The 40,719-nt window shown below is 73.2% G+C and carries 28 protein-coding genes, 1 other RNA gene and 1 pseudogene; 26 read left to right on the forward strand and 4 right to left on the reverse strand.

Annotation, left to right across the window (positions count from 1 at the left end; all coding sequences use genetic code 11):
- The coding region (locus ACWEMJ_RS24655) for an aldo/keto reductase (RefSeq protein ID WP_452139291.1) at positions 1-762 on the forward strand (762 nt) is incomplete at its 5' end.
- Positions 763-829: 67 nt separating this feature from the next.
- Here the strand turns inward: ACWEMJ_RS24655 and ACWEMJ_RS24660 are convergent.
- Entirely contained in the window at positions 830-1,873 is a 1,044-nt protein-coding gene (locus ACWEMJ_RS24660; protein WP_452139292.1) for a hypothetical protein, read from the reverse strand.
- 148 nt (positions 1,874-2,021) lie between these two features.
- Here ACWEMJ_RS24660 and ACWEMJ_RS24665 point away from each other — a divergent pair, with 148 nt between their 5' ends.
- From ACWEMJ_RS24665 to ACWEMJ_RS24680, 4 genes are all read left to right on the forward strand, one after another.
- Positions 2,022-2,678 (forward strand): HAD family hydrolase, encoded by a 657-nt coding sequence (locus tag ACWEMJ_RS24665; protein WP_452139293.1) that lies wholly within the window; start codon positions 2,022-2,024, stop codon positions 2,676-2,678.
- Positions 2,679-2,769: 91 nt separating this feature from the next.
- The gene (gene pruA, locus ACWEMJ_RS24670; protein ID WP_452139314.1) at positions 2,770-4,404 is read left to right on the forward strand and encodes an L-glutamate gamma-semialdehyde dehydrogenase; all 1,635 of its coding nucleotides are present in this window, start codon (positions 2,770-2,772) and stop codon (positions 4,402-4,404) included.
- A gap of 294 nt (positions 4,405-4,698) precedes the next feature.
- Positions 4,699-9,639 (forward strand): NAD-glutamate dehydrogenase, encoded by a 4,941-nt coding sequence (locus tag ACWEMJ_RS24675; RefSeq protein WP_452139294.1) that lies wholly within the window; start codon positions 4,699-4,701, stop codon positions 9,637-9,639.
- Between the two features lie 70 nt (positions 9,640-9,709).
- Positions 9,710-10,243 carry a hypothetical protein gene (locus tag ACWEMJ_RS24680; protein ID WP_452139295.1) on the forward strand — a complete coding sequence of 178 codons (534 nt, stop codon included), beginning with the start codon at positions 9,710-9,712 and terminating at the stop codon, positions 10,241-10,243.
- A gap of 48 nt (positions 10,244-10,291) precedes the next feature.
- Here the strand turns inward: ACWEMJ_RS24680 and ACWEMJ_RS24685 are convergent, their stop codons facing one another.
- A complete protein-coding gene (locus ACWEMJ_RS24685; RefSeq protein ID WP_452139315.1) occupies positions 10,292-12,985 on the reverse strand; it encodes an FtsK/SpoIIIE domain-containing protein in 2,694 nt (897 codons plus the stop codon).
- A 343-nt stretch (positions 12,986-13,328) separates the two neighbouring features.
- On the opposite strand from ACWEMJ_RS24685, the gene ACWEMJ_RS24690 reads away from it, so the two are divergent.
- From ACWEMJ_RS24690 to prfB, 3 genes are all read left to right on the forward strand, one after another.
- On the forward strand, positions 13,329-15,128 hold the full coding sequence (locus tag ACWEMJ_RS24690; RefSeq protein ID WP_452139296.1) for a protein kinase domain-containing protein: 1,800 nt from the start codon (positions 13,329-13,331) through the stop codon (positions 15,126-15,128).
- A gap of 130 nt (positions 15,129-15,258) precedes the next feature.
- Entirely contained in the window at positions 15,259-16,509 is a 1,251-nt protein-coding gene (locus ACWEMJ_RS24695) for a serine/threonine-protein kinase (protein WP_452139297.1), read from the forward strand.
- Positions 16,510-16,543: 34 nt separating this feature from the next.
- Positions 16,544-17,647, forward strand: a complete 1,104-nt coding sequence (prfB, locus tag ACWEMJ_RS24700; RefSeq protein ID WP_452139298.1) for a peptide chain release factor 2 — start codon at positions 16,544-16,546, stop codon at positions 17,645-17,647.
- Between the two features lie 68 nt (positions 17,648-17,715).
- On the opposite strand, the gene ACWEMJ_RS24705 is transcribed toward prfB, so the two are convergent.
- Positions 17,716-17,904, reverse strand: coding sequence for a hypothetical protein (locus ACWEMJ_RS24705; protein WP_452139299.1), 189 nt, complete (start codon positions 17,902-17,904; stop codon positions 17,716-17,718).
- Between the two features lie 261 nt (positions 17,905-18,165).
- On the opposite strand from ACWEMJ_RS24705, the gene ftsE reads away from it, so the two are divergent.
- From ftsE to ACWEMJ_RS24750, 9 genes are all read left to right on the forward strand, one after another.
- Positions 18,166-18,855, forward strand: a complete 690-nt coding sequence (gene ftsE, locus ACWEMJ_RS24710; RefSeq protein ID WP_380483535.1) for a cell division ATP-binding protein FtsE — start codon at positions 18,166-18,168, stop codon at positions 18,853-18,855.
- An 11-nt stretch (positions 18,856-18,866) separates the two neighbouring features.
- Entirely contained in the window at positions 18,867-19,772 is a 906-nt protein-coding gene (gene ftsX, locus ACWEMJ_RS24715; protein WP_452139300.1) for a permease-like cell division protein FtsX, read from the forward strand.
- Positions 19,773-19,815: 43 nt separating this feature from the next.
- Positions 19,816-20,934, forward strand: a complete 1,119-nt coding sequence (locus ACWEMJ_RS24720; protein ID WP_452139301.1) for a S41 family peptidase — start codon at positions 19,816-19,818, stop codon at positions 20,932-20,934.
- 44 nt (positions 20,935-20,978) lie between these two features.
- Complete coding sequence (smpB, locus tag ACWEMJ_RS24725; protein ID WP_387647568.1) at positions 20,979-21,455, forward strand: SsrA-binding protein SmpB; 477 nt, start codon at positions 20,979-20,981, stop codon at positions 21,453-21,455.
- 78 nt (positions 21,456-21,533) lie between these two features.
- The gene (locus ACWEMJ_RS24730) at positions 21,534-22,799 is read left to right on the forward strand and encodes an alpha/beta hydrolase (RefSeq protein WP_452139302.1); all 1,266 of its coding nucleotides are present in this window, start codon (positions 21,534-21,536) and stop codon (positions 22,797-22,799) included.
- A 101-nt stretch (positions 22,800-22,900) separates the two neighbouring features.
- Positions 22,901-23,279: a transfer-messenger RNA gene (ssrA, locus tag ACWEMJ_RS24735) on the forward strand.
- 147 nt (positions 23,280-23,426) lie between these two features.
- A complete protein-coding gene (locus ACWEMJ_RS24740) occupies positions 23,427-25,727 on the forward strand; it encodes a HelD family protein (protein ID WP_452139303.1) in 2,301 nt (766 codons plus the stop codon).
- A gap of 324 nt (positions 25,728-26,051) precedes the next feature.
- Complete coding sequence (locus tag ACWEMJ_RS24745; RefSeq protein WP_452139304.1) at positions 26,052-27,527, forward strand: malic enzyme-like NAD(P)-binding protein; 1,476 nt, start codon at positions 26,052-26,054, stop codon at positions 27,525-27,527.
- 438 nt (positions 27,528-27,965) lie between these two features.
- Complete coding sequence (locus tag ACWEMJ_RS24750; protein WP_452139305.1) at positions 27,966-28,247, forward strand: HU family DNA-binding protein; 282 nt, start codon at positions 27,966-27,968, stop codon at positions 28,245-28,247.
- Between the two features lie 70 nt (positions 28,248-28,317).
- Here the strand turns inward: ACWEMJ_RS24750 and murA are convergent, their stop codons facing one another.
- The gene (gene murA, locus ACWEMJ_RS24755) at positions 28,318-29,673 is read right to left on the reverse strand and encodes a UDP-N-acetylglucosamine 1-carboxyvinyltransferase (protein WP_452139306.1); all 1,356 of its coding nucleotides are present in this window, start codon (positions 29,671-29,673) and stop codon (positions 28,318-28,320) included.
- 218 nt (positions 29,674-29,891) lie between these two features.
- Between murA and ACWEMJ_RS24760 the strand changes: the two genes are divergently transcribed.
- The 9 genes and pseudogenes from ACWEMJ_RS24760 to ACWEMJ_RS24800 all read left to right on the forward strand — a co-directional run bounded on the left by ACWEMJ_RS24760 (position 29,892) and on the right by ACWEMJ_RS24800 (position 40,647).
- A complete protein-coding gene (locus tag ACWEMJ_RS24760) occupies positions 29,892-30,470 on the forward strand; it encodes a YqgE/AlgH family protein (protein WP_452139307.1) in 579 nt (192 codons plus the stop codon).
- A 60-nt stretch (positions 30,471-30,530) separates the two neighbouring features.
- A complete protein-coding gene (locus ACWEMJ_RS24765) occupies positions 30,531-30,806 on the forward strand; it encodes a DUF3039 domain-containing protein (protein WP_030459614.1) in 276 nt (91 codons plus the stop codon).
- Positions 30,807-30,875: 69 nt separating this feature from the next.
- Positions 30,876-32,507 carry a beta-N-acetylhexosaminidase gene (locus ACWEMJ_RS24770; protein ID WP_452139308.1) on the forward strand — a complete coding sequence of 544 codons (1,632 nt, stop codon included), beginning with the start codon at positions 30,876-30,878 and terminating at the stop codon, positions 32,505-32,507.
- A 221-nt stretch (positions 32,508-32,728) separates the two neighbouring features.
- Positions 32,729-33,625, forward strand: a complete 897-nt coding sequence (locus tag ACWEMJ_RS24775; protein ID WP_452139309.1) for an FAD binding domain-containing protein — start codon at positions 32,729-32,731, stop codon at positions 33,623-33,625.
- Positions 33,589-34,218, forward strand: a pseudogene (locus tag ACWEMJ_RS24780) ((2Fe-2S)-binding protein); the annotation flags it as partial. The gene ACWEMJ_RS24775 and the pseudogene ACWEMJ_RS24780, both read left to right, overlap by 37 nt.
- Before the next feature lie 518 nt (positions 34,219-34,736).
- The gene (locus ACWEMJ_RS24785; protein WP_452139310.1) at positions 34,737-37,055 is read left to right on the forward strand and encodes a xanthine dehydrogenase family protein molybdopterin-binding subunit; all 2,319 of its coding nucleotides are present in this window, start codon (positions 34,737-34,739) and stop codon (positions 37,053-37,055) included.
- Between the two features lie 223 nt (positions 37,056-37,278).
- Positions 37,279-38,628: a S8 family serine peptidase gene (locus tag ACWEMJ_RS24790; RefSeq protein ID WP_452139311.1), complete on the forward strand. Its 1,350-nt coding sequence runs from the start codon at positions 37,279-37,281 to the stop codon at positions 38,626-38,628.
- A gap of 131 nt (positions 38,629-38,759) precedes the next feature.
- Positions 38,760-39,089, forward strand: coding sequence for a hypothetical protein (locus ACWEMJ_RS24795; RefSeq protein WP_452139312.1), 330 nt, complete (start codon positions 38,760-38,762; stop codon positions 39,087-39,089).
- A gap of 1 nt (position 39,090) precedes the next feature.
- Complete coding sequence (locus tag ACWEMJ_RS24800; protein WP_452139313.1) at positions 39,091-40,647, forward strand: PPE domain-containing protein; 1,557 nt, start codon at positions 39,091-39,093, stop codon at positions 40,645-40,647.
- Positions 40,648-40,719 lie beyond the last annotated feature (72 nt).

Below are 40,719 nucleotides of genomic sequence, written 5' to 3' on the forward strand. Positions count from 1 at the left end.
CAGGTCCCGGACGAGGAGACCACCGCCGCCGTCGCCACCGCCCTGGAGTCCGGCTACCGCAGCATCGACACCGCCGCGATCTACGGCAACGAGCGCGGCGTCGGCAAGGCGCTGGCCGCGTCCGGGCTGCCGCGCGAGGAGCTGTTCGTCACCACCAAGCTGTGGAACAGCGACCAGGGCTACGACGCCACCCTGCGGGCCTTCGACGCCAGCCTCGACAAGCTCGGCCTGGACACCGTCGACCTGTACCTGATCCACTGGCCCACCCCGGCCCGCGACCTGTACCTCGACTCCTGGCGGGCGATCGAGCGCCTCGCCGCCGACGGCCGGATCCGCGCCGCGGGCGTCTCCAACTTCCAGCCCGCCCACCTCACCCGGCTGATCGACAACAGCGGCCTGGTGCCCGCCGTCAACCAGGTCGAGCTGCACCCCGGCCTCCAGCAGGCCGAGCTGCGCGCCTTCCACGCGAAGCACGGCATCGCCACCGAGGCCTGGAGCCCGCTCGCCCAGGGCGCCGTCCTGAACGACCCGGCGATCACCGCGATCGCGGAGCGCACCGGCAAGTCCCCCGCCCAGGTGGTGCTGCGCTGGCACCTGCAGCTCGGCAACCTGGTCATCCCCAAGTCCGTCACCCCGGCCCGGATCCGCCAGAACCTCGACGTCTTCGACTTCACGCTCACCGACGACGAGATGGCCGCCGTCGCCGCCACCGACCGCGGCCTGCGCACCGGCCCGAACCCCGACGAGTTCAACGCCGCCTGATCGGCCCCAGCACCGCGAAGCGGCCCGCCGGAAACCCGGCGGGCCGCTCGCGTGCGTGCGGGGGCGGTCAGGGGAAGGCGAGCGTGGTGCTGGAGGTGTGGAGGGCGGGGTTGTCGGCGAGCGCGGCGGGCCGGGTGGTGGTGGTCACGCCGGTCGCGCGGTCGGTCGCCCACAGCGCCGGGGCGCCGGTGCCGTCGAGGTCGGCGGCGCGCAGGGTGAGGGTCCGGCCGGTGTTCCAGCCGGAGGCGGCGACGGTGTAGGCGCCGGTGGTGGTGAGGGTGGTGCCGTCGGCGGAGAGCTTCAGGCCGGTCCACAGGTGGAGCGCGCCGGTGGCGGGGTTCCACAGGTAGGCGGCGGTGCCGTCGGCGCGCTGGGCGGTGGCGACCGTCCAGCTGCTCCAGTCCTGGGTGCCGTCGGGGGAGTTCAGGCCGGTGAGGAGGTGGCAGCTGGCCAGGCAGAGGCCCCAGCCGAAGTCGGCGTCGGTGGAGTAGCCGTTGGGGGTGGCGGAGTGCAGCAGGGCCATCCGGTTGCCGAGGACGGCCAGCAGGTCGGGGTGGCCGGTCGCCAGGTTGCTGGTGTTGCCCGCGTTGACGAGCTGGGTGGCGGCGGCGCCGTCGGTGTCGGTGAGCCCGCTGATGCGCAGCGGGGCGGACGAGGCGCCGAGCGGGCCGGTGGTGCCGTCGCCGCACATGATGGTGCCGCCGCCCGCGTTGGTGCCGGTCGGGAAGTAGGCGAGGACGTCCTGGGTGCCGGTGCCGCAGAAGCTGCCGGTGACGGCCTGCGCGCCGTTCCAGTCGGCCGGGCCGCTCGTGGTGCCGTAGCCCAGGCCGTTGACGCCGATGTCGACCGGGGTGGGCGACACCTTCCCGTTGGACCGCCCGGTGGCGAGCCACAGGCCGGGCGGGACGACGCCGGCGCCGCCCGGGAGGATCAGGTCCGGCGTGCCGTCGAGGTCGAGGTCGCCGTCCCCGGCGGGCAGACCGAGGCTGCCGACGTGCGCCGCGGGCACCGCCTGGGCCGGGGCGGCCGACAGCGCGGCGGCGGCCAGTGCGACGACCAGCAGGGCGGCTTTGCCCCCACCGCGTCCGATCAAAGTCCTACGTATTCCCATTTTTCCCTTTTCCGAATGGGGCCGGACGGCCGAGGAGTTCGGCGTCCGGATGGTGAATACCATGGAGCGCGGTCGCGGAATGCGGGTTTTACCAAGCCTTTCGGCGACCGCGTGCCCGCCACCGGCGGGTCGGCCCTACCCTTGGCGGGTGCGTACACACATAGTCTGGGACTGGAACGGGACCCTGCTGTCGGACATGCCGGCGGTGGTGGGGGCCAGCAACGCGGCGTTCGAGACGATCGGCATCGCGCCGATGACATTGGACGAGTACCGGGCGCAGTACGAGATCCCGATCCCGAAGTTCTACGAGCGGCTGATGGGGCGGATGCCGAGCCGCGCGGAGTGGCTGGCGCTGGACGACGCGTTCCACGTCAAGTACCTGGAGCTGTTCCCGGGCTGCGGGCTGACGCCGGGCGTCGAGGAGCTGCTGTCGGGCTGGACGGCGGGCGGGCGCAGCCAGTCGCTGCTGTCGATGTACGAGCACGACAAGCTGGTGCCGGCGGTGGACGCGTTCGGGCTGACCCGCCACTTCGTGCGGGTGGACGGGCGGCGCGGGGAGGCCGGCGGGCGCAAGGCCGCCGAGCTGGCGGTGCACCTGGAGGCGCTGGGCGGCGGCATCGACCGCGGCCGGACGGTGCTGATCGGGGACGCGGCGGACGACGCGGAGGCGGCGCTGTCGCAGGGCATCAAGTCGGTGCTGTGGACGGGCGGCTCGCACACCAGGGAGAAGCTGGTGCACGTCGGGGTGCCGGTGGTGGACTCGCTGGCGGAGGCCGTCGCGGTGGCGGAGGAACTGGCCGGCTAGGCGTGTCACGGCGTGTCAACCGGCGGGGACACGTTCACCCTGGGAGGGGAACAGCACGCACCACCGTACGGAGCAGTTGAGCAGCATGCCGATCGACGCGGTCACCACCGTCCCCCCGCCCGTCAACGAGCCGCCGCGGGAGTACGCGCCGGGCAGCCCCGAGCGGGCCCGGCTGCTGCGCGCGGCGGACCGGTTGGCGGGGGAGCACACCGCGCTGCCGATGACCGTCGGCGGCGAGCGGCGGCTCGGCGGCGGGGAGCGGATCGAGGTGCCGCAGCCGCACCACCACGCGGCGAAGCTCGGGGTGATGGGCGGCGCCACGGCCGCCGACGTGCGGGACGCGGTGGACGCGGCGCTGGCGGCGGGGGCCGGGTGGCGGGAGCTGTCGTTCGACGACCGGGCGGCGGTGCTGCTGCGCGCCGCCGACCTGCTGGCCGGGCCGTGGCGGGAGACGCTGGTCGCCGCCACCATGCTGGGGCAGTCGAAGACCGCGCTGCAGGCCGAGCTCGACGTGTGCGAGCTGGTCGACCTCTGGCGGTTCAACGTGCACTTCGGCCGGCAGATCCTGGCCGAGCAGCCGATCTCCGTCCCCGGGGTGTGGAACCGCGCCGACCACCGCCCGCTGGAGGGCTTCGTCTGCGCGATCAGCCCGTTCGGCTCGACCGCGATCGCCGGCAACCTGCCGACCGCGCCCGCCCTGATGGGCAACACGGTGGTGTGGAAGCCCGCGCCGGCGCAGACGTTGGCCGCGCACTTCCTGATGCGCCTGCTGGAGGCGGCCGGCCTGCCGCCCGGCGTGGTCAACCTGGTCACCGGCGACGGGCAGGCGCTGACCGAGGTCGCGCTGCCGGACCCGGCGCTGGCCGGGCTGCACTTCACCGGCTCCACCGCCACCTTCCAGCACCTGTGGCGGGAGATCGGCCGCGGCATCGGCCGCTACCGCAGCCACCCGCGGATCGTCGGCGAGACCGGCGGCAAGGACTTCCTGATCGCCCACCCGTCCGCCGACCCGGCGGTGCTGCGCACCGCCCTGCTGCGCGGCGCGTTCGAGTACCAGGGCCAGCAGAGCTCCGCGCTGTCCCGGGCGTACCTGCCGCGCAGCCTGTGGCGGCGGATCGAGGCGGACTTCCTCGGCGAGGTGGACGCGCTGACCGTCGGCGACGTCACCGACCTGAGCAACTTCATGGGCGCGCTGATCGACGCCCGCGCCTTCGCCCGCAACCGGGAGGCGATCGAACGCGCCAAGGCCGACCCGCAGGTGCGGCTGCTGGCCGGCGGCCAGTACGACGACGCGATCGGCTGGTTCGTCCGGCCGACCGTGCTGCTCGGCGGCGACCGGCGCGGCGAGATCTTCTCCACCGAGTACGGCGGGCCGGTCCTGGCCGTCCAGGTGTACGAGGACAGCCGCTGGGAGGAGGCGCTGGAGCGGGTCGACGAGGCCGCGCCGTACGGGCTGTCCGGCGCGGTGATCGCGCAGGACCGGCGGGCGATCGCCCGGGCCGTGGAGCGGCTGCGGTTCACCGCCGGAAATCTGTACGTCAACGACAAGCCGACCGGAGCGGTCGTCGGGCAGCAGCCGTTCGGCGGCGGGCGCGCCTCCGGCACCAACGACAAGGCGGGCGCGGCGCAGAACCTGCTGCGCTGGACGTCCACCCGGTCGATCAAGGAGACGTTCACGCCGCCGACCGACTACGTCCACCCGCACATGGAGTGGTCACCCGAGTGACGTACAAGCCGCTCGAACGGCTTTGGACAACGTGTCCAGGAAGGAACGATCTTCCTGCGGGATTGTGCCTTCGTGTCCCCTGACACCCCGGTTGCGCCACGTTAGGCTGGCTGGCGTCGCCGGTTTCGGTCAGCAGGCCAAACGACTTGTCGTACCCGGGCGGAGCGCGACTCATGCGTGCCATGAGCGCTTTTCCACCCGGTGTGTGCGGGAGGATTGCGGACGGGAGCCCGGCGGTGCATCCACCAGCCATCACCGAGTCACGCAACGGCGCGCGACAGGAGCCAAACAGCCATGCAGACCAAGCTGGACGCAGCCAAGGCCGAACTGCTCAAGAAGGCAGCAGCAGCCGCTGAGAACAGCCAGGTGGGGGGAGCGGCGCCCGGGGAGGGGCTGAGCAACGGCGCTCTGGCCGCCTACCTGCACCACTACTACCTCCACACGGCCCCCGAGGACCTGATCGGCCGGGACCCGGTGGACGTCTACGGTGCCGCTGCCTCCCACTACCGGCTGGGCCTCAAGCGGCCCCAAGGCACCGCCGAGGTCCGGGTCTCCACCCCGACCGTGGAGGAGAACGGCTGGTCCTGCGGCCACACCGTGGTCGAGGTGGTCACCGACGACATGCCGTTCCTGGTCGACTCGGTCACCAACGAGCTGACCCGCCTGAACCGCGCCATCCACCTGGTCGTGCACCCGCAGCTGGCGGTGCGCCGCGACCTCACCGGCAAGCTGCTGGAGATCCTCGACCTCGACGCGTGCAACCGCGCGCGGGCCGCCGGCGCCGAGTGGCCCGCCGACGCCGTGGTCGAGTCCTGGATGCACATCGAGATCGACCGCGAGACCTCCCGCGAGGACCTGCGCGACATCGAGGCCGGCCTGCGCCGCGTGCTGGGCGACGTCCGCGAGGTCGTCGAGGACTGGTCGAAGATGCGCGACTCCGCGCTCCGACTGGCCGACGAGCTCGCCGAGCAGCCCCCCGCCCACCTGCCCGAGCAGGAGGTCGGCGAGGCCTGGGAGCTGATGCGCTGGCTCGCCGACGACCACTTCACCTTCCTCGGCTACCGCGAGTACGACCTGGTCGAGCACGACGGCGAAGAGGTGCTCCGCGCCGTCGCCGGCACCGGCCTGGGCATCCTGCGCGCCGACCCGCTCAGCCACGACTCCGACCACCACCCGGTCTCCGAGGCCTTCGGCCGGCTCTCCGCCCCGGTGCGCGCCAAGGCGCACGAGAAGAAGCTGCTGATCCTCACCAAGGCCAACAGCCGGGCCACCGTGCACCGCCCCGCGTACCTCGACTACGTCGGCGTGAAGAAGTTCAACGCGGCCGGCGAGCCGATCGGCGAGCGCCGCTTCCTCGGCCTGTTCTCCTCCGCCGCCTACACCGAGTCCGTCACCCGGATCCCGGTGGTGCGCCGCAAGGTCCAGGAGGTCATGGAGGGCGCCGGCTTCTCCGGCGACAGCCACGACGGCCGCGACCTGCTCCAGATCATGGAGACCTTCCCGCGCGACGAGATGTTCCAGACCGCCGCCGCCGAGCTGCAGTCCGTCGCCACCAGCGTGCTGTACCTGCAGGAGCGCCGCCGGCTGCGGCTGTTCCTGCGCCAGGACGAGTACGGCCGCTACTTCTCCGCGTACGTGTACCTGCCGCGCGACCGCTACACCACGCGCATCCGGCTCGCCCTGATGAGCATCCTCAAGGAGGAGCTCGACGGCGACACCATCGACTACACGGTGTACGCCACCGAGTCGGTGCTGACCCGCCTGCACTTCGTGGTCCGGGTCGCCCCCGGCACCGAGCTGCCGCAGCTGTCCGACGCCGACATCGAGCGGATCGAGAACCGGCTCGCCGAGGCCGCCCGGTTCTGGATGGACGGCTTCAACGACCAGCTGCAGACCGAGTTCGGCGAGGAGAAGGCCGCCGAGCTGGCGCACAAGTACGCCACCGCCTTCCCCGACGGCTACCGCGCCGACTTCCCGCCGCGCACCGCCGTCGCCGACCTCAAGCAGATCGAGTCGCTGGCCGGCGAGGGCGACTTCCGCCTGAACCTGTACCAGCCGGTCGGCGCGGGCGACGACGAGCGCCGCTTCAAGATCTACCGGGTGGGCGGCCCGATCTCGCTCACCGAGGTCCTGCCGGTCCTGCAGCGCCTGGGCGTCGAGGTCCTCGACGAGCACCCGTACGCGCTGCGCCGCACCGACGGCACCACCGCGTGGGTGGTCGACTTCGGCCTCAAGCTGCGCGAGGGCACCGACCTCACCGAGGAGGACCGCGAGCGCTTCCAGGACACCTTCGCGGCGACCTGGCGCGGCCAGGCCGAGAACGACGGCTTCAACGAGCTGGTCCTGACCGCCAAGCTGACCTGGCGCGAGGCCGTGGTGCTGCGCGCGTACGCCAAGTACCTGCGCCAGGCGGGCTCCACGTTCTCCCAGGACTACATGGAGGACGCGCTCCGCAACAACACCCACACCACCCGGCTGCTGGTCAACCTGTTCGAGGCCCGGCTGTCGCCCAGCCACCGCTCCGGCGGCGACGAGCTGACCGAGGCCATCCTGGAAGAGCTGTCCGGCGCCCTCGACGAGGTCGTGTCGCTGGACGAGGACCGCATCCTGCGCTCCTTCCTGCACCTGATCAAGGCCACCCTGCGGACCAACTTCTTCCAGCACGACGCCGAGGGCGCCTGGCACTCGTACGTGTCGATGAAGTTCGACCCGAAGGCCATCCCGGACCTGCCCGCGCCGCGCCCCGCCTTCGAGATCTGGGTGTACTCGCCCCGCGTCGAGGGCGTCCACCTGCGCTTCGGCAAGGTCGCCCGCGGCGGTCTGCGCTGGTCCGACCGGCGCGAGGACTTCCGCACCGAGATCCTCGGCCTGGTCAAGGCCCAGATGGTCAAGAACACCGTCATCGTGCCGGTCGGCGCCAAGGGCGGCTTCGTCGCCAAGCAGCTGCCGGACCCGGCGGTCGACCGCGACGCGTGGCTGGCCGAGGGCATCGCCTCGTACAAGACCTTCATCTCGGCGCTGCTCGACATCACCGACAACCTGGTCGCCGGCGAGGTCGTGCACCCCGTCGACGTGGTCCGCCACGACGAGGACGACACCTACCTGGTGGTCGCCGCCGACAAGGGCACCGCGACGTTCTCCGACATCGCCAACGGCGTCGCCGAGTCGTACGGCTTCTGGCTGGGCGACGCGTTCGCCTCCGGCGGCTCGGCCGGCTACGACCACAAGGGCATGGGCATCACCGCCCGCGGCGCCTGGGAGTCCGTCAAGCGCAACTTCCGCGAGCTCGGCGTCGACACCCAGTCCGAGGACTTCACCGTCATCGGCATCGGCGACATGTCCGGCGACGTGTTCGGCAACGGCATGCTGCTCTCCGAGCACATCCGGCTGGTCGCCGCGTTCGACCACCGGCACATCTTCCTCGACCCGAACCCGGACGCGGCCGTCTCGCACGCCGAGCGCCGCCGCCTGTTCGACCTGCCGCGCAGCTCCTGGGACGACTACGACAAGTCGCTGATCTCGGCCGGCGGCGGCGTCTTCCCGCGCTCCGCCAAGTCGATCGCGCTGTCCGCCCAGGTCCGCGAGCGGCTCGGCATCGAGGCCGCCAAGCTCACCCCCGCCGAGCTGATGAAGGCCATCCTGCAGGCCCCCGTGGACCTGTTCTGGAACGGCGGCATCGGCACCTACGTGAAGGCCTCCACCGAGACCAACGCGGAGGTCGGCGACAAGGCCAACGACGCCATCCGGGTCAACGGCGGCGACGTCCGCGCCCGGGTCATCGGCGAGGGCGGCAACCTCGGCTGCACCCAGCTCGGCCGCATCGAGTTCGCCTCCACCGGCGGCCCGCAGGGCAACGGCGGCTGGATCAACACCGACGCGATCGACAACTCGGCCGGCGTGGACACCTCCGACCACGAGGTGAACATCAAGATCCTGCTCAACCAGGTCGTCGCCGACGGCGACATGACGGTCAAGCAGCGCAACGCCCTGCTCGCCGAGATGACCGACGAGGTCGGCCACCTGGTGCTGCGCAACAACTACGCGCAGAACGTGGTGCTCGCCAACGCCGTCGCGCAGGCCGCCAGCATGGTCAACGTGCACGCCCGCATGATCAACCGGCTGGAGTCCAACGGCCAGCTCGACCGGGCGCTGGAGTACCTGCCCACCGACAAGCAGATCCGTGAACGCCAGCAGGCCGGCCGCGGGCTCTCCCAGCCCGAGCTGTCCGTGCTGCTCGCCTACACCAAGATCACGCTGGCGGACGAGCTGCTCGCCACCGAGCTGCCCGACGACCCGTACTTCCGGGACGTGCTGCACGCGTACTTCCCCAGCGCGCTGCGCGCCCGGTTCGCCGAGCAGATCGACAACCACCCGCTGCGCCGGGAGATCATCACCACCCTGATCGTCAACGACACGATCAACCGCGGTGGCTGCACCTTCGCGTTCCGCCTCCGCGAGGAGACCGGCGCGACGATGGAGGAGATCGCCCGCACCCACGCCGCCGCCCGCGCGGTGTTCGGCCTGGAGCAGATCTGGGACACCGTCGAGGGCCTGGACAACCGGGTCGCCGCCCGGATCCAGACCAAGATGCGGCTGCACGCCCGCCGCCTGGTCGAGCGCGCCACCCGGTGGATGCTCGGCAACCGCCGCCAGCCGCTGGACATCGCCGGCACCATCGCGTTCTTCCACGACCGGGTCAACCAGGTCTGGGACTCGCTGCCCAAGCCGCTGCGCGGCGAGGACCTCGCCTGGTTCCAGTCGGTCCACCAGGAGCTGGCCGCGGCCGGCGTCCCCGACGACCTGGCCACCCGGATCGCCGGCCTGTCCTCCGCGTTCCCGACCCTCGACATCGTCGGCGTCGCGGACCGCTCGGACGCCGACGTGATGGAGGTCGCCGAGCTGTACTACGACCTCGGCGACCGCCTGCAGATCAGCCACCTGCTCGACCGGATCATCGAACTGCCGCGCACCGACCGGTGGTCCTCGATGGCCCGCGCCGCGATCCGCGAGGACCTGTTCGCCGCGCACGCCGCGCTCACCGCCGACGTGCTGGCCGCCGGCCCGGCCGGATCCAGCCCCGAGGAGCGCTACACCGAGTGGGCCGACCTCAACAGCACCCTGCTCGGTCGGGCCCGCACCACCCTCGACGACATAAGGGGTTCGGACAACTACGAGCTGTCCAGCCTCTCGGTCGCCATGCGGGTCATTCGGACCCTGCTGCGCGCCGGTCGCTGAACCGACCCCGAAGGGGCCCCGGGCAACCCGCCCGGGGCCCCTTCGGGCGTTCTCGGGCACAATGTCCGGCATGACGGAGGCCGTGTTCGACCGACTGACCGAGCTGCTCGGCGAGCCCGACCGGCAGACCCCACAAGGGAGTTGGGGCGCGGCCGAGGAGTTCCTCGGGGTCGGCCTGCCGAGCGGCTACAAGGCGTTCGTGGACCGCTGGGGCCCCGGCGTGCTGGACCGCTTCCTGATCGTCCACGGCCCGCTCGACGGCACCGCGCAGGAGGCCCGCGAGCTGTGGGGCCCGTGGTACGGGTGCCGGCCCGGGCAGCAGCGCAACCCCGACTTCGACCCGTTCCCGTACCACCCCGAGCCCGGCGGCCTGATCGGCTGGGGCACCGACCGGTACGGCGGCGCCTGGTTCTTCCTCGCGCAGGGCCCCGACCCGGACCGCTGGCCGATCGCCGTGCTCAGCGACACCGGCCAGTGGTACGCCACCCGCGGCGCCTTCCCGGCGTTCCTGCTGCGCTGCCTGGAACGCCGGGAGTACCCGCTCTTCCTCGACATCACCTGGCCCCACCCGCAGCCGGACTACCGCCCCTTCCGGGCGGACTGAGGCCCGGCTCCCGACGGCTCGGCTCCCGGCGGCTCAGCTCTCGGTGGCTCAGCTCTCGGTGGCGCGGCGCAGCGCGGAGGCCAGCAGGGCCAGGTCGGTGGGTCCGTTGCCGAGCTCCCGGACGGGGCGGGGGGACGGGGCGGCGCCGTGGTCCTCCAGGCGTTGGGCGACCACGGTGGGGCGGAGCGTGGCGGTGCGCGGGATGCGGCCGCTGACCCGGGCGCCCTGGAACGCGGTGACGGCGCCGTCGGGGCGGCGCAGGTAGCCGCGGCCGGGGGTGGCGCCGGGCAGCGCGGCGGCGTCCGGCAGGTCGATCAACAGGTCGGAGTCGCCGGGCTGTTCGGTGCGCAGGGCGATCCGCAGCTGTGCGGCCTCGTCGAGTTCGGTGCCGGTGGTGGCCTCCGGGTCGCCGGTGGCGGCGATCACGTGCACGCCCAGGCGGGCGCCGCGGGTGGCGGCGGCGGCCAGCGCGCGGGCGAGCGGGCGGCCGCCGGGGGAGGCGGGGCCGAGCAGCGCGTCGTAGTCGTCGACGACGACGACCAGGCGGGCCGGGGCGGGGCCGGCGGGCGGGGCGTCGGGGGAGCGGCGGGGCTCGACCACCCGGACGCGGTCGCCGGCGGGCCCGCCGACCAGGGCGGGGGCCTTGTCGAAGACCAGCCGGGTGTGCCACTCGGTGAAGCTGAGGCCGTCGAACAGGGCTTCGCGGTGGGCGAGTTCGTCGAGCAGGCGCTCGGCGGCGAGCAGCGCGCCGCGCGGGTCCTCGGCGGCGTTGACGTGGTCGGTGACGTGCGGCAGGTCGGTGCAGCCGGCCAGGCCGCCGCCGTCCGCGCGGTCGCCGTCGATCATCAACAGGGCGAGGCGGTCGGGCCGTTCGGACACCGCGAGGGAGGCGGCCAGGCTGCGCAGCAGTTCGGACTTGCCGGAGCCGGGGCCGCCGCCGATCAGCAGGTGGTCGCCGTCCTCGGCGAGGTCGACGGCGCAGGTCTCCTCGCCGGCCGGGCCGCGCGCGGTGCCGAGCAGGGCGGCGGCCGCGCCCGCGCCGGCGGGCAGCGCCTGCCAGCTCTCGGCGAGCCGGGCGGGGGAGAGCGACTCGGAGCGCAGCAGGTCGAGCAGGCGCAGCGCCTCGGGCAGCGGGCCGCGGGCCGCCTCGCCGTCGGCGGCGGCCTCGCGCAGCGGGGCGAGGGTGCGGGCCAGGCGTTCGGCCCAGGCGGGGGAGACCGCGTCGAGGGCGATGTCGGTGAGCTGCTCGCGGGCGCCGCCGACCGGCCGGTCGAGGGTGAGGCGGGTGGCGACCTCGCCGGTGATCCGGCCGAACGCGCCGAGCCCGGTGGGGAGTTCGTCGGGAGTCTCGGCCAGGCAGAGGGCGAAGACGCCGGCCGCGGGGCCCTGCCGGAGCAGCAGGCCGAGGGCGCGCCGGCCGGCCTCGGTGCCGGGGTCGCCGTCGACCAGGACGACGGTGGCGGGCGGGGCGGCGGTGGCGGAGGCGAGTTCGGTGAGCCGGGCCTCGGCCTGCTCCGGGCCGAGGCCGTACAGCAGCCGGCAGGCCTGGCCGTGGGCGGGCCGCAGGTGCGGCAGCCACTGCGCCCAGGCCCAGTCCTCGGCGTGCTGCTCGGGGGCGACGACGACCAGGGCGAGGCCGCTGGGCGGGTGCAGGGCGGCGAGTTGGGCGAGCGCGGCGCGGGCCAGGCCGGTCAGGCGGTGGCGCGGGCCGGCCAGGCCGAGGCTGCCGGCGGTCTGCAGGTCGACGGTGGCGGGGACGGCGGGCAGCAGGGTGCCGGGGGCGGTGCCGGGGCCGCCGGGGAGGTCGGCGGTGCCCAGGCGCAGGGTCAGCGCGTCGGGGTGGTCGGGGCCGCGCTCCCACAGCCGGGGGCCGGCGCCGAGGGCGGCGAGCAGCAGGGCGGCCGGGTCGGGCCAGCGCTCGCGCTGGTTGGCGGCCTGCCGCAGGCGGGCGGCGGCGTGCTGGCGGTCGGTGTCGACGACGGGCGGCTCGGGGCGGGTGCGGCGCCCCAGCCAGCGGCCGCGGCCGGTGGCGGCGGGGGGTTCTTCGGCAGTGGCGGGCGCGGCGGGCCGGCCGGGTGCGGTGCGGGCGGTGGGGCGGGGGGCGAGCCGGAGCCGGCCCTCGCCGTCGGGGGTGGTGCCGCGGGCCGCTATGTCGGCGGGGTGGGCGAGTTGGAGGGTGGACTCGCCGATCCGCAGCAGTGCGCCGGGCGCGAGTTCGGCGCTCTCCTCGCGCAGGTAGCGCTCGTCCAGCAGGGTGCCGTTGGTGGAGCCGAGGTCCTGGACGGTGGCCCGGCCGTCGGCGGCCAGGTGCAGGGCGAGGTGCAGCCGGGACACGTCGGGGTCGTCGAGCGGCACGTCGGCCTCGGTGGAGCGGCCGATCCGGATCCGCTCGCCGTGCAGGCGGTGGACGCCGCCGGCGTCGGGGCCGCCGACGACGCGCAGTTCGGCGGCGGGGTGCCCGGCGGTGTCCCCGGTGTCCGGGTCGGGCTCGCCGAGGGCGAGGACCGCGCCGTCGATCAGCGGTGGCTGCCCGAACGGGAGTTGCTCGTCCAGGCGCTGCTCACCGGCGTACAGGTGGACGTGCGTGGCGGAGCGCGGGCCGCGGACGCCGACCGCGCCGGCCAGGGCGGTGGCGACGGCGCCGAGGGTGGTGCCGGCCGGGGCTGTGACCAGGACGTCGGCAGAGCTCCCGGGGCTGCTCGGGCCGCTGCGCGGTCGAAGGACGGTGAGCCGGATCTGCATCACGCCCGGGGTCCCTTCTGCACACGTGTGGTGCCTGCCATCCTGCCACTAGGGACGGACAGTCCGCGCACGGTACCGGATTTGACGATCTTGCGATCATCGACATGGTGAATCCGACGCCGAGTCAGGTCAAGGACGCCCGGACGCCCCAGGTGGCCGACAGTGCGCGCCCGCCCCGGGCGACACCTCGGAAACCCGCGCGGGCACCGTTAGAGTTGCCGAAAACCGGGAGCCCCCGCGCGCGGGCGGTTCCCCACAAGGCCCCGGCGCCGTTCACGGGAACGGGGGAGTGCCGGAACGCGGCCCCGGCAGCGGGCGCCGGGTGACCGAACGGAGTGCACAGGTGCGGCCTGTCGGAAGCAAGTACCTGCTGGAGGAGAGCCTCGGACGCGGAGCGACCGGCACGGTCTGGCGCGGCCGGGTCCGCGACGACGCCGCCGTGCCGGGCCTGCAGCCCGGCCAGGCGGTCGCGGTCAAGGTGCTGCGCGAGGAGCTCGCCGCCGACCCGGACGTGGTGATGCGCTTCCTGCGCGAGCGCTCCGTCCTGCTGCGGCTGAGCCACCCCAACATCGTCCGCACCCGCGACCTGGTGGTCGAGGGCGAGCTGCTCGCCCTGGTGATGGACCTGATCGACGGCCCCGACCTGTACCGCTACCTGCGCGAGTCCGGTCCGCTGTCGCCGATCGCCGGCTCGCTGCTGATGGCGCAGATCGCCGACGCGCTGGCCGCCAGCCACGCCGACGGCATCGTGCACCGCGACCTCAAGCCCGCCAACGTGCTGCTGGCCACCCTGGCCGTGGACGGCGGCGAGCAGATGTACCCGATGCTCACCGACTTCGGCATCGCCCGGCTCGCCGACTCCCCGGGCATCACCCGCACCCACGAGTTCGTCGGCACCCCCGCGTACGTCGCCCCGGAGTCCGCCGACGGCCGCCCGCAGACCGCCGCGGTGGACGTCTACGGCGCCGGCATCATGCTGTACGAACTGGTCACCGGCCGCCCGCCGTTCCAGGGCGACAACCCGATGGCCGTCCTGCAGGCCCACCTCGCGCAGGAGCCGCAGCGCCCGCGCACCATGCCCGAGCCGCTGTGGACGGTGGTCGAACGCTGCCTGCGCAAGGACCCGGCCCAGCGCCCCACCGCCGTCTCGCTGGCCGAGGCGCTGCGGGTGGTGGCGGCCGGCATCGGCGTGCACTCCGCCCCCGCCGCCGTGGACGCCGCGCTGGCGGTCGGCGCGCTGCTGCTGCCCGACCCGGCGCTCGCCCCGGCCGCGCCCGCCGGCGGCAACGGCTACGACCCGGCGGCCGCCACCCAGGTCATGGCGCACCGGCCGGCCGTCCCCGGGGCCGAGGACCGCACCCAGCTGATGAGCCCGCCGCCCGGCCCGGCCGCCGACCGCACCCGGGTGATGCCGTCCATGCCGCCGGCCGCGCCGCAGCCGCCGCAGCCGGACGGCCCGCACCCCTGGCAGACCCAGCTGCAGGCCGCCCGGGACCGCAACGAGCAGACCCGGATCGGCTACTTCGAGCCCGAGGAGCTCGCCGAGCCGCAGGTCGCGCCCCGCCCGTACCAGGCCGGCCAGTACCCGCCGCCCGGGCAGCGCCCCCCGGTCGCCCCGCCGCCGTACCAGGGGCAGCACCCGCACCCGCAGCAGCAGCCGCCGCAGCCCGGCGGCGGCCGGTACGCCGCGCCGCAGGGCCCGTACCAGCCGCAGCAGGGCCGGCACCCGCAGCAGGGCGGCCACCCGCAGGGCCGGGACGGCCGCCCGCCGGTCGCGCCGCCGCCGTACCAGGCGCAGCCGCAGCAGCCCGGCCCGCCGCCCGGCTACGACGGCCGCCCGCAGGGCCACGGGGCGCCGCAGCGCCGGGCCGAGCCGGCCCCGCCGCGCCGCCAGGAGCCGCCGTACCGGGAGCCGGAGCCGCCCCGGGAGCGGGGCCGCGAGCCGCGCGGGCGCAGCCGCAACCGGATGTGGATCCCCGGCCTGGGCTGCGCCAAGGGCTGCCTGGTGGTGCTGGTGGTGCTGGCGCTCGGCTGCCTGGCGCTGTGGAACTTCACGCCGCTGCCGCACTACTGGGACAACGTGGTGGGCTGGTTCAACACCGCGACGGACTGGATCAGCAGCCACACCGGCAACTCGAATTGACGCTTTGTCGACAATCCAACGAAATTCCCCCGGATCGGAACCGCCCCGGGGGCCCTCCGCGGCCCCCGGAGGCCTCCCGGGCGCGTAGGTTGTTCGTCGAGCACCGACCTCACGAGCCCACGGAGCAGCATTGGCACGCAAGATCGGCAGCCGGTACACGGTCCACCAGGTGATCGGCCGCGGCTCGGCCGGCACCGTGTGGCTCGGCGAGGGCCCGGACGGGCCGGTGGCGGTGAAGCTGCTGCGCGAGGACCTCGCCGCCGACCAGGTCCTGGTCGGCCGCTTCGTCCAGGAACGCACCGCCCTGACCTGCCTGGACCACCCCCGGGTGGTCGGGGTGCACGACATGGTGGTGGACGGCAGCGACCTCGCCCTGGTGATGGACCTGGTCCAGGGCACCGACCTGCGCACCCGGCTGGAGCGCGACGGCGTGCTCGCCCCGCTGGTCGCCGCCTCGGTGATCGCCGACGTCGCCGACGGCCTGGCCGCCGCGCACGCCGCCGGCATCGTGCACCGCGACGTCAAGCCGGAGAACGTGCTGCTCGACCTCGCCGCCCCGCCCGGCCCCGGCGGCGCCCCGCGCGCCAAGCTCACCGACTTCGGCATCGCCCGCCTGGTCGACGCCCCCCGCCGCACCCGGGCCACCCGGATCATCGGCACCCCCGACTACCTCGCCCCCGAGATCATCGAGGGCCTGGAGCCGCGCGCCGCCGTCGACATCTACGCCCTCGCCACCGTGCTGTACGAGCTGCTCACCGGAGCCACCCCGTTCGGCGGCGGCCACACCGGCGCGGTGCTGCGCCGGCACGTCACCGAGAACGTCCCGCCGGTCGAGGGCATGCCGGACGGCCTGTGGCGGATCATCTCCGAATGCCTGGCCAAGGCCCCCGCCTCCCGGCTGCGCGCCGCCGAACTGGCCTCCCGGCTGCGCGAGTTGCTGCCCGAACTGGCGGGCTTCGGCCCGCTCGCGGTGCCCGCCCAGCGGACCGCCACCGAGGACGTGCCCACCCCCGGCGAGGCCGTCTACGCGGAGGCGGACGCCGGCCGCGGCACCCACCGCCGCCGCCGCGGCCCCGCCGTCCCGCTGGTGCCCGGGCCGACCCCCGACTCCACCCGCGACACCCACACCAGCCTGCGCCGCCCGTCCGCCGGGGAGCTCGCCTCCTACGCGGAGGAGTCCCGGGCCCAGCGCACCCAGCCCGCGCCCTCGACCCACCGGCGCACCCGGGCCCAGCTGATCCGCCGGCGCCGCACGCTGGCCGTGCTGATCGCGGTGATCCTGCTGCTCGCGGGGGCCGCGGCCGCCTGGACGGCGTTCGCCGCGGAGCCCCCCGCGCACGCCGCCGGGGCGGTGTCGGGCACCTGGCACCCCCGGTTGTAGCCGAGCCCCCCCGCCGAACCATTACCCTTGTGGCGTGGCAGCCGTCGATCCTTCCGAAGAGCTCAAGAACCTCGACTCGACCATGGCGTCGATCGAGGCAGTCCTCGACCTGGACAAGATCCGGGCCGACATCGCGACCCTGGAGGAGGAGGCAGCCGCCCCCACCCTGTGGGACGACGTCGCGAACGCGCAGAAGGTCACCAGCCGGCTCTCCTTCCTCCAGGGCGAGCTGCGCAAGGTGGAGAACCTGCGCGGCCGGGTCGAAGACCTGGGCGTCCTGTTCGAGCTCGCCGAGGCCGAGGACGACGCGGACACCCGCGTCGAGGCCGAGAACGAGCTGGAGGCCGTCAAGAAGGCGGTCGAGGAGCTGGAGGTCCGCACGCTCCTCTCCGGCGAGTACGACGCCCGTGAGGCCCTGGTCAACATCCGTGCCGAGGCGGGCGGCGTGGACGCCGCCGACTTCGCCGAGCAGCTGATGCGCATGTACCTGCGCTGGGCCGAGCGGCACGGCTACCCGACCGAGGTCTACGACACCTCGTACGCCGAAGAGGCCGGCATCAAGTCCGCGACCTTCACCGTCAAGGCCCCCTACGCCTACGGCACCCTCTCCGTCGAACAGGGCACCCACCGCCTGGTGCGCATCTCCCCGTTCGACAACCAGGGCCGCCGCCAGACCTCCTTCGCCGGCGTCGAGGTGCTCCCCGTCGTCGAGCAGGCCGACCACGTCGACATCGACGAGAACGACCTGCGCATCGACGTGTACCGCGCCTCCGGCCCCGGCGGCCAGGGCGTCAACACCACCGACTCCGCGGTCCGCATCACCCACCTCCCGACCGGCGTGGTGGTCTCCTGCCAGAACGAGCGCTCGCAGATCCAGAACAAGGCCTCGGCGATGAACGTCCTCCAGGCCAAGCTGCTGGAGCGGCGCCGCCAGGAGGAGCGCGCCGCGATGGACGCGCTCAAGGACAGCGGCAGCTCCTGGGGCAACCAGATGCGCTCGTACGTCCTGCACCCGTACCAGATGGTCAAGGACCTGCGCACCGAGCACGAGGTGGGCAACCCGCAGTCCGTGCTGGACGGCGACATCGACGGCTTCATTGAAGCCGGTATCCGGTGGCGCAAGCAGCGGGAGAGCTGAGTCTCCACGGCATGAGGAAGGGCCCCACCGCTCCGAGCGGTGGGGCCCTTCCTGTGTGGGTTCGGGGGTCAGCGCGCCAGCAGTGCCAGTGCCAGCACGGCGGCGCACAGGACGGCGAGCAGTATCGCGGGGTTGAGCGCGGCGAACGGCCCGTGCTGCTCCTGCTGGAGCCGGGCGCGGTTGGCGCGACACACCGGGCAGCGTCCGTCGATGACGCGGCCGTTGCAGTTGGCGCACACCAGTTGGTCGCAGGTCATGCGTGTCCTCCTTGCTGCATAGCCAACGTGCCGGAGGCGGCTTCGGTTCCGACTCTCCTACCACTCTGCCAGGTTCCGGACACCTGGGCCCCCGGAGGACAAGGGTTGCCGATCTGTGACGTAGCTCGCAATTTCGGTCGGCAACCGGAACGGCAGCTGACGGAATCCCGTTGGGTAGCCGCCCGGTTACTGCGGGTGTGTGTGGACGTCGCGTAAGGTCACTGCCTCCGATCCACCTAGGATGGCCCCCGTGATGCAGCCGTGATCAGATTCGACAACGTCTCCAAGACCTATCCCAAGCAGAACCGTCCGGCCCTGGACAACGTCTCGCTGGAGATCGAGAAGGGCGAGTTCGTCTTCCTGGTCGGCTCGTCCGGTTCGGGCAAGTCGACGTTCCTGCGCCTGTGCCTGCGCGAGGAGCGCCCGTCCACCGGCGCGGTGCACGTGCTCGGCAAGGACCTGGGCAAGCTCTCCAACTGGAAGGTGCCGCACATGCGGCGCCAACTGGGCACCGTGTTCCAGGACTTCCGCCTGCTGCCGAACAAGACCGTGGGCCAGAACGTGGCGTTCGCCCTGGAGGTCATCGGCAAGCCGAAGAGCGCCATCAACAAGGTGGTGCCCGAGGTGCTCGACCTGGTCGGCCTCGGCGGCAAGGAGGAGCGGATGCCCGGCGAGCTGTCGGGCGGTGAGCAGCAGCGCGTGGCGATCGCCCGCGCGTTCGTGAACCGGCCGATGCTGCTGATCGCCGACGAGCCCACCGGCAACCTCGACCCGCAGAACTCGGTCGGCATCATGAAGCTGCTGGACCGGATCAACCGGACCGGCACCACGGTGCTGATGGCCACCCACGACCAGGCGATCGTCGACCAGATGCGCAAGCGCGTCATCGAACTCGACAAGGGCATTCTGGTCCGCGACCAGGCCCGCGGCGTCTACGGCTACCAGAGCTAGAAGAGAGAAGCATGCGCGCCCAGTTCGTTCTGTCGGAGATCGGTGTCGGTCTCCGCCGCAACCTGACCATGACGATCGCCGTCGTGGTCAGTGTCGCGCTGTCGCTCGCCCTCGCCGGTGCCTCGTTGCTGGTTCGCGACCAGGTCAACTCCATGAAGGACTACTGGTACGACAAGGTCGAGGTCAGCATCTACTTCTGCGCGAAGTCGGATCACAACGCGCCCCAGTGCCCGACCGGAGCGGCCACCGACGACCAGATCCAGCAGGTGAAGGCCGAGCTGGACAAGACGCCGCTGGTGCAGAGCGCCACCTTCGAGTCCTCCCAGGAGGCGTTCCAGCACTTCAAGGAGTCCAACCCGGACAACCCGCTGCTGGCGGCGGTCGGGGCGGACGCGCTGCCGCAGTCCTGGCGGATCAAGCTGACCGACCCGACCAAGTACGACGTGATCCAGAGCCAGTTCGCGGGCAAGCCCGGCGTCAAGTCGGTCGAGGACCAGCGCAAGATCCTGGAGAACCTGTTCGGCCTGCTGCGCGGCCTGCAGACCGCCGCCTTCGTGATCATGGCGCTGATGCTCTGCGTCGCGCTGCTGCTGATCGTCAACACCGTCCGGGTGTCGGCGTTCAGCCGCCGCCGGGAGACCGGCATCATGCGGCTGGTCGGCGCGTCCAACTTCTACGTGCAGATGCCGTTCATCGCGGAGGCCGCGTTCTCCGCGCTGCTCGGTGCGACGCTGGCCTCGGGCCTGCTGCTGGGCGGGCACTTCTTCATCCAGGGGTGGCTGGCGAAGAAGGTGCTGTTCATCCACTTCATCGGCCTGTCCTCGGTGTTGGCGGTCATCCCGCTGCTGGTGGTGGTCGGCATGGCGATGGCCGGCATCGCGGCGTTCTTCACGCTCCGCAAGTACCTGAAGGTCTGACGGACCGTCGGCACGGCCCGCCGGTGGCCCTACACTCGCTGCCATGCCGACCGCTCCGCGAGTACGCCAGGGGATGACCCTCGGCCTGGTGTTCGGCGCCGTGCTGTTCGCCGGAGCCGCTTCCGGGGCCTGGGGCGAACCGATCGGTTCGCCCCGGGCCCCGTTGTCGTCCGACGGGGTCCGCGGCACCGACCTGTCCGGCGCCGACCTGAGCCCGCAGGAGGCCCGGGGGCTGGTCGGGGCCAGCGGCGACCGGTGGGCCGCCTACCTGAGCCCGCAGCAGTACCGGGACTTCACCGGCGGCCGCTACCCGGGCGTCGGACTGTCCGTGCAGCGCGCCGCCGACGGCCCGACCGAGGTGGCCGAGGTGCTGCCCGGCTCGCCCGCCGCCCTGGCCGGCGTCGTCCCCGGCGACCGGCTGGTCAGCGTGGACGGCGTCCCGGCCGACCGGCTGCCGGTCACCGAGGTGGTGTCCCGGCTGCGCGGCGGCCCGGCCGGCAGCGCGGTCGCGCTCGGCGTGCGGGGCGGCGACGGGCCGGTGCGCGAACTGCGCCTCACCCGGGCCGAGCTGGCCGCCCGGGAGGTGGAGACCGACCGTCCCAGCCCCGGGGTGGCGCGGATCACCGTGCACGCCTTCACCGAGGGCGTGGCCGGCCAGGTGCGGGCCGCCGCGGCCGGCGCCCGCGGCGTGGTGCTGGACCTGCGCGGCAACTCCGGCGGACTGGTCGAGGAGGCCGTCGGGGTCGCCTCCGCGTTCCTCGACGGCGGCCCGGTGGCCAGCTACCAGGAGCACGGCGAACGCCGCGAACTGACCGCCGCCCCGGGCGGCGACACCTCCGTCCCGCTGGTGGTGCTGGTCGACGGCGGCACCATGAGCGCCGCCGAACTCCTGGCCGGCGCCCTTCAGGACCGCTCCCGGGCCGTCCTGGTCGGCGAGCGCACCTTCGGCAAGGGCACCGTCCAGCAGCCCAGCAGGCTCGCCGACGGCTCCGTCCTCGAACTCACCGTCGGCCGCTACCAGACCCCGGCCGGCCGTTCCCCCGACGGCACCGGCGTCCAGCCCGACGTTCCCGCCCCCGGGGGCGACGACGGCGGCGCCGACGCCCTCGCGCTGCGGGTGCTGGACGGGATCGGCCCCGCCGGGGCGCCCGCCGCGCCGTAAAGGGGCTGCCGAGGCCGCCCCCGAGGTGCGAGAATGGCCGGGCTATGGCAAAGGAAACGGGCAAGAAGCTGGTCGCGCAGAACAAGAAGGCGCGGCACGAGTACACCATCCTCGACACCTACGAGTGCGGCATGGTGCTCACCGGAACCGAGGTCAAGTCGCTCCGCGAGGGCCGGGCCAACCTGGTCGACGGCTACGCGTACATCCAGGGCGGCGAGGCCTGGATCGACAACGTGTTCATCCCCGAGTACACCCAGGGCACCTGGACGAACCACTCGGCCCGCCGCAAGCGCAAGCTCCTGCTGCACAAGATGGAGATCCGCAAGCTGGAGTCCAAGGCCAAGGAGACCGGCCACACCCTGGTCCCGCTGTCCCTGTACTTCAAGGACGGCCGCGCCAAGCTGGAGATCGCCCTCGCGGTCGGCAAGAAGCTCTACGACAAGCGGCAGACCCTGCGCGAGCGCCAGGACCGCCGCGAGTCCGACCGCGCCGTGGCCGCCGCCCGCCGCCGGCAGGGCTGAGCCCCCGGCTGACTGCGCGTCAGCGGTGGGCACCTCCCGGTTGTACGCGGACAGTTGGCGCTTGCGTACGATCTGCGGGTGGAGATCTCACTGCTGAGCGGTTGGCTGCCCTGGACGCTGCGAATCCTGGCGCTGGTGGCGGTCGCGGGGGCACTGTTCCGGGTCAGTCCGTTCTGGCTGCGCCGCAGACTTCCCTGGGTGGCCGGCGGCGCCGTCGGGCTGACCGCGCTGATCGCGCTGGCGGTCGCGCTGTTCGGGGGCATCGACGACCCGCTGCCGTTCGGCCTGTGGTTCTGGCTGTGCTGCGCCCTGCTGGGGCTCGGCGGCCTGGCGGCCGGCATCCGCAACTCGGACTGGTGGAACCTGGTCTCGGTGCCGATCGCGGCCGGGCTGTCGCTGCTGTGCGCCGCCAACTCGCTGAACATCTCCACCGGTTACTACCCGAGCGTGGACGCCGCGATCGGCGACCTGTCGGGCGCCCCGGTGCCGCAGCAGATCAACCTCGAAGAGGCCCTCACCACCGTCGGCAAGGCCGCGTCCGGCCGGGTCGTCGCGGTCGAGATCCCCGCCGAGCCGAGCGGCTTCAAGCACCGCCGCGAACTGGTCTACCTGCCGCCGGCCTGGTTCCGCACCAAGGTGCGGCCCAAGCTCCCGGTGGTCGAGATGATCGCCGGCCAGTTCTCCGCCCCCGACAACTGGATACGGGCCGGCGACGCGATCAAGACCGCCGACGCGTACGCCGCCGAGCACAACGGCTACGCCCCGATCCTGGTGATGGTCGACGCCACCGGAAACTTCAAGTCCGACACCGAGTGCGTCAACGGCAAGGCCGGCCGGGCCGAGGACCACCTGGTCAAGGACGTCCCGCCGTACATCGAGAAGACCTTCGGCACCGCGAGCGGCCCGGACTCCTGGGCGGTGGTCGGCTGGTCGATGGGCGGCACCTGCGCCGTCGACCTGGCGGTCCTCCACCCCGACGTGTTCGGCCACTTCGTGGACATCTCCGGCGACCTCGGCCCGAACACCGGCACCAAGCAGGAGACCATCGACGACCTGTACGGCGGCGACGAGGCCGCCTGGGAGGCGCACGACCCGCTGACCGTGCTGGCCAAGGCCAAGAAGGGCACCTACCAGAACTCCAGCGGCTACTTCCTCAACGGCGACCAGGAGCCCAAGCACATCAGCGCCGCCAAGGAGCTCGACAAGGCCGCCAAGGCCGCCGGGATGACCACCAAGGAGGAGGTCCACCCGGGCAAGCACGACTTCCAGTTCGGCACCTTCGCCTTCAAGCTGGCGCTGCCCTGGCTGGCCCAGGAGACCGGCCTGCCGGGCGCCGGCGGCTGACGTCCGTTAATGCGCTGGACCCTTGACGGGCCGCCCGAGTACTATGGCAGCGCACCACCCGGAGGGCCTGTGCCCGCCGGTGCTGTTTGTCAAATCAACATGGGGATGATCGGTTTCGACAGTGGCTGTCGAAACAGGAGAAGCGAGCCGAGGAACGCGGCAATGATCTCGTTAACCATCTGTCGCAAAAAAATAATCGCCAACTCTAAGCGCGATTCCCAGCAGTTCGCTCTCGCTGCCTGATCAGCGAAAGTGAATGGGTGTCAGCCCGGGGCGTTCCCGACCCGGATCCTGGCATAATCTAGGGAACTCAACCTTCCACCCCGGCCGCGGGGGTGGCGGGGAAATCAAACAGTGGCTGGGCCTGTTGGCGGCTTGTCCGCGTGACCGCCAGGGCCGAGAAAATCACAGCGGACTGCGCTCGGAGAAGTCCTGAATCCTCTCCACTGGACCCGGGTTCGATTCCCGGCATCTCCACCACCCCATGTGCATCGCAGAGCCGTCCTCCGTCCGGAGGGCGGCTCTCGTGCGTTCGGGGGCCGTCCGGTGCGGGGGGTGCTCGTCGGCGGAACAGTTCATCCCGTAAGATCGTCCGTCCGCCTTTTTCTCCGCACCTCTGGGGGCTCCTTGGGCGCGCACGGCTCTGCCGAGCACCACACCGACACTGTCCGCGACCGCGAGATCGCGGGGGAGCAGCAGCATCTCGACACCGTCTACCAACGGCTGGAGGAGAAGCTCGCCGAGGCGGAGTACATCCTGGAGGACGCCGCGAAGCGCGTGCAGGTGGGCACACCCGGCGCGCTCGCCGAGCGTGACGCCCAGGTGTACCGCGCGGGCGCGCACCTGCAGCGGCTGAACAACGAGTTCGAGGACTTCCTGTTCGGGCGCATCGACCTCCAGCAGGCCGACGCCCCCGAAGAGCACGGGATTCCCTCCCAGACACCGATGGACCCGGCCGACCCGGCGGTCGCCGAGAGCCTGCACATCGGCCGGCTCGGCGTGCTCGACGCCGAGTTCGGCCCGCTGGTGATCGACTGGCGGGCCCCGGCGGCCGCCCCGTTCTACCGGGCCACGCCGCTGGAGCCGGGCCGGGTGATCCGCCGCCGGGTGATCCGCTCCAAGGGCCGCAAGGTCATCGGCGTCGAGGACGACCTGCTGCGCCCCGACCTGACCCCGACCCTGGACGGCGAGGAACTCGCCGTGGTCGGCGACGGCGCGCTGATGGCCACCCTGGGCCGGGCCCGCGGCCACACGATGCGCGACATCGTCTCCTCCATCCAGAAGGAGCAGGACGAGGTGATCCGGGCCGCCGCGGCTGGCGCCACCCTGGTCACCGGCGGCCCGGGCACCGGCAAGACCGCCGTCGCCCTGCACCGCGCCGCGTTCCTGCTCTACCAGGACCGCCGCCGCTACGCCGGCGGCATCCTGGTGGTCAGCCCGACCCCGCTGCTGGTCTCCTACACCGAGGGCGTGCTGCCCTCGCTCGGCGAGGAGGGCCAGGTGGCGATCCGCGCCGTCGGCTCCTTGGTCGACGGCATCGAGGCCACCCGCTACGACAGCCCCGAGGTGGCCCGGATCAAGGGCTCCTCGCGGATGGTGCAGCTGCTGCGCCGCGCCGCCCGCGCCGCCCTGGAGCTGGGCGCGCCGACCGAGCTCAAGGTGTTCGCCCGCGGCCAGGCGCTGCGGCTGGACGCCGGCCGGCTGAAGACCGTCCGCGGCAACGTGGTCGGCGGCGGCGGCACCCCGCTCAACCTGCTGCGCCCGCGCGCCCGCCGGCTGCTGCTGGACGCGCTCTGGTCGGAGGCCGTCCGCGACCTGCCGAAGCCCACGAGCCACGCCGAGCGCGAGCAGCGCCAGGAGGAGCGCGAGTCCTTCGACGAGTACGTCTCCGACGAGGCCGCGTTCCTGGACTTCCTGGACGCCTGGTGGCCCGCCGTCACCCCGCGCCGGGTGCTGGCCACGCTGCGCCAGCACCGGCACACCAACCGGATCGCCCGCCGCGCCGTCACCCCGGACGAGGCCCGCCTGCTGGCCGCGTCCTGGCGGCACCTGGACGACCGGGGCGCCGGCGAGCTGTCCGCGCACGACGTGGCGCTGGTCGACGAGCTGCAGCTGCTGCTCGGCGAGCCGGCCCGCCCGAAGGTCCGCGAGGTCGACGCGGTCGACCTGCTGACCGGGCTGGAGGAGGTCACCACGTACGGCGAGCGCGCCTGGGGCCGCCGCGAGCGGGAACGGGTGCCCGAGGAGCGCCGCGAGTACGCGCACGTGATCGTCGACGAGGCGCAGGACCTCACACCGATGCAGTGGCGGATGATCGGCCGCCGCTCCCGGATGGCGACCTGGACCATCGTCGGCGACCCGGCGCAGTCCTCCTGGCCGTTCCCGCAGGAGGCGCAGGCGGCGATGGACGAGGTGCTGGCGGGCAAGCCGCGCCGCCGGCACACGCTGACCGTGAACTACCGCAACCCGGCGGAGATCGCCGAGGTGGCGGCGAAGGTGCTGGCGCTGGCCGCGCCGGGCACCCCGTCGCCGAGCGCGGTCCGGGCGACCGGCGTGCGGCCGCGGTTCGCGGCGGTCCGGGAGACCGACGCGGAGTCCTTCGGCCGGGCCGCCAGGGCCGAGCTGGAGCGGCTGCTGGGCGAGGTGGACGGCACCGTCGCGGTCGTCGTCCCGATGGACCGCCGGGCGGAGGCCGCGTCCTGGGCCGAGGGCCTGGGCGAGCGGGTGGTGGCGCTGGGCAGCCTGGAGGCGAAGGGCCTGGAGTACGACGCCACCGTGGTCGCCGACCCGACCGGCATCGCGGGCGAGTCGGAGGCGGGCCTGCGGGTGCTGTACGTGGCGCTGACCCGCGCCACCCAGCGCCTGACGGTGCTGTCCGGCCCGGACGACCTGCCGGACGCCGCCGGCGTCCCCGCCCTGCTGAAGTAGCGCGAAAGGCCCCCCACCCGCAGGTGGGGGGCCTTTCCCGAAGTAGTACACCGACCCGCCATGCTCGCCTCGCGGCAAGTGGTCCCTCGAAGGGACGAAGGTTGGGCCCGGGGGCTTGGATCGAGCCGGTGCCGTTCCAATGTAACGCATCCGGGCCCACGGGCAAGGAGGCCGCCGACCGGGGGCGGGCGGGTTTGTCGGATCCGCACACTCAATGAACGTTATTTCTGGCAAGCCCTCGGTAGGTGCGACGATCGAGACCTAGCATGCTGCGCGATTTGCCGGGCCGGTCACGGCCCGCTGATTCTAGGAAGAAGGACGTCGATGGCGACGGTGCCCAGTGTCTCGAACTCGATCACGGTCCGGTTGGAGGTGCCGGCCACCGGCAACGCGGTGAGCTCCATCACCACCGCCGTGGAGTCCTCCGGCGGCTCGGTCACCGGCCTCGACGTCACCGCCTCCGGCCTGGAGGCGCTGCGCATCGACGTCACCGTGGCGGCGTCCTCGGTGGTGCACGGCGAGGAGATCGTGGAGAAGCTCCGGGCGATCGACGGCGTCACCATCGGCAAGGTCTCCGACCGCACCTTCCTGATGCACCTCGGCGGCAAGATCGAGATGTCCTCGAAGCTGCCGATCCGCAACCGCGACGACCTCAGCATGATCTACACCCCGGGCGTGGCCCGGGTCTGCATGGCGATCGCGGAGAACCCCGAGGACGCCCGCCGGCTGACCATCAAGCGCAACTCGGTCGCGGTGGTCACCGACGGCTCGGCGGTGCTGGGCCTGGGCAACATCGGCCCGAAGGCCGCGCTGCCGGTGATGGAGGGCAAGGCGGCGCTGTTCAAGCGCTTCGCGGGCATCGACGCGTGGCCGCTGTGCCTGGACACCCAGGACGCCGACGAGATCGTGGCGATCGTCAAGGCCATCGCCCCGGGCTTCGCCGGCATCAACCTGGAGGACATCTCCGCGCCGCGCTGCTTCGAGATCGAGGCCCGGCTGCGCGAGGCGCTGGACATCCCGGTGTTCCACGACGACCAGCACGGCACCGCGATCGTGGTGCTGGCCGCGCTGACCAACGCGCTCAAGGTGGTCGGCAAGGAGATCGGCGAGATCCGCGTGGTGATGAGCGGCGCGGGCGCCGCCGGCACCGCGATCCTCAAGCTGCTGATGGCCGCCGGCGTCGCGCACGCCACCGTGGCGGACGTCCAGGGCGTGGTCCACCTGGGCCGCGAGGACCTGAACGAGAACCTGCGCTGGATCGCCGAGAACACCAACCGCTCCGGCCGCACCGGCACCCTCAAGGAGGCGGTGACCGACGCCGACGTGTTCATCGGCGTCTCCGCCCCGAACGTGCTGGACGGCGACGACCTGGCCACCATGGCCGAGGACGCCATCGTCTTCGCGCTGGCCAACCCCGACCCGGAGGTCGACCCGGCGGTGGCCCGGCAGACCGCCGCGGTGGTCGCCACCGGCCGCAGCGACTTCCCCAACCAGATCAACAACGTGCTGGTCTTCCCCGGCGTCTTCCGCGGCCTGCTGGACGCCCAGTCCAGCAGCGTCGACACCGAGATGATGCTGGCCGCCGCCCGGGCGCTGGCCACCACCGTGGCCGACGACGAGCTGAACCCGAACTACATCATCCCCAGCGTCTTCCACCCGGGCGTCGCCAAGACCGTCGCCGCGGCCGTCCGGGACGCCGCAGCGGCGGCCCGCGGGGACGCGGAGACGGCCCCCGTGAGGCCCACCTCGGGCATCGTCGGGACGCTCGACACCGCCGCGTTCCCGGCCGTTCAGCTCTGAGCCGGTGAGCGCCCGGCGCGTTCGCCGCGGGCGGATTGCGGCGAACGTGCCGGATCCCTTGCGACACAAGGGAAAGGGGCGTGTTTGGGCTTGTCGGTGCCAGGGCGTACGGTAGCCCTGCGACGGGGCGGCGTGTCCGACAAGTACGGAACGTCCCCGGTTGTGCCACGGCGTGTCGTCCCGGCCGCCGCCCACCCCGGCCACCCCGGAGCCGACGGAGCGTCACACCTCTGTCCGGTGGGCGCTGTTCGGGTCAACCACGCCGGTGCCCGATTGGCTTTCTCAGTGCCGGTCGGGGCAGGATTCGTACCCAGGCGGGCAGTTTGCGGCGCTTCGCGGTGCGAGCCCGGCCCCTGACCACCCCTCGCCTGAACGAGCACCGTTCGCGGACCGGCCATGCCTCCGCGCACGGCAGAGCAACAGACCACAGGAGTACACATGAACCGCAGTGAGCTGGTGGCCGCGCTGGCCGAGCGCGCCGAGGTGACCCGCAAGGACGCCGACGCCGTGCTGGCCGGCTTCGCCGAGATCGTCGGCGAGGTCGTCGCCAAGGGCGACGAGAAGGTCACCATCCCCGGTTTCCTGACCTTCGAGCGGACCCTGCGCGCCGCCCGCACTGCCCGCAACCCGCAGACCGGCGAGCCGATCCAGATCGCCGAGGGCTACAGCGTCAAGGTGAGCGCCGGCTCGAAGCTGAAGGAAGCCGCGAAGGGCAAGTGACCCTCCGCTGAACGCGCCGGTGGCCGGCCTCCCCTCGGGGAGGCCGGCCACCGGCGTTGTACGGCCCGCGTCAGGCGGTCAGCTCGACCCCGGCCGGGTCGACCTCCGACGGCAGCTCGATGTGCGCGCCCAGGTCGCGCAGCTTGTCCATGAAGTTCTCGTAGCCGCGGTTGATCAGGTCGATGCCGTGCACCGTGGAGGTGCCCTCGGCGGCCAGCGCCGCGATCAGGTACGAGAAGCCGCCGCGCAGGTCGGGGATGACCAGCTCGCCGCCCATCAGCTTGGACGGGCCGGAGACCACCGCGGAGTGGTTGAAGTTGCGCGCCCCGAACCGGCACGGGGTGCCGCCCAGGCACTCGCGGTACAGCTGGATGTGCGCGCCCATCTGGTTCAGCGCGCCGGTGAAGCCCAGGCGCGACTCGTACACCGTCTCGTGCACGATCGACAGGCCAGTGGCCTGGGTCAGCGCCACCACCAGCGGCTGCTGCCAGTCGGTCTGGAAGCCCGGGTGGACGTCGGTCTCCAGGGCGATCGCCTTGAGCTCGCCGCCCGGGTGCCAGAAGCGGATGCCCGCGTCGTCGATCTCGTAGGCGCCGCCGACCTTCCGGAAGGTGTTCAGGAAGGTCATCATCGGGATCTGCTCGGCGCCCCGGACGTAGATGTCGCCCTTGGTGGCCAGCGCCGCGCAGGCCCAGGACGCGGCCTCCAGGCGGTCCGGCAGCGCCCGGTGGGTGTAGCCGTCCAGCTCGTCCACGCCGGTGATCAGGATGGTGCGGTCGGTGCCCAGCGAGATGATCGCGCCCATCTTCTGCAGCACGCAGATCAGGTCGACGATCTCCGGCTCGATCGCGGCGTTGCGCAGCTCGGTGACGCCCTCCGCGAGCACCGCCGTCAGCAGCACCTGCTCGGTGGCACCGACCGACGGGTACGGCAGCTCGATCTTGGTGCCGCGCAGCCGCTGGGTGGCGACCAAGTAGGTGCCCTGCGGGTGCTTCTCGATGGTGGCGCCGAACTGGCGCAGCACCTCGAAGTGGAAGTCGACGGGCCGGCCGCCGATGTCGCAGCCGCCCAGGCCCGGGATGAAGGCGTGGCCGAGGCGGTGCAGCAGCGGGCCGCAGAACAGGATCGGGATGCGCGAGGAGCCCGCGTGCGCGTCGATGTCCGCCACGTTGGCGCTCTCGACGTGCGACGGGTCGAGGATCAGCTCGCCCTCCTCGTCGCCGGTGCGGACAGTGACCCCGTGCAGCTGCAGCAGGCCGCGGACGACCTTGACGTCCCGGATGTCCGGAACGCTGCGCAGTCTGCTGGGGCCCTGGCCGAGCAGTGCGGCGACCATGGCCTTGGGGACCAGGTTCTTGGCGCCGCGGATCTGGATCTCGCCCTCAAGCGGGTTTCCGCCGTGGACCAGCAGGACGTCGTCGGTCATCGTTCTCGCAATCCGGGTGCGCAGGGGAGGTTTCTGGCTGCGGAGCTGAGGGAACGGCCCTTCGCCACCTCATAGATGGTAGAGGGTGGGCGATTGGTTCCTGTGTGCCCCATTGGTGATCATGCTGTAAGGGGTGCCGCACGGCACCGCCATTGGGCCGGACGGGTGGCTCCGCAGCCGGCCCGCCGGGTGTCCGGCAGGGCCCGTCGGGAGGCATCATGGCAGGCATGGAAGCGGCCCCCTCGCTCACCGGCCGACTGCTCGTGGCGACGCCCGTGCTGACGGACCCGAACTTCGCCAGGTCGGTGGTCCTGCTGCTCGACCACGACGCCGAGGGCGCGCTCGGCGTGGTCCTCAACCGGCCCACCGTGGTGGACGTCGCCGCCGTGCTGGACGGCTGGGCCGCGCTGGCCGGCGATCCCGCCGTGGTGTTCCAGGGCGGGCCGGTGGCGCTCGACTCGGCGCTGGCGATCGCCGTGGTGCCCGGCGAGGAGACCCACCCCGCGCCGCTCGGCTGGCGGCGGGTGCACGGCGCGATCGGCCTGGTCGACCTGGAGGCCCCGCCGGAGGTGCTGGCCGGGGTGCTCGGCGGCATGCGGGTGTTCGCCGGCTACTCGGGCTGGTCGCCCGGCCAGCTGGAGCAGGAGATCGCCGAGGGCGCCTGGTACCCCGTCGAGTGCGAGGCCGGCGACGTCTCCTGCGGGCAGCCGGACCGGATGTGGCGTTCGGTGCTGCGCCGCCAGCGCGGCCCGCTGGCGATGCTCGCCACCTACCCGGACGACCCGACGCTGAACTGACCGGCGGGCTGCTCCCGGATGGTGGCCGCCTTCCGGGCGGCCCCCATAGACTTGGCACCCATGAGCACTCTTGAGCCCGAGCGCGGCCTCGGCACCGGCACCCTGGTCGAGCCCGTCCCGCAGACTTCGCACGGGGACGGCGACCACGAGCGCTTCGCCCACTACGTCCAGAAGGACAAGATCATGGAGAGCGCGCTCTCCGGGTCCCCCGTGGTGGCGCTGTGCGGCAAGGTCTGGGTGCCCGGCCGCGACCCGAAGAAGTACCCGGTCTGCCCGATGTGCAAGGAGATCTTCGACGGGCTGAACAACCCGGGCGGGGACGACAAGAAGGACTGACCCGCGACCGCGGGAACCGCCCCCGAGTGGTCTATGCCAATCGGGGTGAACCGGGGCAGGATGAGGCGCATGGACCTCATCCCTGCCCCGTCGCACGTCCACACGCCCGCCGACACCGCCCCGTTCGAGCTGCACGCCGGCACCCGGATCGCCGCCGCGCCCGGCACCGGGGGCGTGGCCCGCCGGCTGCGCGCCGAGCTGTCCGCCGCCACCGGCTTCGACCTGGACCCGGCCCCCGCCGGGCAGGACGGCGGCCTGGTGCTCGCGCTGGACGACGCCCTCGCCGCCGAGGAGTACCGGCTGAGCGCCGGCCCCGACGCGGTGCGGCTCACCGGCGGCAGCGCCGCGGGCCTGTCGCACGCCGCGCAGACCCTGCGCCAGCTGCTCGGCCCCGCCGCGTACCGCACCGCGCCGCTGCCCGGCGCGCGCTGGACGGTGCCCGCGGTCGAGATCCACGACGCGCCCCGGTTCGGCTGGCGCGGCGCGCTGCTCGACGTCTCCCGGCACTTCATGCCGAAGGCCGGCGTGCTGCGCTTCATCGACCAGCTGGCCGCGCACAAGCTGAACGTCTTCCACTTCCACCTGACCGACGACCAGGGCTGGCGGATCGAGGTCAAGCGCTACCCGAAGCTCACCGAGACCGCCTCCTGGCGGGAGCGGTCGATGGTCGGCTACCGGGCCGGCGGGCGGCGCGACGACCAGCCGCACGGCGGCTACTACACCCAGGACGACCTGCGCGAGATCGTCGCCTACGCCGCCGCCCGGCACATCACCGTCGTCCCCGAGGTCGACCTGCCCGGCCACAACCAGGCCGCCATCGCCGCCTACCCCGAGCTCGGCAACACCGACGTGGTCGACACCGCCGCGCTCGGCACCTGGACCGACTGGGGCGTCAGCGAGAACATCCTGAACGCCTCCGAGGCCACCCTGCGGTTCTACGAGAACGTGCTGGAGGAGGTGCTGGAGATCTTCCCCTCCACCTTCGTCCACCTCGGCGGCGACGAGTGCCCCAAGGACCAGTGGAAGGCCAGCCCCGCCGCGCAGGCCCGGATCGCCGAGCTCGGCCTCGCCGACGAGTTCCAGCTGCAGAGCCACGTCATCCGGCACTTCGACCGCTGGCTGGCCGAGCGCGGCCGCCGGCTGATCGGCTGGGACGAGATCCTGGAGGGCGGGCTCGCCCCCGGCGCCGCCGTCTCCTCCTGGCGCGGCTACGAGGGCGGCATCGCCGCCGCGCAGGCCGGGCACGACGTGGTGATGTGCCCCGAGCAGCACGTCTACCTCGACCACCGGCAGGCCGACGGCGAGGACGAGCCGATCCCGGTCGGCTGGGTGCGCTCGCTGGAGGACGTCTACCGCTTCGAGCCGGTGCCGCCGCAGCTCGACGAGGCCGCCGCCCGGCACGTCATCGGCACCCAGGCCAACATCTGGACCGAGTTCATGCTCGACGGCCGGGACGTCGACTACAAGGCCTTCCCGCGGCTGGCCGCGTTCGCCGAGGTCGCCTGGTCCGACCTGCCGCGCGACCCCGCCGCCCGCGACTGGGCCGGCTTCGAGGCCCGGATGGCCGGCCACTACCCGCGCCTGGACGCCCTCGGCGTCGAGTACCGCCGCCCCGAGGGCCCGCGCCCCTGGCAGCGCAAGCCCGGCATCGTCGGCCGGCCGCTGGAGGGCCGCCCCGGCGCCGGACCGGCCGTCGGCTAGGACGTACCGGAACTCCGGGCGCGGCCGCCACGTCAAGATCAGGTGGACAACCGATCGGCTGGACACCGGACCGGTCGCGTTCGTGAGCGTTCGCGCCCGGAGTTGTCCCGAGTTGTTCGGTCCTGTCCACGACCCCGGAAATGATCAGCGGTCTTTGTGTGCCAGAGTTGCCCAACCCGCACCGATCGCCCGTACCCTACGGGCGGCAGGCCGCACTGCAAATGGAGCACGGTGGGAACCTGGTGAACCGGACGATCATGATGCCGTCCTCGGTCGACGAGGCGGTCGAAGCGCTGGCCGCCACCCCAGGGGCGGTGCCGGTGGCGGGTGCCACCGACCTGATGGAGGCCGTCAACGGCGGGCGGCTGCGGCCCGCCGCCCTGATCGGACTCGGCCGGATCACCGAACTGCGCGGCTGGCGCTACGAGGACGGCGGCACCGCCGTCCTCGGCGCCGGCCTCACCCACGCCCGCATGGACCGCCCCGACTTCGCCGCGCTCATCCCGGCCCTCGCCGACGCCGCCCGCACCGCCGGCCCCCCGCAGGTGCGCAACGTCGGCACCCTCGGCGGCAACATCGCCACCGGAGCCCCCGGCGGCGACACCCTCCCGGTGCTCGCCGCCCTCGAAGCCACCGCCACCCTGGCCCGGCCCGGCGGCGTCCGCGACGTCCCGATCAGCCACCTGCTCACCGGACTCGACCCGCTGCGCCCCGGCGAACTGCTCACCTGGGTGCGGGTGCCGCTGCTGCACGCCCCGCAGGTGTTCCTCAAGTCCACCGGCCGCAGCGGACCGTCCCGCGCCGCCGCCTCCGTCGCGCTGGTCCTCGACCCCGCCCGCCGCGGCGTGCGCTGCGCCGTCGGCGCCGTCGCCCCCGTCCCGCTGCGGCCGCTGGAGGCCGAGAGCTGGGTGGCCGGCTGCATCGACTGGGACTCCCGCGGCGCCGACGGAGCCGTCCTGATCGACCCCGCCGCGCTCGCCGCGTTCGGCGAGTACGTGGCCGGCGCGTGCGTCCCCGAGGGCGTCGCCGCCGGCGAGGGGGCGGGCCCCGCGGGCGCCCGTCTGCGGCGTACCGTAGCCGTGCTGGCCCGCCGGGCGTTGGGAAGGGCGCTGAAGTGACCGACGAACTGCTGAACCACCCCGGGGCGCTCACCGGCGACGTGCGCCCCACCGCCTCGTACACGCTGCGCGTCAACGGCGTCGAACGGCCCGTCAGCGACGCCTGGATCGGCGAGAGCCTGCTGTACGTGCTGCGCGAACGCCTCGGCCTGGCCGGCGCCAAGGACGGCTGCGAGCAGGGCGAGTGCGGGGCCTGCTCGGTGCAGGTCGACGGACAGCTCGTCAACGGCTGCCTGGTGCCCGCCGCGCTCGCCGCCGACAGCGAGATCAACACCGTCGAGGGGCTGTCCGGCAACGGCGGCGCCAGCGACGTCCAGCAGGCGCTCGCCGACTCCGGCGCCGTCCAGTGCGGCTACTGCACGCCCGGCCTCGCCATGGCCGTCCACGACCTGCTGCAGCGCAACCACCGGCCCAGCGAGATCGAGGCCCGCCAGGCACTCTGCGGCAACCTGTGCCGCTGCACCGGCTACCGGGGCGCGCTGGCCGCCGTGCAGGCCGTCGCGGAGGCCCGCGAGGACGCGCTCGAAGCGGAACTCGACGCCGCCGAGCAGGCCGCGGCCACCGGCCCCGCCCCGGTTTCCGCCGAGTCGGCCCCGGCGGCGCAGCAGAGCACCGAGCAGTCCTTCGCCGACCTCGCGCTGGCGGGCGAGCTGCCGCTCTACGCCGACTCCGAACTCTGGCACGAGGCCGACCAGTTGATCCCCCAGCAGGCGCAGCCCGTCGACCCGGCCCCGCCCGCGGCCCCGCCCGTCGAACCGGCCTGGTCCGGCACCCCCGCGCACGGCACCGCCGCCCCCGTCGGCTGGGAGCCCACCCCCGCCCACGGCACCGCCGCCGACGCCGCGCTCTACGGCACCCCCGCGCACGGCACCCCGTACCTGCCCACCCCGCCGCACGGCACCGCGCACCAGGACCCGGGCGTCTACGAAGGCACCCCGCCGCAGGACACCGGCGGCTACGACGGCACCGTCTACGCCACCGACGGCTACGGACACCAGTACCCCGGCTACCAGGCCGCACCCGGCTACGACCCCGGCGTCGGCTACGACGCGGGCGCCGGCTACGACGGCACCCCCGCCCACGGCATCAGGCTCCCCGAGGACGAGAACGCATGACCTCCGCCACCGAGCTCCCGGCGGCCGCCCCCGCGGACGACGAGACCGGCTCCACCGGCCTCGGCAGCTCCCCGCTGCGCACCGACGCCCTCCCCAAGGCCCTCGGCATCTACCCGTACGCCGCCGACCTGTGGGCCGAAGGGCTGCTCTGGGGCGCCGTGCTGCGCTCCCCGCACCCGCACGCCCGGATCGTCTCGGTCGACACCTCCGCCGCGCTCGCCGTCCCCGGCGTGCACGCCGTGGTCACCGCCGCCGACCTGCCCGCCGGCCCCGACGGCGCCGCCGACGGCGCACCCGGCGGACCCGTCGTCGCCGACCGGCCGGTGCTCGCCTCCGGCGTGGTCCGCCACCACGGCGAACCCGTCGCCGCCGTCGCCGCCGACCACCCCGACACCGCCCGGCTCGCCGCCGCCGCGATCCTCGTCGAGTACGAGCTCCTGGAGCCCGTCACCGACCCCGAAGCCGCCTTCCACGCCCCGCCGCTGCACCCCGACGGCAACCTGCTGCGCCACCTGCCGCTGCGCACCGGCGACCCCGACGCCGTCGGCGAGGTCGTCGTCGAAGGCCTCTACCAGGTCGGCCGCCAGGACCCCGCCCCGATCGGCGCCGAAGCCGGCCTCGCCGTGCCCCGCCCCGACGGCGGCGTCGAACTGCACCTGTCCTCCACCGACCCGCACGGCGACCGCGACCGCACCGCCGCCTGCCTCGGCCTCGACCCCGACCGGGTCCGGCTGGTCGTCACCGGCGTGCCCGGTGCCACCGCCGACCGCGAGGACCTCTCGTTCCAGGTCACCCTCGCGCTGCTCGCGCTGCGCACCGGCCGCCCGGTCAAGATGACCCTCACCCGCGCCGAGTCCTTCCAGGCGCACACCACCCGGCACCCCGCGCTGCTGCGCTACCGCCACCACGCCGACGCCGACGGCACGTTGGTCAAGGTCGAGGCGCAGATCCTGCTCGACGGCGGCGCCTACGCCGACGTCTCGTCGGAGGCGCTGGCCGCCGCCGTCGCGTTCTCCGTCGGCCCCTACACCTGCCCCAACGTCTTCGTGGACGCCTGGGCGGTGCGCACCAACAACCCGCCGGCCGGCCGGATGCGCGGCGAAGGCGCCCTGCAGAGCTGCTTCGCGTACGAGTCGCAGCTCGACCAGCTCGCCAAGCAGCTCGGCCTCGACCCGCTGGAGATCCGCCGCCGCAACGCGATGTCCACCGGCGACCCGCTGCCCACCGGCCAGGCCGTCACCTGCCCCGCGCCGGTCGCCGCGCTGCTCGACGCGCTCACCGAGTCGCCGCTGCCCGCGCTCCCGCTCGACGACCCCGAGGCCGACTGGTTGCTGCCCGGCGGCCCCGGCGGCGCGGGCGACCCCGCGGCGGTGCGGCGCGGCATCGGCTACGCGGTCGGCATGGTGCACATGCTCGGGGCGGAGGGCGAGGACGAGGTCGCCACCGCGACCGTCCGGGTCTCCGGCGACCACGCCACCGTCATCTGCGCCGCCGTCGACTCCGGCCAGGGCTTCGCCACCCTCGCCCGGCAGGTCGTCCAGTCCGTGCTCGGCGTCAGCGAGGTCTACATCGCGCCGGTCGACTCCGACCAGACCGCGGCCGGCCCCGCCGCCCGCGGCCGGCACACCTGGGTCTCCGGCGGCGCGGTCGAACGGGCCGCGCAGATGGTCCGGCACCAGATGCTGCAGCCGATCGCCGCGGACTTCGGGATGTCCGTCGAGCTCCTCACCATCAGCGACGGGAAGATCACCTCGTACGACGGTGTGCTCGGCATGCCGGTCAGCCAGGCGCTCGAAGGCCGCGAACTCTGGGCCACCGCCCAGTGCCGCCCCCACCCCACCGAACCCCTCGACCCCGAGACCGGGCAGGGCGACGCCTTCGTCTCCATCGCCTTCTGCGCGATGCGGGCCGTCGTCGACGTCGACATCGAACTCGGCGCCGTCCGGGTCGTCGACATGACGGTCGCCCAGGACGTCGGCCGCGCCCTCAACCCCCGGCAGATCGAGAACCGCATCGAAGGCGCCGTCGCGCAGGGCGTCGGACTCGCCCTCCTCGAGAACCTCCGCACCGAACACGGCATCCCGCTCAACGCCTCCCTCACCGGCTACCGCCTCCCCACCGCCCTCGACACCCCCGACATCCGCATCGCCGCCCTCCTCGAAGAACGCGACGTCGTCGCCCCCTTCGGTGCCAAAGCCGTCAGCGCCGCCCCCGCCGTCGTCGCCCCCGCCGCCGTCGCCGCCGCCGTCCGCGCCGCCACCGGCCTCCCCGTCGGCCGCCTCCCCATCCTCCCGGAGGACGCCACCCTCGCCTGACGACCGTTCAGCCCGCGGCCGGCGAACCTCGTCCGCCGGCTCGACGGCGTTTGGCAGCCGGGTCATGACGGGACGAAATGTAATGGGCTCGTCACCCGAGGTCTGCGCAGCGGGCAGGGCGGGCGATACGATCGGACGGTCCTGCGTTCCGGGGGCGTTGCGAGAACGAACGGGCTGTCACTCGACTGACGGGGTACTGATGAGGCTGACCAGACTCACGCGCGTGCTCGGCGCGACCACGCTGACCGCCGGCTTCCTGCTCGCGGGCCTGCCGACGGCGTCCGCGGACCAGGTGCGTGACGGGCAATGGGCGAACCAGTACTTCAACCTCGACAAGGTGTGGTCGATCACCAAGGGCGAGGGCGTCACCGTCGCGGTCATCGACAGCGGAGTGGACGTCAACCACCCGGATCTCGCCGGCAGTGCGCTGCCCGGTTACGACCCGAGCGGTGGTGGCCACGAAGTGGGAACCACCAACCCGCACGGCACCGGAGTGGCGAGCCTGATCGCCGGCCACGGCCACGGCAACGGCGAGGGCGTGGTGGGCCTGGCCCCAGGGGTCAAGCTTCTGCCCATCTACAAGCTCGACTCCGCGGGCGGCAGCGGGATCGCGGACGGCATCAAGTGGGCGGTGGACCACAACGCGAAGGTGATCAACATCTCGCAGGGCACCGACCAGCTCAATCCGCGTCAGCGCGAAGCGGTCGCCTACGCCAATCAGCACGATGTTCTCGTCGTGGCCGCCACGGGCAACTCCGGAAGTGCGGTGGGGTACCCCGCCGGGATTCCCGGTGTTCTCGCCGTCGGTGCGGTGTCGCAGGATCTGAAGATCTGGTCGCGATCCAACTTCGGCCCGCAGGTGCTCCTTTCCGCACCGGGTGTGCGCATCGTCTCTGCGGGTGACTGCGGCGCCAGCCAGTACTGCATGGACGACGGAACCTCGTACGCGGCTCCGTACGTCGCGGCCACCGCGGCTCTGGTGCGCGCGAAGTTCCCCAAGCTGACGGCCGGGCAGGTCGCGGAGCGGCTGGTCAAGTCGGCATCACGGCCCGCCGGGGTGAGCAAGCTCCCCGACGAGCACTACGGCTATGGCATCGTCCGCCCCTACGAGGCGCTGACCATGGACATCCCGGCCGGGAGTGCTCAGGGGCCGCTGGCGACCTCGGAGGACGACGGGGGCTCGAGCCCTGCCGCAAGCGCCGGGGCGACCGCCGGCGCGGGGAACACGGCCGATCCGGGATCCGGTCCGGGCGAGCCGGCGGCCACGCCGGAATTGAAGCAGTCGTCCACCTCGACCATGCCGCTGATCCTCGGCGGGGTCGGCGGGGTCGTGGTGCTGCTCGTCGTGATCATCGCGATCGTGGTGGCGAACAACCGGCGGCGCAACCGCTCGCAGGGTGTGCCTGGTCAGCCCGGCGGCCCGGCTCCGTACGGGGCCCAGCAGGGGTGGCCGCCGGCCCAGCAACAGCCGTACGGCCAGCAGCAGGGAGCTCCGCAGTACGGTCAGCAGCCGCCGCCCGGTTATCCGCCCCAGCCGCCGGCGCCCTATCAGAACCCCTACCAGGGGCAGTAATTCAGTCGCGTTGAGGGCGTGTCGAGGCACCCCCTGAACGCGATACGATCGAACGCTCTGAGTGAACGGTCAGCCCACCCACCAGAGCGCTACCACGGGGAAGTTTCGACACTCCAGGGGGAGAGGGCCTCGTGTCCGACGGATTCCGCGTAAACCCGGATGAGCTGGAGGCAGTTGTCAAGCGACTGCGGGCCCTCCAGCAGAACATCAGCACGTGCGGCACCAACACGAAGTACAAGACCGACATCTCCCGGGATGCCTTCGGTGGCGACTTCGTCGAGGCGCAGGCGCTCTACGAGGCGCACGGCAAGATGCAGGCGTTCCTGACCAAGACGATCTCGGACCTTGACGCGCTGATCAACGAGTACGGCGACAAGACCCAGACCGCTCATGCCGCGTACACCGGTGGTGAGCTCGACAAGCAGGCGCAGATGAACCAGCTGAGCCCGAGGACGGTTTGACATGGCGTCACACAAGACTCCGTTCGACCAATACGACCTCATCCCGCTCAAGAACATGGTCGGGAACTCCAGCCCGCAGCAGATCCGTGACGTCGGCGAGCACTGGAAGAGCGTCCACCAGGAGCTGAACGAGGTCGCCACCCAGTTGCAGCAGGCGGTGCAGCACGCCACTACGCACTGGGAAGGCGCCGCAGCCCAGGGGTTCGCGCAGAAGGGCGGTCAGATCCAGCAGAGCCTGACCAACACCGCCGCACACGCGCAGAACACCTCGATCGCCATGGACTATGCGGCCAGCGCGCTGCAGCAGACCAAGTCGACGATGGGCGGGATCAAGGTTCCCGGTTTCTGGGACCGGGTGGGCAAGACCCTCAGCGACGGCTTTGCCTCGTCCGACGAGGGTCTCAAGCGGGACCTTGCCTCGGGGATGAACCGCATCGACGCGGTGAACAAGAACGCCCACGAGCTGTCGGCGACCGAGGTTGCCCACCAGTACGCGATCGGCGTCATGGAGCACCTCGGTCCGCAGTACACCGAGGCGGCGAGCTACCTGGACAACCCTCCGGAAGGGGACTGGGGCGGCGGCTCCGGCGAGGCCTACCCGCCTCCGCCGACCGTGGCGCCCCCGGCCGGGCACACCCCGCCCAACATCCCGATGCCGCAGTACCCCGAGGGGCACCCCAAGGACCTGCCGCCGCCCGGGTATGTGCCGCCGAAGGATCCGGGGCAGCAGGTGCCTTCGCCGTGGTCGCCCGGGCAGGTGGAGCCGCGGCCGCCGGGGACGCCTCCGACGCAGACGTTGCCGGGGTGGAAGCCTCCGACGCCGCCGTCGACCGGGCTGGACGGGTGGACGCCGCCTGAGACGCCCGGGTTGCCGGGCGGTGGCGGTGGCGGGCTGCCCGGTGGGGTGGGAACCCTGCCGGCGCCCGGGACGGGCGGCGGTGGTGGCGGTGTCGGCGGTGGCGGCCTCGGCGGCGGCTACGTGCCCGGCATGGGCGGCGGCATCGGGTCCGGCGGCGGCGGTGTCGGCGGCGGTCGCGGTGGCGGCATCGGATCCGGCGGCGGCCGTACCGGCGGTCTCGGGACCGGTGGCGGCGGCAAGGTCGGCGGGGCCGGCGGCGCGGGTGCCGGTGGTGCCGGCGGTGCGGGCAAGGCCGGTGGTGTCGGCGGTGCCGGGGCTGTGGGCGCCGGTGGCGCGGGCGCCGCGGGCGGCCGCGGTGCGGCCGGTGGCATGGCCGGCGGTATGGGCGGCGGTATGGGTGGCGCCGGCGGTGGCGCGAAGGGCGGTGCCAAGGGTGGCAGCGGCCTGGTGCGCAAGGCCGGTGGCACGATCGGCGGCGCCAAGGCCGGCGGCGCCGGTGGCCGGGCGTTCACCGAGGGCGGTTCCGGCATCGGCAAGGGCCGGGCGGCCGGCCAGGGCGGTGCGGCCGGGATGCACGGCGCGCCGGGCTCCGGCGGCGCCAACCGGAAGAAGAAGGCCGAGGGTCACCGTCCCGACTACCTGACCGAGGACGAGGAGACCTGGCGCGGTGGCACGGCGAACCCGCCGGTCATCGAGTAGGCAGGGAAGCCTCCAGGCAGCTGCGCCTCGGGCAGCGCGGCCAGGTCGACGCCGGCGAACTGGACGGCGCCG

This window comes from Kitasatospora sp. NPDC004531 (assembly GCF_053602195.1).

Excerpts from the sequence above, each read along its gene's own strand:
- ACWEMJ_RS24660 (WP_452139292.1), bottom strand. The coding sequence starts at position 1,873 with ATGGGAATACGTAGGACTTTGATCGGACGCGGTGGGGGCAAAGCCGCC.
- ACWEMJ_RS24675 (WP_452139294.1), top strand. The coding sequence starts at position 4,699 with ATGCAGACCAAGCTGGACGCAGCCAAGGCCGAACTGCTCAAGAAGGCA.
- ACWEMJ_RS24680 (WP_452139295.1), top strand. The coding sequence starts at position 9,710 with ATGACGGAGGCCGTGTTCGACCGACTGACCGAGCTGCTCGGCGAGCCC.
- ACWEMJ_RS24685 (WP_452139315.1), bottom strand. The coding sequence starts at position 12,985 with ATGCAGATCCGGCTCACCGTCCTTCGACCGCGCAGCGGCCCGAGCAGC.
- ACWEMJ_RS24705 (WP_452139299.1), bottom strand. The coding sequence starts at position 17,904 with ATGACCTGCGACCAACTGGTGTGCGCCAACTGCAACGGCCGCGTCATC.
- ftsX (WP_452139300.1), top strand. The coding sequence starts at position 18,867 with ATGCGCGCCCAGTTCGTTCTGTCGGAGATCGGTGTCGGTCTCCGCCGC.
- ACWEMJ_RS24720 (WP_452139301.1), top strand. The coding sequence starts at position 19,816 with ATGCCGACCGCTCCGCGAGTACGCCAGGGGATGACCCTCGGCCTGGTG.
- smpB (WP_387647568.1), top strand. The coding sequence starts at position 20,979 with ATGGCAAAGGAAACGGGCAAGAAGCTGGTCGCGCAGAACAAGAAGGCG.
- ACWEMJ_RS24745 (WP_452139304.1), top strand. The coding sequence starts at position 26,052 with ATGGCGACGGTGCCCAGTGTCTCGAACTCGATCACGGTCCGGTTGGAG.
- ACWEMJ_RS24750 (WP_452139305.1), top strand. The coding sequence starts at position 27,966 with ATGAACCGCAGTGAGCTGGTGGCCGCGCTGGCCGAGCGCGCCGAGGTG.
- murA (WP_452139306.1), bottom strand. The coding sequence starts at position 29,673 with ATGACCGACGACGTCCTGCTGGTCCACGGCGGAAACCCGCTTGAGGGC.
- ACWEMJ_RS24760 (WP_452139307.1), top strand. The coding sequence starts at position 29,892 with ATGGCAGGCATGGAAGCGGCCCCCTCGCTCACCGGCCGACTGCTCGTG.
- ACWEMJ_RS24765 (WP_030459614.1), top strand. The coding sequence starts at position 30,531 with ATGAGCACTCTTGAGCCCGAGCGCGGCCTCGGCACCGGCACCCTGGTC.
- ACWEMJ_RS24770 (WP_452139308.1), top strand. The coding sequence starts at position 30,876 with ATGGACCTCATCCCTGCCCCGTCGCACGTCCACACGCCCGCCGACACC.
- ACWEMJ_RS24775 (WP_452139309.1), top strand. The coding sequence starts at position 32,729 with ATGGAGCACGGTGGGAACCTGGTGAACCGGACGATCATGATGCCGTCC.
- ACWEMJ_RS24785 (WP_452139310.1), top strand. The coding sequence starts at position 34,737 with ATGACCTCCGCCACCGAGCTCCCGGCGGCCGCCCCCGCGGACGACGAG.
- ACWEMJ_RS24800 (WP_452139313.1), top strand. The coding sequence starts at position 39,091 with ATGGCGTCACACAAGACTCCGTTCGACCAATACGACCTCATCCCGCTC.